Below are 57671 nucleotides of genomic sequence, written 5' to 3'. Positions count from 1 at the left end.
TTCTTGACCTCGATCACGGTCACCAGCTTCTCGGTGCTGTTCACCGGAACCGAGATCGCCGCGACCCGGCCGCCGGTGATCTGTTGGACCGTCGCCTCGATGTCCTCGGGATAGTGATTGCGCCCGCGGATGATCAGCAGATCCTTGATGCGCCCGACGATGAACAGATCGCCCTCGGAGACGAAGCCCAGATCACCGGTCTTCAACCAGGGGCCGGCAGGCGTGCCCGGTGTCGGGTCGGCGAGGGTGGCGCCGAAGCACTGCTGCTCCTCCGGTGACCTGCTCCAGTAGCCGGCCGCGACGTTGTCGCCGTGGACCCAGATCTCGCCGACCACGTCCTGCGCGCATTCGGTGTTGGTGTCGCTGTCGACGATGCGCACCACGGGTGAGTGCGGCACGCTGTATCTGACCAGCGCAGTGCCGGCTCCGGCGGCGCACCGCCGGACCCGGCCCGCGGACAGTTCATCGACGTCGAAGTGCGCGGCCTCCGCCGACTCACTCCACATGCCGGTGGTCACGAACACGGTTGCCTCGGCCAGCCCGTACGACGGACGCAGCATGTGGTCCCGAAAGTTGAAGTGGGCGAACCGGTCTGTGAAACGTTCCAGGGTCGCCGGTTCGACCCGCTCGGCGCCGTTGATGATGCCCACCACCCCGCCGAGGTCCAGACCGTCGAGGTCGGCGTCCTTGGTCTTGCGGGCGGCCAGGTCGAAGGCGAAGTTGGGCGCCGCGGAAAAGGCGTGGTGATTCTCGGCGAGGGCCCGCACCCACCGGGCCGGCCGCTCCAGGAACGCCAACGGGCTCGTCAGCGCGGCGCGATAGCCGCTCAGGATGGGTGCGCAGACGCCCAGCACCAGACCCATGTCGTGGTAGAAGGGCAACCACGACACGATCGTGGCGTCGTTGACGCGTTTGACGTGCGCGTCCGCGAAGAAGCCCCGCATCAGCTGCTCGAAATTCTGCTGGACGTTGCGGTGCGAGATCATCACCCCGGTGGGCAGCCGGGTCGAACCCGAGCTGTACTGCAGATACGCCGTGGCGGGGAATTCGGTTGTGCCACCGTCGGACTCGTCTGCACCTTCGGCGTCCAGGCTCAACGCATCGATCGCAACGATCTTCGGCGCGGTGCTCAGCCGCGACTGATCCACGTAATCCCCGACATCCTCGGCGACCGCGGATGTCGTCAGGACAATCGAAGGTTTCGTATCGATGAAGACCGCACTCACACGGTCATGACTCGAGCCGCGATGAGGCATCGGAAGGGGAACCGCCACGAACCCGGCCTGCATGGAGCCCAGGAAAGCCAGGATGTACTCGAGTCCCTGCGGCGCCAGAATCACCGCCCGGTCACCGACCGAGCCGTGAAGGCGGATCTCGCGCGCCACGTTCATCGTCCGGCGCGACAACTGCGACCACGTCAGGGTCTCGTCGACACCCGCCGGGTCGGCGGTGTAATCGGTGAAGGTGAAGGCCACGTCGTCGGGGCGCATGCTGGCACGTGCGTGCAGCATCGAGAGTATTGATGACTGGGGGGTAGGCATCACGTCACGTCCGTAACTCGTCGAATCCATCAGCTCGGAAGGCGCCGCTAACCTGCGCCGTGGGGGTTCAGCACCGACAACGCAGCGTTGGCAAGCTCCGACATGGGATCGGTGCCGCCGCCGAAGGTCGCCTCGTTGGCCGGTGCGGTGACTTCCGCGGGGTCGAACCCGTGCACCGGGTCCACTGTGATCGGCGCCGTTGCCGGATCGTCGTTTCGCGAGTATCCCGCATCGACCATGGGCAGGAGTACCGCGTCCAGTTGGTTGAGCGTGTTCTTGTCATAGCCGAGGTACTTGAAGGGCAGCACCAGCGGAAGGTGTTCTTCGGGAACCATGTACGTCGTCGTCGTCGCGCCCTTGGAGTTGACCGTCGTCCTGATGTTCTGCGCCGGGACATTGCTCGGATCGGTGAACGCGATCGCGGTGTGACCGGTGGCCAGGCCCGCGATCGCGTTGATCACGCTCATCCAGTTGTCGGGCCGGTCCGGCCAGTCAGCGATGCTGTCGTAGGCGGAGATGTACTGGTCGGTGTGGTACTGGCTCTCCACCGGAGCCGGGATCCGGTAGTCCATGAACGGCACGACGCTGCCGACGGGGAAGTTCTGGGTCAGGAAGCTCTCACCGAAGGGATGCTTGGCAATCGGGTCGCCGAATGTCGCGAAGCTCAGTTGGTCCGGCGGCGGAGCGGTCGGGTCATTGGCCAGTCGCGTCTTCACGGCGTTGAGCACGAGCGCTCCCTCGGACAGCCCCATCGCTGTTCCCTTGCCACCATTGCGGATGGCCGCGTCGAGGTTTCCTTCCCCCTCGTCGACCGACTCGCCGATGCTGGGACCGTCGAGACCGATGCCGGGATAGAACTTCTCCCCGAGAGCACCGATCCCCGGGAAGAAACGTTCCAGGGTGTGACCCTGAACCTGACCGGCCGGGTAGTCGACCTTCGTCCGCTTCATGCCGGGGAACCACTTCTCACCAGTCATCCGGATGTACTCGTCGTAGGGGATCCCGAGGACGTGGGCGCCGCCCAGCGCGTACGCGGTTCCCGGGTTCGCCGGCGTACCGGCGGCGGGGCCGCCCGGCGGCGGCGTCGGGGCCGGCGTGTCATCGGCCCAGGCATTCCCGAGGACCCCGAAGGATCCTGTGACGCTGGTGGCCATCAACAATGCAAGTCCTGCAAGGAGTTTCTTCATCTCCACGCCCTATCGCCCCGCTTCGTTTCGTAGTCTCACACACATCCCACGTGCGCGCTCACCCGTACTTACGCGTGCAACTTCCTGACTCCTCATGTGCGCACCCTCCCTCCGGCCGCCCGCGACGGCCACCAGTTCGCCTTACCGACCAGCGCAGCGATGGCGGGCACCGTGATGGTGCGCACCACGAAGGTGTCCAGCAGGATGCCCACGCCGATCATGAAGCCGCCCTGGACCACTATGCCGATGGACGAGAACATCAGACCCGCCACCGAGGCGGCGAAGATCAGTCCCGCTGCGGTGATCACGCCGCCTGTCGAACTCAGCGTGCGGATCACGCCGTACCGCGTGCTGTGCGGCGACTCATCCCGAAGTCGCGACACCATGAGCATGTTGTAGTCGGCACCCACCGCGATCAGCACCACGAAGGCCAGTGGCGGCACGCTCCAATGCAATTGCTGGCCAAGGAGATTCTGGAACACCAGGACGCTGATACCGAGTGCGGCGAAGTAGGAGACCACCACGGACCCGACGAGGTACAAGGGCGCGATGAGCGAGCGCAGCAGCAACATCAGGATCAGCAGCACCACGATGAGGGTCGCCGTCATGATGAACCGGATGTCCTGCTGGTAGTAATCCCGCGTATCCCGAAGTCCGGCCGGGAATCCGCCCATCGATATCGAGGCGTCGGCCAGCGTGGTGTTCGGCTGGGCACCGCGGGCGATGTCCTGGATCTGGTTGACCTGATCCATCGCCTCAGAACTGAACGGGTTGAGCTTGGTCTGGACCAGATACCGCACCGACCGGCCGTCCGGAGAGACATACGCCGCGGAGGCCTTTTTGAACTCAGGCAGGCCCAATACCTCAGGCGGAATGTTGAATCCCGCCTGCGACGGATCCGTCGCCTCGTTGCGCATCGTCAGCAGGAACGCCGAGGCCTGGTTCAGACCGGCGGAGATCACCTTGATCTGTTTGACGAGTTCATCCACGCCACCGGCCACTTCTCGGCTTCCGCCGGCCAGGCGGTTGGCGCCCGACTGCAGATCCTTCAAGCCCGACTGCGGACCGCCCGGCTTGTTCAGCCCCATGGCGTTGACCGCCTTGTTGACGCTGGCCAGGGCCGCATTCAGCTTGGTGACCGTGGAGTTGATCGATTGATTGCCGTCGCCCGCCCCGTTCAGCTGATGGGCGAGATCGTTGATCTCGTTGAGGCTGCCGGAGTTGTTCTCGTCGACCAGCCGCTGGAACTGGATGCGGGTCTCGGCGCAGGACGGGTTGTTGTCGCAGACCGCGTTGTTCTGGAGCGCCGCCAGCACCGGCTCGATCCAGCCGAAGATGTTCTTGACCGCCGACAGGTTGTAGCCCATGGCGTTGGAGAGCGCGTTGATGCTCTGCACGAGCTTGGCCGCGGTGGCGACGTCCTTCACCAGTTTGTCGCCGCCGTACTCGCTGCGCGCCGAGGAGAACGTGTCGACCACGCTCTGGAGACTGGGCGCGATCTGGTTGATCTGAGCCCGCACGTCAGCGAGGCTGCCGGCCAGCGTGTTGGCCCCGTTCGCCAGCCGGTTGAGATCGCCGGAGCGCTGATCGATCTGCTGGGAACCATCGGCCAGCCGGGTACCCACGATGCCCGCCTGGAACGTGGCCCGGAATTCCGCGGGCACCTCGCCCAGGGGACGGCTGATGCCGCTGACCAGACCGACGTCGGGCAACTGGGCGACGCGCGAAGCCATCTGCTCCAGATCTGCCAGGCCACGCGGCGTCCGCAGGTCGTGCGGCGACTGGATGAGGATGTATTCGGGAATCGACTGACTGATCGGGAAATGACGTTCGACCGCGGTGTACCCGATCGAACTCGGGGCCGACGCCGCCACGACCTTGCGATCGTCGTAGTTGTACTTGGCGAAGATCGCAGACCCGGCCAACAAGGCCAAGATGAGCAGGCTGGCGACGAGGTGCGGCACCGGACGGCGCACGATGCGGATGCCCGAACGCCGCCAGAACCGGGCGGTGAGTTCACGCCGTGGCTTCACCCACCCGCGCGGTCCGACCAGCACCAGGATGGCCGGCAGCAGAGTCAGCCCGGCCAGGTACGCGACGGCGATACCGATCGCCGCGGCGATTCCGACCGTCTTGAACACGCCCATCTTGGTGAAGCTCAACAGCAGGAAGGTGAGTCCCACCGTCGCGGCGGACGCGGTGATCACCTTCCCGATCGACAGCATCGCCGCGCGGACCGCCGCTTCGAAGTCTTTCCCAGACCGCAGATAGTCGTGATAGCGGCTGATCAGGAAGACCGCGTAATCCGTGCCGGCACCGGCCATGATCGCGCTCAGGAATACGACTGACTGGTTCGAGACACCTGCGCCCGTCAGCTCCGAGAATCCCGCCACCAGTGCCTGGGCGATGAGCAGGGACGATCCGATCGTCACCAGCGGCAGCAGCATCGTCACCGGACTTCGGTAGACCACCAACAACACCGCGAGGACGAGGACCGCGATCGCGAGTTCGATCGGGAGCCGATCTTTCTCTCCCGCGACGGTGAGGTCGGCGGCGGTGGCCGCGGGGCCGGTGAGGTGCACCTGCAGCGGGCTGCCGGCGGTGCTGAGTTTGACGATCTCGGAAACCCGGTTGAACGAGTCGATCGCACGCGGGGTGCCCAACTCGCCCACCAAGCCGACCGGTAGGACCCAGGTGGTCTTGTCCTTGCTGGTCAGGAACTGTCGCAGTTGCGGGGTGCCGACGAAATCCTGGACGCTCTCGACATCTGTCACGTCGTCGCGCAGCGCGTCCACCAGCTTGCGGTAGGTCGCCTCGTCAGAGGGGCCCAGCCCGTCCTCGTTGATCAGGGCCACCAACAGCAGGTCGTTGTTGCCCGATTCGTGAAAGGCCTCGGTCATCTTCTGCGCGGTGACGCTCGACGGCGCATCGGCGGGCAGGATGGCGAGCGGGTGCTTCTGGGCCATGTCGCTCAGCGACGGACACGCGAGCGGTAGGGCGACCAGCAGCGCCGCCCAGATCCCGATCACCGCCCAGGGCCACCGCACTACGAAATCGGCTAGCCGTCGCATCTCGCCCTCACCCTCGCGCCGCTTCCATGGCCATCACCCTTTGCTCGCCGCTACGCGACGCGCCCCCAGTGACCACTGTCAGCAACCCTGGAAGACACCGATTTCATCGCCTCCATGTACCGCGTTACCGACTTCTCGGCAACGGGATTGTCCGGATGCATGATCGCCATGACCGTGCCCTCGCCGTACCTGAATATGTAGATCGTCAATTGGTACGAGAACCGATTGTCCGGGTACATGCCGATGTTGTTCGCGAGGCCCAAGTCACCTGCCGCGAGGATCGCGTTGAGCGGTGCGGCACCACCGTGAAGGAAATTCGAGACCGGAAAGTTCGGCTGCGGCCAATTCAACCACGGCGCCAACTCGAGTACGCGATAGTACGGCACCCTCGCCATATCGAGGCCCGAATCGAAAGATGCCTGCGCGGCTCCGGCCGCGTCACTGAAAGAGGTCGCCGCGACCGGCACAACAATCGGGATCAAACCTGTAAACCAGCCCTGCGTGTTGAAATTATCGCTGGCCGTGCGGGAATCTCTCGGCGTGAGTCCGTAATACGTCAGCGCACCGGTGAACTCGTGCTCGACCAGGCCGAGACAGGCGAACAAGCCACCGACGAAACGTGCGCCTGCCGCCGCGCAGGCCCCGTCGAAGCGTTCTGTCTGTGCCGTGTCCATCAGGACCATCGAGCTCCAGGCACTGCTGGTCGACTTGTCCGGATTGCCCAGTGGCAGTGGAAATTCCGGAAATCCGTCGCTGTTGTTCTCGGCGAACTCGATCCACGCCTGAACTCCTGGCGACTCCAGGGTCAACGTGTCCGTGAATTCCCGTTCGCGGACGCAGAAGTCGTCGAAGCTGCCGGGTTCGGGCAACTGAAGAGCATGACCGCTTCCGCTCATCGCGGAATACATGCCATTGGCTTCCATCATCGTCGTGCCGATCAATGTGGCATCCCCGTGCACGTGATCCATGGCCGCGAAGAATGTGAAGTGATCTTCGTTCTGGATAATTCCGAAAGTGAAGCAGCCCCATTCCAAGGGATTGGGTATGCCCACGACATGGTCGTGTATTTCTTCGACCGTCATGTCGCCCTGATCGACCGGCACGAACTCGATATCGTCCGGATCTTCGATCGTTCGTCTAACGAATTTGCCGTCATCGGCCTTTTCGAACCAGCTGCGGAATGTGTCGTGCCGACGCAGGTAGGTGTTGACCGCGTGGTCCATGGCCGAGATGTCACACTGGCCGGCCACCTCACAGCTGGCGATGATCTGCCGCGAGAAGTTCAGGCCGGCAGCCTTCCGCTCGCTGTAATTTCGAAGATGTTGACTCTGCATGTAGCTAACTGGCACCGAGCTCACAGGCGCCCGATCGGCCGTTTCCTGTGAGGTAGCCGTCGGATGCCAGGACGTGACCGATCCCGGACTCAACGTCCATTCCTCAAGTGCGCCAACAGTTATCTTCCCGATGCGCAAAGCGTCGCCCTCCCGTTCGGCCGGCTGTGGCCGTGATCACCCGTGGCTGCCCAACATACCCTCGGTCCGCTGGCAACCGCTCCCCCCGCCTCACAGCAGAAGCTGTGCATCACGCGTCACAGGTTCACGTGTAATAGTGCTCTAGTGCCGTCGGGGGGTGGACAATTTTCGCGTGCGACAAATGTCCGGCGTAGTCATATGACTAACCGCCGACGCTAGGAGGGCAACGGCCATGGGAACCGCTGAACATCCGACCGACGAGAGCCCCCGCTTTGCCATCGTTGGCTACGCGGCGCGCTTTCCCGGCGCGCCGGACGCCGAGGCGTTCTGGGACGTGCTGCGCGAGGGCCGCGACGCGGTGTCGGAGATACCTGAGGACCGCTGGGATGTCGACGAGTTCTTCGACCCGGAACCAGGCGTACCCGGCAAGGTTGTGACCCGCCGGGCCGGTTTCGTCGAGGACGTGACCGGGTTCGACGCGCCGTTCTTCGGCCTGTCGACGCGCGAGGTCCGGCTGATGGACCCGCAACATCGGCTCCTGCTCGAGACGGCATGGCGCGCGGTGGAACATTCGGGTACCGCGCCAACAGCTTTGGCCGACACCAACACCGGTGTCTTCGTGGGTCTGGCCACCCACGACTACCTGGGAATGGCCTCTGACGAGCTCACTTACCCCGAGATCGAGGCCTACATGGCCATCGGGACGTCGAACGCCGCGGCGGCGGGCCGGATCAGTTACCGGTTGGGCCTGCAGGGTCCCTCCGTCGCCGTCGACACCGCGTGCAGCTCGTCGCTGGTGGCGATTCACCAGGCATGCCAGGCGCTGCGGCTGGGTGAGTGTGACCTCGCGCTGGCCGGCGGTGCGAATGTGCTGCTCACACCGGCCACGATGATCACGTTCTCCAGCGCTCACATGCTCGCCCCCGACGGCCGCTGCAAGACGTTCGACGCCGCGGCGGACGGCTACGTGCGCGGCGAGGGCTGCGGCGTCATCGTCATCAAGCGTCTCGAGGACGCGATCCGTGACGGCGACCGGATTCGGGCCGTGATCCGTGGCAGCGCAATCAACCAAGACGGCGCATCCGGCGGGTTGACCGTGCCGAATGGCGTGGCCCAGCAACGGGTTATCACCGACGCTCTTGAACGCTCCGGACTCAAGCCCAGCGAAGTCGGCTACCTGGAGGCGCACGGCACCGGAACTTCGCTGGGTGACCCGATCGAGGCGCAGGCAGCAGGCGCGGTGCTGGGCGCCGGACGCGAACCCGGCCGCCCGCTGTTGATCGGCTCGGCAAAGACGAACATCGGTCACCTGGAAGCGGCCGCCGGCATCGCCGGCGTCATCAAGGTCATCCTGTCGCTCGAGAACGAGACCTTGCCGAAGCACCTGCACTTCGAGAACCCGTCACCGCACATTCCGTGGGACCGCCTTGCCGTGGAAGTGGTCAAGGAGGCCACCCCCTGGGAACGCAACGGCGAACCCCGCATCGCGGGCGTCAGCTCATTCGGCTTCGCCGGGACCAACGCGCACGTCATCCTCGAAGAAGCTCCCGAGCCGACAGCGCGACCGGCGGCAGAGCCGGACCGGACCGGGCCATCCGAGAGCAAGCGGTTCAGCATTCTTCCGCTGTCCGCCCGGACGCCGGAAGCATTGATGCAGATCGCCGGCGAGTACCGCAACTGGTTGGGCGCGCATCCGGAAGCCACCTTGGCCGACGTGTGCCTCACGGCCGGAGTGGGCCGCGCGCACCTGGAGCACCGCGCCGCGTTGGTGGTCAATTCCAGGGAGGCAGCGGTAGAGCTGCTCGGCGCTCTCGCGGACGACCGCCCCGCACCCGGCCTGGTTCGTGGGGAATCCCATGACACGCCGAAGACCGCGTGGCTGTTCACCGGCCAGGGCAGCCAGTACCCCGGCATGGCCCGCGAGTTGTTCGACACCGAGCCGGTGTTCGCCGAGACCCTGACCCAGTGCGCCGCGGTGGTCGCCGATGTCCTCGAAAAACCGCTGCTTGACGTGATTTTCGACCTCGACGGTCCCGACGGCGAAGAAACCCTGCGGCAGACCTCCTACGCCCAGCCCGCGCTGTTCGCCCTGGAGATGGGCCTGGCCCGGCTGTGGCAGTCGTGGGGCTTCGAACCCGACGTGGTGCTCGGTCACAGCGTCGGCCAGTACTCGGCCGCGTGCATCGCGGGAGTGTTCAGCCTCGAAGACGGCGCGCGGCTCATGGCCGAACGCGGCCGCCTCTTCGGCAGCCTGCCCGCGGGTGGCCGCATGGTGGCGGTGTTCGCCGCAGCCGAGCGCGTCGAGAGCCTCACCGACGAGTACCCGACCCTGTCGGTCGCCGCCTACAACGGGGCCAACACCGTGCTGTCCGGGCCTGCCGCCGACCTGGAGCAGGCCGTGGCCAGGCTGACGGCCGACGGCGTGCGGTGTGACTGGCTGGAGACCAGCCACGCGTTCCACTCGGCGTTGCTGGAGCCGATCCTCGACGAGTTCGAGGCGTACGCGAACCAATTCACTTTCAATGCACCACAACGGATTCTGATCGACAACCGCACGGGCGCAGCCCTAGGCCGGAGCGTCAAGATGGACGGCGCCTACTGGCGTCGCCACGCGCGCCAACCGGTCGAGTTCGCCAAGAGCGTGCGCACCCTCGCCGATCTGAACTGCAAGGTGCTGCTCGAGGTCGGCCCGCGTCCGGTGCTGACCGCCACAGCCCTGGGCGCATGGCCCGACCCGGCCACCGCACCTCGGGTGATCGCCTCGCTGCGGCGGAACACCGCCGACCACCGGCAGATCACCGAAGCCGTCGCCGATGCCTACGTGCTGGGCCACCTGCCCGACTTCGCTGCCTTCCGGCAGGCCCACGCGCAGAAGCTGGACCTTCCGACCTACCCGTTCGAGCACCGCCAGTACTGGTACCGCGACAATCGTGAAGAGCCCAACCAGCAGCAGCACGTGGCCGCCCGCACCCAGGCCATCCGACTCCTCGAGGACGGCCGGATCGAGGAACTCGCAGCCCTGCTCGACGGCGCAGGCGGCGACGATCAGACGTTTGCGGTACTCACCAAGCTTGCGGCGCAACACAACCAACAGCGCTCGACGCAGTCCATCGCGGACGACCGTTACGAATTCCGGTGGGAAAAGGCGGTTACCCCCGTCTCCGGCACGGAAGCCGGGGAGAGTTCCTGGATCCTCATCGGCGACGAGTCCGAAGCCGTCAAGCCACTGGTGGACACCCTCACCGCGCGTGGGCAGCAGTATCGATTCCTCGAGTTGCCCGCCTCCGATGCGGACGAGGTACAACTCGCGGCGACGTTGCGCGCCGCGGCAACCGGCGATTCGACGCTGCGCATCGTGCACGTCGCCGCACTCGACTCCGGCGCCACCCCATCGATGCGATCACTGCTGAGAATGCAGCACCAGGTCCTGGCCGGAACGCGGCGGCTCTTCCGCGCCGCGGTCGCCGCTGACCTGAGGGCGCCCATCTGGCTCGTCACCCGCGGGGCGCAACACGTCACCGAGGCGGACACCGTGACGCCGGAGCAGAGTGCCCTCTGGGGATTCGGCCGCGCCGCGGCCCTCGAGCTTCCTCAGCTGTGGGGCGGTCTGGCCGATCTGTCCGAGGGAACGTCCGGCGAATGGTCCGCACTGCTCAACCGGATCCCGGCGGCATCCGAATCGGCCGTCAAGGAAGACCAGGTCGCACTGCGGGGTCACGAGGTCTACGTTCCCCGGCTGGTTCGGCCGGTGGACCTACCGAGCGGCAAACCGCTGGAACTGCGCGCTGACGCAACGTATCTGGTGACCGGAGGGCTCGGCTCCATCGGGCTCGAGATCGCCGGGTACCTGGCCGCGCACGGCGCCAAGCAACTGGTACTGACCAGCAGGCGCCAGCCCGGCGACACCGCCCAGAAGCGCATCGACGCACTGCGCGACCAGCACGGCTGTGAAATCCGGGTCGCCACGGCCGATGTCGCCGACGCACACGACGTCGCCCGCCTCCTGGCCACTGTGCGGGCCGAACTGCCGCCGTTGGCCGGCATCGTGCACGCCGCGGGCGAGATCGGCACCACGCCGCTGAGTGAGCTCGACGATGCTGAAGTGGATCGGGTCTTTGCCGGGAAGGTCTGGGGCGCCTGGCATTTGAGCGAGGCTGCAGCCGACGAGAAGCTCGACTTCTTCATCAGCACCTCCTCGATCGCCTCGGTGTGGGGCGGATTCGGCCAGACCGCATATAGCGCCGCGAACGCCTTCCTGGACGGGCTTTCCTGGCGTCTGCGCAAGCAGGGCATCGCCGGCACCAGCGTCAACTTCGGTCCGTGGTCGGCCGGTATGGCCGACGCGGAATCCCGTGCCCGGCTGGAGCAGCGCGGGATCAAGACGCTGTCACCCTCCGATGCACTGGCCGGTCTGGCTGATGTCGCGGCGGCCGCTTCGGCCAATGGCCCCGCCCAAGGCGTGATAGCCCGGATCGACTGGGCCCGCTTCCTGCCGCTCTATCAGCAGGCCGGCCGACGGGCATTCCTGGCCGAGCTGGAACGCGAATTGCCCGCCCAGCTGTCGGGAGCCGCGCCTCCGGTCACCGCGTCGGGGAAGACCAAGCTGGTCGAGCAGCTCACCAATGCACCGGTGCAGCAGCGCAAGAAGCTTCTGACCGATTACCTGCGCGACGCCGTGGCGGAGGTGACCCGCGTCGACTCCGCGGAAATCCGTGAGGACGCAGGGTTCTTCGACCTCGGCATGGATTCGCTGATGGCCGTCGAACTGCGCCGCCGCATGGAACAGGGCGTGGGAGCGGAGATCCCCATCACCCTGGTGATGGACTACCCCCGAATCTCCGATGTCGCCGAATACCTGCTCGGTGACGTGCTGGGACTCAGCGAGCAGGCCAAGCCCGCACCTCAACTGGCAGCCGCGACGGCGCGCACCGACGATCCGATCGCGATCGTGGCGGTGTCGTGCCGCTTCCCCGGTGCGCCCGACCCGGAAGCTTTCTGGGATGTGCTCTCCGGCGGCGTCGATGCGATCCGGGAAGTTCCGGAAGACCGCTTCGACATCGACGAGTTCTTCGACCCGGATCCGGACGCTCCGGGCAAGACCTATACGCGCTTCGGCGGATTCCTCGACGGCATAGACGGATTCGACCCCGAGTTCTTCGGCATCTCCCCGCGTGAGGCCGTCTGGATCGAGCCGCAGCAGCGGCTGATGCTCGAAACGGTCTGGGAGGGCTTGGAAAGAGCGGGCTACGCGCCGGCGACCTTGCGCGGCAGCCGGACCGGAGTCTTCGTCGGTGTGGCGGCCAACGAGTACGCGCATCTGCTGTCGTCCGAGCCCATCGACAAGATCGAGCCGCACTTCATCACCGGCAACGCACTGAATGCCATCTCCGGTCGCGTGGCCTTCGCGCTGGGACTCGAGGGACCCGCGGTCGCGATCGACACCGCCTGCAGCTCGGCGTTGGTGGCCGTCCATCAGGCGTGCCAGGCACTGCACTCGGGTGATTGCGACATGGCGTTGGCCGGTGGCGTGAACGTCCTGCTCTCGCCGGTGACCGTCGTCGCCGCGTCGCGGGCCAGGATGCTGTCCCCCGTGGGGCGGTGCAAGACGTTCGACGCTTCCGCGGACGGGTATGTCCGCAGCGAAGGCTGCGGAATTCTCGTCCTCAAGCGGTTGAGCGACGCACAACGCGACGGTGATCGGGTCTGCGCGATCATCCCGAGCAGCGGGGTGAACCAGGACGGCGCGTCGAGCGGTTTGACGGTGCCCAATGGTGGTGCACAGCAACGGCTTATCGGATCCGTACTGGCCCGTGCAGGGCTGTCCGGCGGAGACGTCGACTACCTGGAGGCGCACGGAACGGGCACTCCGCTGGGCGACCCGATCGAGGTCCAGGCGGCCGCGGCGGCCTACGGCGGCTCACGTGACACGGACCGGCCGTTGCTGATGGGATCGGTGAAAACCAACATCGGCCACACCGAATCGGCATCGGGGGCAGCGGGTCTGATCAAGGTCGTGTTGTCGCTGCAACACGAGACACTGCCGCAGAGCCTGCACTTCGACAATCCGTCACCGCACATCCCGTGGGACTCGCTGCCGGTGCGCGTTGTCGACAAGGCGCTTCCGTGGCAGACCAACGGCAGGCCGCGACGTGCCGGCGTGAGCTCCTTCGGCTTCACCGGCACGAACGCGCATGTGCTGGTCGAGGAGGCGCCTGTGCAACCGGCACCGGCACCTGCCGACGACCTCGCCGGCGGGGATCTCACCGAAGGCGCCACGCCGGACCCGACGCCAGCAGCCCAGCCCGAACAGGTGAATGTGCTGACGCTGTCCGCGCGGTCGCCGGAGGCGCTCGTCGCGTTGGCGCAGCGTTACGCAACCTGGTTGACCGTGCATCCGGATGCCGACCTCGCGAACTTGTGCCTCACCGCAGGCACCGGCCGTTCGCATTTCGAGCACCGTGCCGCACTGGTGGTGGACTCGGTCGACGATGCGCGCATCTACCTGGAAGATCTGGCCGAGAATCGCACGCGGCCAGGTGTCGTACGCGGCGAGCACTTGAACCACCCGACCACGGCGTGGTTGTTCACGGGACAAGGCAGCCAGTACCCGGGAATGGCCCGTGAACTGTTCGACTCCGAACCGGTTTTCGCAGAAACCGTGAAGCGCTGCGCAGATGCGGTCAAGGACATCCTGCCGACACCGCTGCTCGAGGTCATCTTCGCCAGCGATCGCGAGACGGGCGGCAAGGCCGGAGAGACGTTGCGGCACACCTCCTTTGCCCAGCCGGCGCTCTTCGCCGTCGAGATGGGCCTGGCCCGGCTGTGGCAGTCCTGGGGCATCGAGCCAGACGTGGTGCTCGGGCACAGCGTGGGCCAGTACGCAGCGGCATGCGTGGCCGGAGTGTTCAGCCTCGAGGACGGTGCGCGACTCATGGCCGAGCGCGGCCGGCTGTTCGGCAGCCTGCCCGAGGGCGGACGAATGGTGGCTGTCTTCGCCGACCCCAAGCACGTCGAGCAGATCGCCGGCGAGTTCCCCCGGGTGTCGGTCGGCGCCTACAACGGGCCCAACACCGTGCTGTCGGGTCCGGGTGACGATCTCGAGCAGATCGTCGACAAGTTCGGTGACGAGGGCGTCCGCTGCACCTGGCTGCAGACAAGCCACGCCTTCCACTCGGAGCTTCTCGACCCGGTGCTCGATGAATTCGAGTCGTACGCAGCGCAGTTGCAGTTCGCCACACCGACATTGCCTCTGGTCTGCAACCGCACCGGCAACGTGCTCACGGCCCAGACCCCGCTCGACGCGCAGTACTGGCGCCGGCACTCACGCCAACCGGTGCAGTTCGCCGAGAGCGTTCGCACCGTGGCGGCACTGGGTTGCTCGGTGTTGATGGAGATCGGTCCGCAACCGGTGCTGACCGGGGCTGCGGTCCAGGTCTGGCCGGAGCACCTGCCTGCGCCCCGCGCCATCGTCTCGATGCGTAAGGGCGTCGCCGACCGGCGCCAGATCGCCGACGCGCTGGCCTCGGCCTACGTCGGCGGTCACCGGCCCGACTTCGCCGCGCTGCATCGTCAGCCCGGTCACCGGCTCGAATTGCCGACCTACCCGTTCCAGCGGCGGCGCTTCTGGCCCAAGGGCGGCGGCATCACCGCCGACGTCAACGGTGCCGTGGGATCGGGGATCCTGGGCAGTGGAAAAGACCTGGCCTCAGGCGATTCCGTGTACACCAGCAGGTTGTCCGTCAAATCCCAGCCGTGGCTTGCCGACCACGTCATCTACGGCACCGTCGTCGTCCCCGGAGCGACATACGCAGCCATGGCGCTGGCCGCGGTCGGTACCCCGGCACGGGCCAAGGACGTGTTCTTCTACGAGCCGATCATCCTGCCCGAGAAGAGTTCTCGCGAGGTGCAGCTGACGTTGCACCCGCTGGACGACGGCGGCGGGTGGAAGTTCCAGGTGCACAGCCGTCCCTACGGGGACCGGATCGCCGACTGGTCGCTGAACGCCGAAGGCACGGTTGTGAGCGGTCTGGAGGACGCGACCGAGGCGCCGGTGTCGGAGGACGACCCGGTCGACGAGGCGATCGAGCGCATGAACCGGATGCGCCCGCAGGAACTGTTCGAGACCTTCGCCGACCTGGAACTGTCGTGGGGCCCGAACTGGTCCGGCTCGCTCAAGTCGCTCTGGCTCGGTGAGGGTGAGGCGATCGGCGACATCCTCGTCGGCGCGGAACTCGCCGAACAACTCGGAACAGAGCCGATGCACCCGGTGCTGATGGACCTGTGCACCGGTGTCGCCTTCCCGGCATTCCCGGCACTGTTGGCGGCCGAACAGGGCGTGAACGACCTGTTCCTGCCGCTGCGGTACGGGCAGGTGACGTTGAAGGAGAAGATGCCCCGGCGGTTCTACTGCCGCGCGAAGTGGCACGAGAGCGCACTGGACAGCGAAACCCAGGTCTTCGATCTCGATTACCTCGATCGGGATGGCCGCTACCTGGGCGGAATTCGGGAGTTCACGGTCAAGCGGGCACCTCGCGAGGCGCTGCTCCGCGGCCTCGGCGGTGACGCCACCCGGCTGCTGTACACCCTCGGCTGGGCCGAGGTCCCGGTACCGGCTTCTGACGACGAGACAGTCGACGCAGCGGCAACCGGCACGTGGCTGATCGCCGGATTCGACGACCTCGCGGCCAAGGTGCCGGGCTGCATCCCGTTCGATCGGAACACCGGTCAGCAACTGAGTGAGGTCCTGACCGAGGCCAAGGAGCGCGGCCTGCCGTTCTCCGGTGTCGTCTGGCGTGCCGGCGCACCGAGTACGGAAGAGTCGAGCGCTGACGGCCAGGCTCGACTCGAGACCGAGATCGCCAACCTGCTCGGCGCGGTGCACACCGTGCAGGGCGGGGAGATCAAACTGCCCGGCGGACTCTGGATCGTCACCGAGCGGGCGGTCGCAACCGAATCCGGTGAGCCTGTCGATCCCGTACAGGCCGCGCTGTGGGGATTCGGACGCACCACGATCAACGAGGAACCGGCGCTGCGCGCCAAGCTGGTCGATACCGACGGATCACCCGAGGCCGTGCAGGCGCTGGCGAAACTGCTGGCCACACCGGTCGAGGAGCCGGAAATCGCTGTGCGGCAGGGCAAGCTGCTGGCCTCCCGGCTGCTGCCGTGGTCGCGCAGCGGGCATCTCACGGTGCCGCGCGGAAGCGACTACGCCCTGTTGCCCACCGAACGCGGGGCGATCGACAACCTGCGGATCACCGAAAAGGAAGTGCCTGCGCCGGACGAGGGCTACGTGCAGGTGCGGGTAGAGGCCGCGGGTCTCAACTTCCGTGACGTGCTCAACGTGCTGGGCCTGTACCCGGGTGACCCCGGCCCGATCGGTGGTGACTTCGCCGGTGTCGTCACGCAATTGGGTGAGGGCGTCACCGAAGTCGAGGTGGGCCAGCGGGTCTACGGCTCCATGCAGGGTGCCTTCGCCAGCCGGTTCAACGCGCCGGCGCAGTTCCTGGCACCGATCCCCGACGGGGTCAGCGCGGTCGAGGCCGCCACGATTCCCGCCGCGGCGCTGACGGTCCGGCTCGCATTCGACTGGGCGCAACTGAAGCCGGGCGACAAGGTGCTCATCCACGCCGCCAGTGGTGGTGTGGGACTGGCAGCCATCCAGATGGCGCAGCAGTGCGGTGCCGAGGTCTATGCGACGGCGAGCACCTTCAAGCGGGCAACGGTTCGCAAGCTCGGCGTCAAGTACGTGTATGACTCGCGTACAACTGATTTCGCCGACCAGATCCTGGCGGACACCGGCGGCGCCGGCGTGGACGTGGTGCTCAACAGCCTCACGAGTGAAGGTTTCGTCGAGGCGACCGTGCGGGCCACCGCCAAGAACGGCCGTTTCGCCGAGATCGCCAAGCGCGATATCTGGACCCCGGAGCAGATGGCCGAGGCCCGACCCGACATCGCGTACGAGATCGTCGCGTTGGACACGGTGATGTTCCAAGAGCCCGAACGCATTCGCACCTTGCTGACCGAGGTGTCGGACGGGTTGGCCAAGGGACAATGGACGCCACTGCCCGCCGAGATCTACCCGCTCACGGAGGCCAGGACGGCGTTCCGGCGCATGCAGCAGGCCCGGCACATCGGCAAGATCGTGTGCCAGATGCCGAACCCGCTTGCACCGCGCCCGGATCGGACCTACCTGATCACCGGTGGACTGGGTGCGATCGGTCTGCACACCGCTGCGTATCTGGCTCAGCTGGGCGCCGGTGACATCGTGTTGACCAGCCGCCGTGCGCCCGATGCGGACGCTCAGCGGTTGATCGAGGAGATCACCGAGCGTTACAAGACCCGCATCCACGTCTTCGCCGCCGATGTCGGCGAGGAGTCCGAGGTGGCGAAGCTCCTCGACCGGATCCGCGCCGAACTGCCCCCGCTCGCCGGTGTGGCACATCTCGCGGGTGTGCTCGATGACGCGCTGCTGGGCCAGCAGAGTGTGGAGCGATTCCGGACCACCCTGGCGCCCAAGGCCTTCGGCGCTGATTACCTGGACAGGTTGACGAAGGACGACGAGCTGGACTTCTTCATCGTGTCCTCCTCGGTGTCCAGCCTGTTCGGTTCACCCGGTCAGTCCAACTACGCGACAGCCAACGCGTTGCTCGACGGTCTGATCGCGCAGCGCAGGTCTCAAGGCCTGCCGGCCACCGGGATCAACTTCGGTCCCTGGGGCCAGGGCGGCATGGCCTCCTCGGAGGCGGCGACCGCGAACATCAGTGCCCAGGGCCTGATTCCGCTGGAGCCGTCGGCGGCATTGAGTGCGCTGTCCGAGGCCATCGCCAACGGAACCGGCCAGGCCACCGTCATCAAGGCGAACTGGCAGCGGGCGGCGAAGGTGCTGGGCAGTCAGCGGCCGCCGATCCTCGACCTGGTGTTGCCGAGTGCCGTCGGTGAGGTCGTCGGTGACAGCGAGGTTCTCAAGCAGCTGCTCGAGATCCCGGTGCCGCAGCGTGCCGGGTTCGTGACCGAGTTCCTGCAGAAGGAAGTGCAGAACTTCCTGCGACTCGCCTCACCGCCGGCCGCGACCAGTCGCTTCCTGGATCTCGGCACGGACTCGCTGATGGCGATCGAACTCCGCAACCGGCTGCACACTCAGTTCGGCGGCAAGTTCACTCTCAACGCAACCGCGGTGTTCGACTACCCGACGATCGGCGGGCTGGCCGAGTACCTCGTCGGTCAGCTGCCCGACGCGGAATCGGCGGAGTCACCGACGGATTCGGCGGAATCGCCGGAGGCGTCGCAGCAGGAGGCTCAGGAGGAGTCCGCCGTAGAGGCACCCTCCGACCCCGAGCCGCAGGCTGAGGCGGCCGAGACCACCTAGCGCGACAACACGTGAAACTGCCCCTTCTCACAGGAGAAGGGGCAGTTTTGCGTCTGCTCGGCGATCGTGTCGATCAGATCCAGCGGGTGGCCTCGACCTCGGCAGGCAGCGGTGGGTGCAACGGCACGTCGAGTCCGTCGTAGATACCGGGCTTCTGGGTGGCCAGCCAGTCGATCGCGCCGAGCAGGCGGTTGGCCGCGGTGGTGTTGCCGCCGTCGGCCCGGGTGCCACCCGGCACGTCGGCGCGCACCACGATGCTCAGCTGCGGATCGCCGTCGACGATCACCCGGTGGTCACCGACCCCTTCGTCCGGCTGCGGCCAGTCCGGCGCGCAGGCCGGGTCGATGCGGGTGATGTGTTCGATGATGACCCGCTCGACACCGTTGGCCCATCCGATGACCTGGAGCCGGAACGCGCCCTGCGTGCCGGCCTCGAACCGGCCCATGACGTTGTCGACGGCCTCGGTCAACGGCAGCCGTTCGACCGTCTCGGTGATGTCGTCGATCTCCAGTCCGAGGCCGCGGCCGATCAGCCGGACGTTGCCGCCCCACACCATGGTGGGGATGGACGGCAGCAGCATCATCGGGGTCTCGTCCATCGACCCGCCGAAACCGCACAGCACCCGCACCGAATGCGGCTGGTTGTAGGTGGAGTAGTCGAAGATCTCCTGACACCGGATGGTCCGGATCCGGGTACACAGTCCGGCTGCGATCACGGCGAGGGCGTCATTGCCCCAGCCCGGGTCCACACCGCTGACCAGAAGTGCGGAGTTTCCGGCCACCGCGGCGTCGGTGAGCCGGTCGACCCATTCCGCCGGAGCCGAGGCCGGGTCGTACAGCGAGTACAGCGACGGTGTCACCACCTGTTTGCCCGCCCGCAGACAGCGCTCGATCTCGACGATGGCCTCCTCGGGCCGGATGTCGCCGGAAGACATATAGGCGACGGCATCGCACTGGGCCAGCGCCGCGTCCACGTCGGTGGTGGCGCTGACGCCGGTGAGGCCGTCGAGCTTGGCGAACGTCGCCGCGTCGCGACCGGCCTTGTCGGGTGAGGACGTGATCACCGCCGCCAGTTCGAGGCCCGGAAATCCCGTGGCCGACCTGATCGCCGTCGCACCCATGTTGCCCGTACCCCACACCGCAATTCGACGCATCGGGCCACCTTAGTAGACCGTTGGTGACTATCCTCACATTATCCGAAAACTGCAGGTCAAGCCCGTTTACGGAAACGGGTACAAGGCTCGATCAACCACTGGGTTGATTAGCTTTCAGAAATTGCTCAGAGTCTCTTTGCGTTGAAGTTACTGAACGGTATAGTTAGCCGCAGTTACTGGTGGGTAACTTATCCAAAGTACCCAACCTCAGGTGGCATTCCACAAGGAGGAAAAGTGAGCCACTACAAGAGCAATGTCCGTGACCAGGTCTTTAACCTGTTCGACGTGTTCGGCATCGACAAGGTGTTCGGCACCGGCAAGTTTGCGGATCTCGATCAGGATTCGGCTCGCGAGATGCTCGCGGAGATCGCCCGACTGGCCGAGGGACCCATCGCCGAGTCGTTCGCCGACGGCGACCGCAACCCTCCCGTCTTCGATCCCAAGACCCATAGCGTCACGCTGCCGGAGTCGTTCAAGAAGTCGATGCGCGCCCTCCTCGAGGGTGGCTGGGACAAGGTCGGCCTCTCCGAGGAACTCGGCGGTATGCCGGTGCCGCGTGCCCTGCAGTGGGCGCTGATCGAGCACATCCTCGGCGCCAACCCCGCGGCCTACATGTACGCGATGGGCGCGGGCATGTGCGAGATCTTCTACAACAACGCCACTGAAGAGCAGAAGAAGTGGGCAGTGCTGGGCGCCGAGCGCGGCTGGGGCGCCACCATGGTGCTCACCGAGCCCGACGCCGGTTCCGACGTGGGCGCCGGCCGCACCAAGGCCGTCCAGCAGGAGGATGGCTCCTGGCACATCGACGGCGTGAAGCGGTTCATCACGTCCGCCGACTCCGACGATCTGTTCGAGAACATCATGCACCTGGTGCTGGCCCGCCCCGAGGGCGCCGGCCCGGGCACCAAGGGTCTGTCGCTGTTCTTCGTACCCAAGTTCCTCTTCGACTTCGAGACCGGTGAGCTGGGCGAGCGCAACGGCGCCTTCGTCACCAACGTCGAGCACAAGATGGGCCTGAAGGTCTCCACCACCTGTGAGCTGACCTTCGGTCAGCACGGTGTTCCCGCCAAGGGCTGGCTGGTCGGCGAGGTGCACAACGGCATCGCGCAGATGTTCGACGTCATCGAGCAGGCCCGAATGATGGTGGGCACCAAGGCCATCGCAACCCTGTCGACCGGTTACCTGAACGCCCTCGAGTACGCCAAGGAGCGCGTCCAGGGTGCCGACCTGACCCAGATGATGGACAAGGCCGCCCCGCGCGTCACCATCACCCATCACCCCGACGTGCGCCGGTCCCTGATGACCCAGAAGGCCTACGCCGAGGGCATGCGCGCCGTCTACCTCTACACCGCGACCTTCCAGGACGAGGACGTTGCCAAGGCCGTCCACGGGGTGGAGCCCGAGCTGGCCCACAAGGTCAACGACCTGCTGCTGCCGATCGTCAAGGGCTGCGGCTCCGAACGGGCCTTCGTCCTGCTGGGCCAGGAGTCGCTGCAGACCTTCGGTGGCTCCGGCTTCCTGCAGGACTACCCGCTCGAGCAGTACGTCCGCGACTCGAAGATCGACTCGCTCTACGAGGGCACCACTGCCATCCAGGCGCAGGACTTCTTCTTCCGCAAGATCGTCCGCGACAAGGGCCAGGCGCTGGCGTTCGTGGCCGGTGAGATCGAGCAGTTCATCAAGAACGAGACCGGCAACGGCCGCCTCAAGACCGAGCGTGAGCTGCTGTCCACCGCGCTGGCCGATGTCCAGGGCATGGCCGCCACCCTCACCGGGTACCTGATGGCCGCCCAGGAGGATGCCGCCAGCATCTACAAGGTGGGTCTCGGTTCCGTCCGCTTCCTGATGTCGGTCGGCGACCTGCTGCTCGGCTGGCTGCTGGCCCGCCAGGCCGCTGTCGCGATCGAGAAGCTCGACGCCGGCGCCACCGGCGAGGACCGCACCTACCTCGAGGGCAAGATCGCCGCTGCATCGTTCTTCGCCAAGAACATGCTGCCGCTGCTCACCAGCACCCGCCAGGTCATCGAGACCATCGACAACGAGGTGATGGAGCTCGACGAGGCTGCGTTCTAAGAAGCTGCCGACAATGAGGCCCCGGGTTCGCCCGGGGCCTCATTGCATTTGGGAGACAGGCAAACTGGTCCCATGACCGAAGCCCGTGGCATCCTGCTCGTCGTCTCGTTGATGGCGACGACAGCACTGACCCTCGCCCTGGGGATCACCGATCCGGCCGCACCGATGTCCTACCCGACCAAGTTCCTGGTGTGGAACCTCGTACTGGCGTGGATCCCGATGGTCGTCGCGATCGCGTTCGATCTGGTCGAGCGCCGGCTGTGGCTGCTGCCGCTGGGAGCGGCCTGGTTGGCATTCCTGCCGAATGCGCCCTATCTGGTGACCGACCTGGTCCACCTCGGTGAGGGCTACGAGCTGTGGCGCCATGTGCTGCAGTACGGGTTCGCCGCGTGGACGGGGATCCTGCTGGGCGTGGTGTCGCTGCTACTGGTGCATCAGCGCCTGGACGACGAATTCGGCGCCTTCTGGGGCTGGTTGGCCGTCGTCTTGTCCGTTGCGGCGTGCGCGGTCGGTGTGGTCATCGGGCGGTTCCAGCGATGGAACTCCTGGGATCTGGTGACCCAGCCGGACGCGGTGGTCGCGGCGACGTTCGACTGGATGCGCTCACCGCTGTCCTACGTGCAGTCGACGGGCGTGGCGATAGCGGTCGCGGCTTTCTTCGGGTTGGCGTATCTGACGGTCTGGGCACTCAACGGACTTAATGTGCGCAGATAGTGTCCTGATCGTTATCGAGGTTTATCCCATTTGCCACATGGGTAACTTCTGTATCAGCGGAGCAAACCTGCGACCGCGCTGAAGCAGAAAGAGGCGAATGGATCGTCACCATGAACACAGTCCTATATTTCAGCGTCTATGGCGCCGTGTATGAAACCCGGGCCTACACCACCGCCGACATAAACCAACTCGTCCACGACCACGGGCTGCACTGCCTGACCTCCGCCGATCGGCAGTTCGACTTCTGGTTCAGCCCGTCAACCCACTCGTGCCAGCGCCACGTGAACCGCAAGGCAACCGAACTCCTGCTGGCCACAACAGCTTTCACTCCCAAGACGGTTCCTCTGCTGCGCGGGTGTGTCGTCGTCGCCACGCATGACGCCGACGGTGAACTCGACGGACTGAGCTGGCAGCAACTGGATCGCCTGGCCCGCCGTGACCGCTCGCTGACCAAGCAGCAAAAACGTGCGCTCGGCCGACACATCAACCGCGCCGGCGGCCGATATGACCCGCTCACCCCTGCCGCACGCTGCGACGGGTCGCACCACGTCGCCGTCAGCCGCGTCCGCGCAACCAGCCGGCGGGCCTGGTCCGAATGACGGGGCAGAATGATTCGGCCGAGTACAGCGTGGAAGACGTCGCCGTGGAACATATCCGCGTCGGAGACACCCTGTCGATGTCCGGTGACGACGACCCGCGCACTCACGTCTTCCGCGTTGCGAAAAGCCGAGCTACGCAACGAACTCACCACGGGTGAACAACCGAGGGTGATCCTGAGGTCTGAGCCGGTGGGCGACACCGGTGAGCCGATGGTGCTCACTTATCCGACCGGAACCCGACTACGGAAGATCGTCAGCCACCCGACCGGATAGCCGGTCCGTCTCAGACCGGTGATTCATGGGCGAGCGCCCGATAGCTCTTGGCCCCTGCCCGGTCGACGGCGGCGCGGACCAGGCCGAACACCAATCCCTGAATAGCTGCCGCCGTCAAGGCTTTGGCGCCGGACCGTTCGAGATCCTTGGGGTCGGGCGGTTCGAGATTCGGCTGATCGATGCGTTTCCAGATCTGGGTGAACAACGCGCCGGCCAATAGGCCCCCGCCCACACTCGTCGCCATGGACAGCGGCATGTAAAGCATCTTCGAGAGTCGGCTCACGGCTCCTCCTCGCGTCGGCACCAGCCCGAAAGAAACGGCTTTCGGGCTGACGTGCGGGTACCCCGAACCGAACGGTTCTAACGGCATAGATGCCCTTTCGAGGTTTCGCCCGGCCCCACGTCGGGCACAGCTGTGGAAGAAGTAGTACGCATGGGGAAGGCCCAACGATGACTACCGAGTCAAAATCAATCAGTGAAGCGTCGACGGCTCAGCTCCTCGGCCAATTGCAGGAGCAGACGACACGTCTGGTTCGCGACGAGTTGCGGTTGGCGCAGAGGGAGTTTCAGGAATCCGCGCGTCACGCCGGAGTCGGCGCGGGACTGATCAGCGCCGCCGGTCTGCTGACAGTGCTGGGACTCATGACGGTCATTGCCGCCGCGGTTGCGGCGATCGCGCTGGCCCTGCCGGTCTGGGCCGCCGCGGTCATCGTGGCCGCGGTGCTGTTCATCGGTGCCGCAGTGGCCGCAGTCGTCAGCCGCAGCCAGGCGAAGCAAGTTCCGCCGCCGGCCGCCGAGTCAGTAGACAGCGTCAAGCAGGATCTCGATGAGCTCAAGGAGGCACGACATGGCCGACGCTGATCGCCTTCCGCCCGAACCGGGGCCGGACGCCGGAATCGATGAACTGCAGTCCGACATCGACAAGACGCGCAGTGAGTTGGGCGAGACAGTGGCCGCGCTGTCCGACAAACTCGACGTCAAGGGCCGCGCGCAGGACAAGGCCGCCGAGACGAAGGATGCCGTCGTCGACCGGGCTCACGCCGCAACCGAGGCCGCAAGGTCCAAGCCGGCGGTGCCGGCCGCCGCTGTGATCGCAGTTCTGGCGGCAGTCGGCCTGCTGGTGTGGTGGCGCCGCCGCCGTGAGGTGTCCTGACAGCCAACGGGTTTACCTCGTTTGTCGTGTGGGCATCCCGGTCGCGACGAGTAATCCACCCATCGGTCGTCCTCAGTCGGCCGGCTTCGGGCCGGCTCTGGCATCTTGCGAGGAGAACCCGTGACAAATCCGGCGAACTCCGCCACCTCCTTGCGTGTTCTGGTTACCGGCGCGACCGGATACATCGGCGGCCGCCTGGTTCCCCGGTTGATACAGGCCGGCCACCGGGTGCGGGCAATGGCTCGCAACCCCGACAAGATCAGCGATGTGCCCTGGGCATCGGACGTGGACGTCGTTCGCGGCGATCTCACCGAGCCGGACACGCTCGACGAAGCCTGCCGCGACATCGATGTCGTCTATTACCTCGTGCACTCGATGAACGCAGGCGGAGAGTTCATCGAATCCGAGAGACGCAGCGCAGAGAACCTCGTCAGTGCGGCCACCCGCGCCGGAGTGCGACGCATCGTCTATCTCGGCGGCTTGCATCCGGAATCGGATCGACTTTCGATGCATCTACGCTCACGCGGCCAGGTCGGGGAGATACTGCTGAACTCGGGCATCCCGACGCTGATCCTGCAGGCAGGCGTGGTCATCGGATCCGGGTCGGCGTCTTTCGAGATGATCCGGCATCTGGCCAACAGGCTGCCTGTGATGACCACGCCGCGCTGGGTCAACAACCGCATACAGCCGATTGCGGTTCGCGATGTCATGTACTACCTGCTGGAAGCCGCCACCGCGGAACTTCCGCGCAGCCGCGCCTACGACATCGGCGGCCCCGATGTCTTGCGGTATGGCGAAATGATGCAAATCTATGCCGATGTCGCGGGCCTGGCCCGACGACGGATTCTCGTACTCCCCGTTCTGACACCGAAACTCGCCGGACTGTGGATCGGGCTGGTCACCCCTGTGCCCCCGAAAATCGGACGCGCCCTGATCGAATCTCTCAGCACCGACGCCGTTGCCACTGAGCACGACATCGATTCGATTATCGCGCCGCCACCGACAGGGGCGACCCGATATCGGGACGCCGTTGCACTCGCACTCCGTCGCATCGAGACCGGTGAAGTCGAAACCACATGGGCCAATGCGTCTCCCACCAGTGCACCCGCCGACCCGCTGCCCTCTGATCCCAGTTGGGCCGGCGAAGCGATCTACACAGATGAGCGCAGCCTCGACTGCAACGCAGCGATCGAGCACGTGTGGGAGGTTGTCGAGGGGGTCGGCGGTGAGAACGGTTGGTACTCATTTCCGCTGGCCTGGACCATTCGCGGATGGCTGGATCGACTTGCCGGGGGCGTCGGTCTGTCTCGCGGTCGCCGCAACCCTCACACCCTGCACACCGGTGACGCCCTGGACTTCTGGCGTGTCGAACGCATCGAGCGGCCGCACTTGTTGAGGTTGCGTGCAGAGATGCGCACGCCCGGCAATGCCTGGCTCGAATGGCGACTCGAACCTCGCGGCAAGCACGCCACCCGGCTGCACCAGCGAGCCATATTTTTTCCGAAAGGGCTTGCCGGACGAGCCTATTGGTACTCGCTCCTGCCGTTCCACGGCATCATCTTCACCGGCATGATCAACAACATAGGCGTCGCTGCCCAGAACGGATCAACGGAGTAACAGAGTTCAGAAGCGGGTCAGGCTGGGCATCAACACATCGTCGACGAGCGCGCGAACCGTCGCCTCGGTCGGCGGACGTCCGGGGATCAGGGATCGAAACACCAGATACCCCGGCATCACGTCCCAAAGCTCGTCGTGGACCGCCGCGGCCTCGATCTCGCCCCGCTCCACCGCATTGGCCAGAACGTCGGCCATCAGTTTCTTGCGCTGCAGCACGAACTGGTTCTGCAGGGCCGCACTCAACTCCGGGCTGTGCGCCACCTCGGACATGATCGCGCTCATGGTGCTGCCGTGTTCGCGTGCCTGTGCACACACCGAAGCCCCGATGCTGAGCAGGTCGGTGCGTAGCGAGCCGGTGCAGGGCGGGACCAGCTGAACCCGGGTGCCCTCGATGAAGGCCGCCAGCACGAGCTCGGTCTTCGACGGCCACCGGCGGTAGATGGTGGCCTTGCTGGACTTGGCTTCGGTCGCAACGGCTTCCACGGTCAACCGGTCGTAGCCGTGCTGCTGCAACAGCCGCAGCGTCACCGCAAGCAGCTCGGCCTCGCGCTCAGTCCACTGCGACGCCGGAGCCGGCGGTGAGACGTCGTGCGTCGAAGCGGATGCCACGCGGGGAAACCTTTCGGTAGCGGGAGCCGATGTCCATCGGCCGTAAGTCTTGCCCCGTCCAGGATAGTACCGTACGGTACCGTTCAGATACTTGGTACGGCCAAAGACATCCGCCTCAAGGCGCGCGGGGCGCCCGTTGTCGAAAGGCTCTGAGATGCAGGGGATCTCGGTAGGCAGCCTGGTCAGGCGGCGCTGGACGGTGATCGTTGCCGTCCTGGTGGTGGCGGTCGTCGCCTTCACCGTCGACCGGTTGCACGGCATATTCGGTTCCGACAACGAGGTGTCGCGCCCCAGCGCCGACACCCTGGAGAACACCGGCTACAACCCGAAACGGGTTCTCTTCGAAGTGTTCGGATCACCCGGTTCGGTCGCCACCATCAACTACCTGGACATCGACGCACAACCCCAGCGGGTCGACGATGTGGCCCTGCCGTGGTCACAAACCCTGGTCACGGATGACCCGACGATGTTCGCCGACCTCAGGGCACAAGGGGACGGCGACACCATCGGGTGCCGCATCACCGTCAATGGCGTGGTCAAGGACGAAAGGTCCACGAGCAACGTGAACGGTTACATCGCCTGCTTGGACAAGTCCGCATGAGCAGCCGGCACGCAGAAGATGAAGTCGGCGGCTCCAGGACGGCGCGGACCATCCGTGTGCTCGCCGTACCGATCGTGCTCGTGTGGGTCGCCATCGCCGCACTGACGAACATCCTTGTGCCACAGCTGGAGGTCGTCGGGGCAGCACGCTCGGTGGGGCTGAACGCGCCCGACGCGCCATCGACCATGGCGATGCGACACATCGGCCAGGTCTTCGACGAGTTCAACTCCGACAGCGCGGCCATGATCGTGCTCGAGGGCGACCAGCCTCTCGGCGACGACGCCCACCGCTTCTACGACACCCTGGTGAAGCGGCTGGCCGAGGACACCGAGCACGTCGAGCACATCCAGGACTTCTGGGGTGATCCGCTCACGGCCGGCGGCTCGCAGAGCAAGGACGGCAAAGCCGCTCTGGTGCAGGTGTACCTGGCCGGTAACCAGGGCGAGGCGTTGTCCAACCAGTCCGTGGACGCCATTCGCGAGATCGTCGCCAGCGTCCCGCCACCGCCCGGGGTCAAGGCCTACGTCACCGGCGCCGCACCGCTCATCACCGACAACTTCGAGGTCGGCAGCGAGGGCACCGAAAAGGTCACCGGCATAACCTTCTTGGTGATCGCGGTGATGCTGCTCGTCGTCTACCGATCCCTCGTCACGATGCTCCTCATGCTCGTCACGGTCCTCATCGAACTGGCGGCCGCTCGAGGCGTCGTCGCCGCGCTCGCGCACTCCGGGGTCATCGGCCTGTCCACCTATTCGACGAACCTGCTGACGCTGTTGGCGATCGCCGCGGGCACGGACTACGGCATCTTCATCGTCGGTCGCTATCACGAAGCTCGTAGCCGTGGCATGGAACGGGAAGCCGCGTACTACGACATGTTTCGCGGCACCGTGCACGTCATCGTCGGCTCCGGGCTGACCATCGCCGGCGCCGTGGCCTGCCTGCACTTCACCCGACTGCCCTACTTCCAGACCCTGGGCATACCCGCCGCCATCGGCGTGCTCGTGACACTGGTGGCCGCGCTGACGCTTGGGCCCGCCGTACTGACCATCGGCAGCCGGTTCGGACTCCTTGAGCCCAAACGCAATCCACGCGCACCGCGCTGGCGCCGCATCGGCACCGCGATCGTGCGGTGGCCCGGCCCCATCCTGGTGGTGTCGTGCCTGATCGCGCTCATCGGCCTTCTCGCCCTGCCGGGGTACAAGACCAGCTACGACGGCCGCCCGTACCTACCTGAATCAGCACCGGCGAACGTCGGCTACGCAGCCGCCACGCGTCACTTCTCCGAGGCCCGGCTGAACCCCGAGCTACTGATGGTCGAAGCCGACCACGACATGCGGACGCCCGCCGACATGCTGGTGCTCGAACGCATCGCGAAAGCGGTTCTGCACACTCGCGGCATTGCCTTGGTCCAGTCGATCACCCGACCACTGGGCACGCCGATCAAGCACAGCTCCATCCCATTTCAGATCAGTGCGCAAAGTGCCAGCCAGATCATGAACCTGGGCTATCAGCAGGACCGCGCCGCCGATCTGCTCAAACAGGCCAACGAGCTGTCGAACACGATCAACATCCTCAAGCAGCAGGTCTCGTTGCAGCAGGCCAGTGCTGCCGCCACCCACGAGCAGACCCAGGCCTTCCACGACACCGTCGCGATCGTGAACGACCTGCGCGACAAGATCGCCAACTTCGACGATCAGTTCCGCCCGCTGCGCAACTACTTCTACTGGGAACCGCACTGCTTCGACATCCCCATGTGCGCGGCGCTGAGATCGGTGTTCGACGCACTCGACGGCATCGACAAGCTCAGCGACCAGTTCGGTCAGATCACAGCGAGTTTGGACAAGCTCGACGCCCTCCAGCCGAAACTCGTTGCGCTGCTCCCACCGCAGATCGCCATCCAGGAGCGCAACCGCGATCTGACCCTGTCCAACTACGCCACCACGGCCGGAACCAACTCGCAGTCCCAGGAAGCCCTCGAGAACTCGACCGCGATGGGACAGGCCTTCGACTCCGCCAAGAATGACGACTCGTTCTATCTGCCGCCGGAAGCGTTCGACAATCCCGACTTCAAACGTGGCCTGAAACTGTTCATGTCACCCGACGGCAAAGCTGCCCGCATGATCATCACGCATGAGGGCACTCCCGCCACGCCCGAAGGCATCTCACACATCGACGCGCTCAAGGACTCCGCGTTCGACGCGATCAAGGCCACGCCTCTGTCGGACGCCAAGATCTATGTGGCCGGAACCGCTTCGGCGTACAAGGACATTCAGGACGGCGCCAAATACGACCTGCTCATCGCCGCGCTGGCAGCGATCAGCCTCATCCTGCTCATCATGATGTTCATCACCCGTAGCATTGTCGCGGCGCTTGTCATCGTCGGCACCGTCGTGCTGTCGTTGGGGGCATCGTTCGGCCTGTCGGTCCTGGTGTGGCAGTACATCTTCGGCATCCAGTTGTACTGGATCGTGCTGGCACTGGCCATCATCCTGCTGCTGGCGGTCGGAGCGGACTACAACCTACTACTGATATCCCGGTTCCAGGAAGAGATCGGGGCCGGGCTCAAAACCGGCGTCATCCGCGCCATGGCCGGGACCGGCCGGGTGGTGACCGCCGCCGGCCTGGTGTTCGCGGCCACCATGTCCTCGTTCATCTTCAGCGATCTCATCGTCCTCGGTCAGATCGGTACCACCATCGGGCTCGGGCTGCTCTTCGACACCCTGATCGTGCGGTCGTTCATGACACCGTCCATCGCGGCGCTGCTCGGCCGGTGGTTCTGGTGGCCACAGATCGTGCGGCCCCGTCCGGCCAGCCGCATGTTGCGCCCGTACGGATCGCGCACCTCGGTTCGCAAACTGCTCGAACCAGAACCCGAGCCGACAACATCGAGCCAGGCTCCGGCGTGAGCCGGTGTCACACCAGGTTCGCTCGGGCCCATTCCTCGGCGGTCGTGGTCCTGATACCGCGAACGGCGTTGTACGACTGATCCTTCGGCCAGGCAACACCATTGGTGCGGGCGAACACCGCCCGGTATTTGCTCATCGTGTCCTCGGGATCCTGCCGTAGCCGGTCGATCAGGAAGTCGGTGCTCCAGAGGGTGCGGGTTACCGATGTCGCACGGACGCGATCGACGATATCGGCGAGTTCGCGGTAGCTGACGGTGTCCCCCGCGAGATAGACGACGGTGTCGCGAATACGCGGTTCGGCGAAGACGATGTCGGCGGTGAGCACGCCGATATCTTCTGGGGTGGTGAGGGTGACTCGGTTGTCCCAGCTTCCCAGCGCATGCACGGTCTCGGCAGCCAGATCCACGACAGCGAACTCGGGTTCGAACAGGAAACTGGTGAACATGCCGGTGGAGATGATCACCCACTCCGTGGCGTGCTGGCCCCGCAGCAGGTCGCGCACGTCGAGCTGCTCGTCGAACAGCGTCTGCGGGCTACCGCGCCCTATCTCGTCGTAGTCGACGCCGAACTGCCACGGGAAGAACCGCGATACCCCGGCGGTGAGGGCGGCTTGAGCGAGTTTGCGCTGCGTGCCGGGCCCGGCCGCGAAACCGACGCAGCTGATGACGGTGTGGTAGCGGCCCATCACGGCCGCGAGCTCGGCCACCGACGCCGTCGCGACGTCGGCCTGCTCGATGGCGATACCCGCCTTGGCTAGTTCCTCGCTGCGCGCGTCGTGTTCCCCATCGGTACCTGCTCCCGATGGCCGCAGCAGCACCGCGATGCTTGCGGCGCCGGGATGGATTGCGAGGTGGCGGGTGAGTGCGGACAACACACTGGCACCGAGTTCACCCGTCCCGATGACGAGAATGCTCAGACTGTCCGCCGTTGGTGGCGTTGCGGGCACTGTGGCCTCCGTTTCTGCGGTGATGCATGGGTTGCAACCGACAGATCGGCGACAATCATCCCGGCGCTCAGGAGTTCAGGTAGGTGACGACCGCCAGCACGCGGCGGTGATGCGCGGTCGACGGCGGCAGGTCGAGCTTGGTGAAGATACTGCCGATGTGCTTCTCCACGGCACGCTCGGAGATCGAAAGATGTTCGGCCAGGGCACTGTTCGAGTGCCCCTCGGCCATCAGGGCGAGAACCTCGCGTTCGCGGGGAGTCAACCGGGCCAGCGCATCACCGCTGCGCCGGGTTCCCATCAGCTGGCGCACCACTTCCGGATCCAGCGCGGTACCCCCGGTGGCGACACGCCGCACCGCGGCGTCGAACTCGGCGATGTCGGCCACCCGGTCCTTGAGCAGATAGCCCACCCCTTCTGGGTTCCCGGCCAACAACTCAGCGGCATAACGGGTCTCGACCCACTGCGAGAACACCAGGACACCGACATCCGGATGCGAGCGCCGCAACGAGACCGCCGCGATCAGCCCCTCGTCGGTGAACGTCGGCGGCATGCGGATGTCGATGACGAACACTTCCGGCCGCAGCGTCTCGGCGATCTCCCGGATCCCCTCGGCCGTGCCCACCTTGGCCACAACCTCGTGCCCGCGTTCGACGAGCAACTGGGTCAGGCCGTCACGCAGGATGGCATTGTCCTCGGCGATCGCCAACCGGGTCACCGCTGCGTTCCCGACGGTACGACGGCAGTCACCGTGGTGGGCCCGCCGGCGGGGCCATCGATGTCCAGCCGGCCGTCAACCATCCGCAGCCGATCGGCCAGTCCGGTCAACCCGGAGCCGTTGGCAGGCTCCACCCCACCTGACCCGTTGTCCGCCACGGTGATCCGCAGTTCGTCGGCATCGCTGTGCAGCCGCACTGTGGCCTGGGTGGCACCGGAATGCTTCGATACGTTGGCGAGCAACTCGGCCACACAGAAGTAGGCCAGCGTCTCCACACCCAACGACGGCCGTACGGCGAGATCGTCGACCAGCTCGACGGGGATCGGGTTGCGCGCCACCAGCGTCTGCACTGCCGGCACCAGGCCGAGATCCAATGCGGGCGGCCGGATTCCGCGGACGAGGTCACGTAGTTCGGTCAGCGTGTCCTTGGTGTTCGCCAGCGCATCGGAGACCAGTCGCCGGACCCGGTCGGCCTTGTCGGGGTCGGCCAACTGTTCCTCGGCGCGCGCCAGCGTCATCGCCACCGCGATCAGCCTGGCCTGGGTCCCGTCGTGCAGATCACGCTCGACGCGGCGCAGCGTCGCCGCCGAATCGTCGACGACATCGGCACGGGCCCGCTCCAGTTCGCCGACCCGGCGTTCGCGGTCGTTCGGGGCGAGCAGCGCTTCGGCCAGCCAGACATGGGCACGTCCGATACCGATCATGACCCACGCCAACAGATACAGCGCGAGCAGTCCACCCGCGGACAGCAGTAGGTAGATACCGAGGGAGTCCACGGGTTCGCCGAAGCTGACGATCGATTCTCCGGTGATCGCCCAGATCACCGGAGAGACGACGAGGACCGCCGATATCACGACTCCCAGCACGACCCCGTATCCGAGAGGTGTCATCACGATGCTCTGCAGCAGAAGGAAACCCAGACTGCGCCAGCCGACACCGTCGGTCAGCGCAGCGGCCGCGGTCTGTGGCCAACTGGACAGCCGGGCGAACGGCGCAGGCGGGTCGATGGTGACGCCGACCAGCCGGGCCAACGACCGGTACAGCGCATTCCACCGTCGCCCGGACAGCACGACGAGCGCCAGCAGGGGTATGCCGACCAGGGTGATGAGCAACAACCCGGAAGTCAGGCCGGTCACGAACAGGTAGACCACGCCGACGAGAGCCAGGACGCTCACCAGCAGGAAATAGAGATAGCCACGGCTCGCTGCCGCGGTGAACGGCGTTCTCAGTGTTCGGCGCCGGTCTTCGGGTGCGGAGGTTGAACTGATTACGGTGGTGGTCACGGTCATCATCGTTGCCGGATACGTTGGCACCGGGCGATGGTGCTGTCCGGCCAATTCGGGGTGTGGCTGGCCACACCGTCAGCTGTCGAGTGAACGCAGCAGCGCCCGCGTGCGGGCCCTGGTTTCGGGCGATGCGTCGAACACCACCCCGACGTATTCGTCCACGCCCACCCCGCCGAGCGCCCGAATACGTTCAGCCACGGTGCTTTCGTCGCCGATGATCGCGGCGTCCTCGGGACCGGCGTAGCCCTCCCGGTCGAGCATGGCCCGGTAGGACGGCAGATGCCCGTACATCGCGAACTGTTTGGCGGCCTGGGCCCGGGCCCCGTCGACGTCATCGGTGACGCTGACCGGAAGTGCCGCCACCACCCGGACCGGACGGTCCCCGGCCGCGTCGCGCAGCGTCGGGACAACATGATCGGCCAGCGTGGTCGGACCCGTCATCCAGGTGACGGTGCCCGCGGTGCGACGTCCCGCCAGTTTGAGCAGTTGCGGCCCCAGTGCGGCGATGTACACCTCGGGTGCCGACGCCCCCGGGATCTGCAGTGCGCCCCGAGTGGTCACCGTCTCGCCCGGCGCGTCAGCGGGCTCGCCGTCGAGCAGGGGCTGCAACCCGTCGAGATACTCGCGGAGCCGACGGACCGGCTTGTCCCACGGAATGCCCCACATGCCCTCGGTCACCGCCGCGTGCGTCATGCCGAGGCCGAGCAGGAAGCGGCCCCCGCTGATCAGGCTGAGCGTGAGCGCACGTTGGGCCAGCAGCATCGGGTGTTGATTCTGGATGGGGATGACACCGGTGCCCACCTCGATCCCGGGGACTTCGCGGAACGCGACCGCGAGAACGGTCAGCAGGTCCGGTTCATAGGGCATCTGTGTCATCCAGACCCGCCGGAATCCCTCTTCGTGCAGTTGCGCGAGATTCTCTACGGTGGCGTCGACCGGGGAGCGGCCGCCGGTGTCACTGAGCGAGGCGATGAGGCTGATCTGCATGGCACCACGCTATGCGGAGGGCGGGCCGGATGGGGCCAGAAGAGGCGGTCCTTCAGACAAAAAAGGGCGGGTTCGGGAGGACACTTGGGGGCGTTTCAATTCGTCTCACGCAGCCGGTCTTTCACCCCTGTACCGACTCTTTGGATCAGTCACTCCCGAACCCGTCGTAGGCTCGATCGTACGCCTCGGGTACCCCTCAAACCAGAGAAAAGTACGGCCGAATTTTGCCGAGAATTCGAAGCTAGGTCGCCCCGTGTTGCCGTCGGGTCGGGGGGTCAGACGGCAACACGGAGCTACCCATGTATCGACCTCTATGCCGCAGCCGTTACACATCCCCGAAAGAAACTTTTCGGATGTTTTTCGGCCTGCGGTTTCTGGAGGTCACGCCTCCAAAATCGCTGTGACGCCCTGCCCACCCGCCGCGCAGACGGAGATCAGGCCGCGCACCGGCTTGCCTGTTTCCTTCTTCTTCTCGGCCAGCTGCTTGGCCAGCTGCGCGACGATCCGGCCGCCGGTGGCCGCGAACGGATGACCCGCGGCCAGCGAGGAACCGTTGACGTTGAGCTTGGTGCGGTCGATGCTGCCCAGCGCCTTGTCCAGGCCGAGGCGCTCCTTGCAGTACTCGTCGGAATCCCAGGCCGCCAGCGTGGCCAGCACCACCGAGGCGAACGCCTCGTGGATCTCGTAGAAATCGAAGTCCTGCAGGGTCAGCCCGTTGCGGGCGAGCAGCCGGGGCACCGCATACGTCGGCGCCATCAGCAGGCCGTCGGGCCCGTTGACGTAATCCACCGCCGCGGTTTCGCCGTCGACGAAGTAGGCCAACGGTTCGTGTCCATGCGCCTGGGCCCAGTCCTCACTCGACAACAACGCCACCGAGGCGCCGTCGGTTAGCGGGGTCGAGTTGCCCGCGGTCATGGTCGCGTCACCGGCCTTGACGCCGAACACCGGCTTGAGCTTGGCCAGCTTCTCCACCGACGAATCAGCCCGCAGATTGTTGTCCCGGTACAGCCCGAGGAACGGGGTTACCAGGTCGTCGAAGAAGCCCCGGTCGTAGGCGGCGGCCATGTTGCGGTGGCTGGCGGCGGCCAGTTCGTCCTGGTCGACGCGCTTGATGCCCATCTTCTTGGCGGTCACCGCGGCGTGCTCGCCCATCGACATCCCGGTGCGCGGCTCGCTGTTGACCGGGATCTCCACGCCCAGGGCGGCCGGCAGCTTGCCGACCAGCTTGAGCCGGTCCAGGTTGGACTTCGCCCGGCGCAGGCCCAGCAGGACCTGCCGCAGGTCGTTGCCGAACGCGATCGGGGCGTCCGATGCCGTGTCCACACCACCGGTGGCCGCGGATTCGTATTGTCCCAGCGCAATGGCGTTGGCAGCGACGATCGCGGACTGCAGGCCGGTGCCGCAGGCCTGCTGAAGGTCGAAGGCCGGGGTGTACGGCGACAACGAGCTGCCCAGCACGCATTCGCGCATCAGATTGAAGTCGCGGCTGTGCTTGAGCACCGCGCCGCCGATCACCGCACCGAGCTGCTCACCGGCCAGATCGAAACGCTCGATCAGTCCGTCCAGAGCGGCGGTGAACATGTCCTGGTTGGAGGCGTTGGCATAGGCGCCGTCGGACCGCGCGAACGGAATCCTGTTGCCACCCAAAACGGCAACGCGTCGCCGGGTCGTGTTGTTGGCCATCTGTTTGCCCTCCACTGTCGGGTTGTCCGGGGCCATATTACCCACTGTTCTTACTCTGGAGTAAGTTCGGTGTGGACAACGCAGTACTGCGAAGCGAAAGGCAGCTGAAGTGGCTTCCGACCTGTTCTCCCAAGTGGTCAACTCCGGGCCGGGATCGTTCCTGGCCAAGCAGCTGGGCGTGCCGCAGCCCGAAACGTTGCGCCGCTATCGCCCCGGACAGCCGCCGCTGGCCGGCTCTCTGCTGATCGGCGGTGAGGGCCGCGTCGTGGAGCCCCTGCGCGCAGCGCTGGCCGGTGACTACGACGTGGTGTCCAACAACATCGGCGGCCGCTGGGCCGATTCGTTCGGCGGCGTGGTGCTCGACGCCACCGGCATCGCCGACGCCGCCGGCCTCAAGGAGCTCTACCAGTTCTTCACCCCGGTGCTGCGCAACCTCGCGTCGTGCGCCCGCGTGGTCGTCATCGGCACCACCCCGGATCAGGCCGGCAGTGTCAACGCCCAGATCGCGCAGCGCGCCCTCGAGGGCTTCACCCGCTCACTGGGCAAGGAACTGCAGCGCGGCGCCACGGCGTCGCTGGTGTACCTGGCCGCCGACGCCAAGCCCGCCGTCACCGGCCTGGAGTCCACCCTGCGCTTCATCCTCTCCGCCAAGTCGGCCTACGTCGACGGACAGGTGTACCGCGTGGGCGCCGCCGACTCGACCCCGCCGGCCGATTGGGACAAGCCGCTGGCCGGCAAGGTCGCCGTGGTGACGGGTGCGGCCCGCGGCATCGGTGCAACCATCGCCGAGGTGTTCGCGCGGGACGGCGCCACCGTGGTCGCGGTGGACGTACCCCAGGCCGCTGAAGATCTGGGCAAGGTCGCCGAGAAGGTCGGCGGCAGCGCGCTGACGCTGGACGTCACCTCAGAAGATGCAGTCGACGCCATAATCGCCCACGTCACCGCACAGCACGGCGGCAAGGTCGACGTGCTGGTCAACAACGCCGGCATCACCCGCGACAAGCTGCTCGCCAACATGGACGAGAGCCGCTGGGATTCCGTGATCGCGGTGAATCTTCTTGCCCCGCAGCGACTCACCGAGGGCCTGGTTGCCAGCGGCACGCTCGGCGAGGGCGGCCGGGTGATCGGGTTGTCCTCGATGGCGGGCATCGCCGGTAACCGCGGGCAGACCAACTACGCCGCCACCAAGGCCGGCATGATCGGGCTGACCGATGCGCTGGCACCGGTGCTGGGCGAGAAGGGCATCACGATCAACGCCGTGGCCCCCGGCTTCATCGAGACCAAGATGACCGACGCCATCCCGCTGGCCACCCGTGAGGTCGGCCGCCGGCTGAACTCGCTGTTCCAGGGCGGGAAGCCGGTGGATGTGGCCGAACTGATCGCCTACTTCGCGAGCCCCGCGTCGAATGCGGTCACCGGCAACACCATCCGCGTCTGCGGCCAGGCCATGTTGGGGGCGTGACCGGTGAACAACATGCTGCGCGCCGTCGTCGGCGCCCTGCCGTTCATCCCGCGCGACGAGACCCTGCCGGCCCGCACCGTCACGGTCGACAACCTGCCCATCGACCCGGCCAACGTTGCCGCCTATGCGCAGGTGACCGGGCTGCGGTTCAGCGACACCCTGCCGCTGACCTACCCGTTCGCGCTGACCTTCCCGACGGTGATGTCACTGGTCACCGGATTCGATTTCCCGTTCGCCGCAATGGGTTCGGTGCACATCGAAAACCACATCACCCAGTACAAGCCGATCAAGGTGACCGACGCCGTCAGCGCGGCCGTGCATGCGGAGAACCTGCGTGAACACCGCAAGGGCCTGCTGGTCGACATCGTCACCGAACTCAAGGTCGGCAACGACACCGCCTGGCACCAGGTGACGACGTTCCTGCACCAGCAGCGGACCAGCCTGTCCGGTGAGCCCAAGCCGGAACCGCAGAAGCAGCCGAAGCTGCCGCCGCCCAACGCGGTTCTGAACATCACCGCGGGCCAGATCCGGAACTACGCGTCGATCGGCGGGGACCACAACCCGATCCACACCAACGCGATCGCCGCCAAGCTGTTCGGCTTCCCGACCGTCATCGCACACGGGATGTTCAGTGCGGCAGCGGTGCTGGCGAACATCGAGGGACAGCTCCCCGATGCGGTCAAGTACTCGGTGCGGTTCGCCAAGCCCGTGGTGCTGCCTGCCAAGGCCGGGCTCTACGTCGAGCGCGACGCCGACGGCTGGGAGTTGACCCTGCGGAACCTCTCGAAGGGCTACCCGCACCTGACCGCAACGGTCAGCCCGCTGCGGTAAGCCTTCGAGTGTGCGTACAGATCGCGTTTCGTCGAGAAATCGCGATCTGTACGCACACTCGGCGAAAACTCAGGCGCTGGGAACCGCGTCCCCCGAAGCCTTTCGCAGATCGGCGAACTCGGAGATCGACGCCGAGGTGACCGACGCGACGGGCCGGGCATTGGGTGCCGACGCGTCGGACTTGGACACCATCACCACGTTGTCGATGTAGGGCTGGATCGTCGTGCTGTTCTGCACGGTCGACACGATCACCAACTGGAAACCGAACTTGCGGAACGCCGACAGTGCCTGCTGGGCGAACTGCGGATCCGACTTGGAGAACGCCTCGTCCAGCATCAGCTGGGCGAACAACGGCCGGGTGTCATTGCTGTCCGGGCTGGCCAGGTTGAAGCTGAGCGCTCCGGCCAGGCAGAACGCCATGAGCTTCTCCTGCTCACCACCGGAGTTGTCACCGGAATTGCTGTAGGTCCGGATCACCTCGCCGGTCTCGGCGTCGCGTTCCTCGCAGTACAGCACGAACCGGTTGCGCACATCCAGCGCATCGCGGGTCCACTGCCGGTCCTCGGGTGTGTTGCCGGCCAACAACTTCCGCAGCTGCAGGATGTCGGTGTACTGATCGAACATCGCGGTCTCGTCGCCGAAGCTCACCAGCGACACCCGCGAGGAGATGCGCTGGGCCTTCTCGTTGAGTTCGTCGACCGCCGCCAGATGCCGGGTACCGGCGTGCAGGGTCAGCCGGGTGCCGCGGTTGAACTCCACCGCGCCCAGGCCCGTGTTGACGCGGGCGATCTGCTCGGTGATCCGTCGCGCCTCGTTGTCGGCGATCATGTGCAGGTTCAGGATCGCGCCCGGCGCCTGTTCGGTGATCAGCCGCTGCATGCGCTCGTAGGCGTCGGGCAGCTCCCGCTCGTCGATCCGACGGCACAACGCCACGTAGTCGTGCACCCGCTCGTCGAACACGTCGCTGTCGTTGGGGATCGCGTCGGGGAACGAGCTGTCGTAGGCAGCCATGATGCCGGCCAACTCGTCGTGCGAACGGTTGCGGTCCGCCCGCAGCCGGTCCCGCTCGCGGCTGATGACGCGGGTCAGTTCGCTTCGGTACGGCTCGGATTCGAGCAACTCGAGGGTCAGGGCGATATCGGCGGCATAGCCGTCGATCGTGTCGCGGGCGTGCGACGGGAACTCGCTGGACCCGAGCCGCTCGGTGAGGACCTCACTCAACTCCAGCAGTGCGGTCCGCCTGCGGTCCAGCGTGGTCTCGCGTTCGTTGAGCGAGCCGATCTGCTGGATGACCTTCTCGACGCGCTCCCAGCATTCGTCGGCCCGCTGTTGCAGCCGTTCGGCGTCGGGGTTGTCGGAGACCAGCAGATCGTGTTCGTCCTGCAGCCGCTCGAGCATCTCGTCGACCGAATCGGTGTCGATGTCGCTCCACTGCATGAACTGATCGCACAACGCCCGGCAGGCCCGCTCGCGGGATTGCAGCTGGCCGCGGTGCTCGTCGAGCCGCTCACGCGCGGTGCGCGCCACCTGGTACACATCCTGTGCGGCGGTCAGATCATCCTGCAGCGCTTCGACTTTGGCTGCGGTGCCGCCGAGGAAGATGTAGTCCGATGGCCGCAGCCTCGACCGGTCGTCCTTGATCGAGAGCCGGCCGCTGTCCTTGCGCAGGCCCTGGTCGGTGACCGCGCGGGACTGCTCGGTGAACTCCTCCGGTCCGTCGACGCACACGTAGTCACCGACGCCGGCGACCACGTTGAGCGCCTCGACGGCACTGTCGTGCGTCGGATCGGCGAGCTGGAGCTTGGTGGCCAATGTGCCGGGAGGCGGGGTCCGCAACTGCGAACCGTGCTGGACATGCTGCAACTGGATCCGGCCGCGCATGTCGTTCTCGTTGACGAAACGCAGTGCCCGTTCCATGTAGGCATCGGGGACCAGCAAGCGTAATCCAGCGCCGCGCAACACCTTTTCGACGGCCAGGCGCCACCGCGACTCGTCGGGCTTGAGCTCCATCAGCTCGGCCACGTACACCAGATCACGCTCGGAGATGTCGAGGGCACGGGCGATGCGCGCCCGCATCTCGTACTCGGTCCTCGGCAGCGGAGAGCCCAGCCGCTGCACCCGTTCCAGCTCCGCTTCCACGCTCTCACGCGCCTCACGGGCCCGGACTTCCTTCGCCGAGGCCTCGACGTAGGGCTGGTTGCCGGTGAACAGTTCCCGGTGCAGCCGGTCGGCTTCCTCCATCAAAGTCTCACGCAGCGACCAGAATTCCTCGCCGTTGTCCGGCGGCGTCAACCCGAGCGAGGTGACCTTGTCTTCGTAGCCGCCGCGTCGGCGGGACACTTCCTCGCTGATGCGCTCGGCCTCGGTCAGGCGTTGCTGTAGCGGCACCAGATCGACAGTGACGGTGTTGATCTGCGCCATGAGCGAGTTGTGTTCGTTCTTGAACTGGCGCTGCTGGGAGCCGAACTCATCACGCTGGGCGCCGAGCTGCGTGATCTGATCGTCGAGATTGGCGATCTCCGGACCGGCCTGGGCCAGCCGCACGTGGTCGACGTAATCGCGGATCATCGCGTTGTCGATGGTGTCGATCACCCCGAACTTGGCCGCCTCCTCGGCGTACCGCGCCTGGACCGCGGCGATGTTGCCGAGGGTATTGCGCTTGCGCCGGGCCACGTCGAGCAGGCCGCGTGCCTCGACCAGCGGGTTGATCTGCTCGAGGGCCTCCTCCACGCCACTGAGGCTGGCGGGCTCGTCGAGCATGAACTCCCGCACGAACTGCTCAAGGCCGCCAACGCTCTTCAGCGACTTGGCCTTGCCGAGCAGCTGTTGGGCGGCCTCGGAGGCGCGGATGCCGATGCTGGAGTACAGCTGCGCCAGGTACTGGCTCTCACTGCGACCACCGGTCCAGCCGTCGTCGCGGAACACCGCGGCGTCGTAGCCGTTGGAGGCCCACCGGTTGCACAGACCGAAGATGTCGCGGTCGTCGTCGACCAGGTAGTAGCGGCTGCCCGGGTCCGAGGTCTTCTCCGCGGCCAGCCATTTGAGCACCAGCCCGGTGACCGAGCGACCGGTGCGGTCGCTGTAGGTGACCGCGACGGCCGACCAGGCCGGCCCGGTCCCGCGCAGATACATGATCTGGCGGCTGGTGCCCTCGCGTCGCTCACCCCAGGCACCGCGGACGTACTTGTCGACCGTGCGCTTGCCGGTGCCCGCGCCCGCGGCGGTGGTGTCGCCGGAGGCGTTGAAGTTGCGGCGGTGTGAAGGCAGGAAGGCCAGCGAAATCGCATCCAGCAGTGAGGATTTACCGCTGCCCGAGGATCCGGTGATCAGCGTGCCGTGCCGGCTGAAGGGGATCGAGTGGTACCCGTCGAACACGCCCCAGTTGATGACCTGCAGGCGCGACAGAGAGAACTGATTGGTCGGTTCAGCCATGAGCGTCCACTTCGTCCTCGAGCCGTTCGGCTGCGTCGGTGTCGTCGGAATCGTCGACCGTGCCGTTGGCAGCCCGCTTGAGCTGCTCGAACTGCTGCTGCAGTTCGGTGATCATCGAGGCCGTCATGATGGCGTTGACCACCGGGCTGATGGTGAAGCTGTCCTCGTCCTCCCGGTTGCGGGCGAGCATCTCGATGTCGGTGAGCCGCTCGATCGCGTTGTCGATCCGCTTGTCGAACGAGGCGGTGTCGCGGTCGGTGTCGTTGTTGACCCCGGCGAACAGCTCGTGGATCTCGTCACGGCTGATCAACACATTCTCGTCGCGCGCCGCCGCACGCATGAGCTTGGCCAGGTGCAGCGCCAGGATCGAGTCGTAGGTGTTGAGGGTCTCGCGTCGCAGCAACCGGCGCCGCCACTGCGATTCGTAGTCGGCCTGCTCGACGTAGGCGATGTCGTGATCGTCCGAGATGCACAGCCGCATATCGAGTTCCGACAGCCGCACGGTGAGTTCGGTGCGGTACCGGGTCACCCACGACCACAGCTCGGAGTGGTTGTCCTTGCTGACGTAACGACGCGAGAGCAGGTGCTGCAGTGCCCAGCAGGCCCGGTCGGGCAGTTCGCTGACATCGCCGTCGAAGCGGGGCGCGCGGCGCTGGTCGGTGGACCGTTCGACGGAGTCGATGCTCGGCAGGGCGTCGAAATCGATCGCCGAATCTGAGACCGGCACTGCATCTGGGTCGCGCGACGTGTCCGGGGTGTCGGTCATAGGATGCTCTCGCTGGCAGTAGGGATCGGCTCGGTGAAAACCAGTCGGGGGATCTCGATTTCGCGGTCGGCGCCCTCAAGGGACCGGAACCGGACTTGGACCGATTGCGCGGATTCGGCTGCTGACTGATGCTGCTTGAGCGCCCAGGACCACAGCACGATCACGTGTCCGAGGTAGGCCGAGTCCAGCATGCCGATCGCGTCGGGCAGCGACAACGGCCCGGTCGCCACCGCGCCGTTGACCAGCTCGGCCAGTTCCGCGGCGTCCACCTGCGAGGCCAAGGCCGAGAACGCCGACAGATTCACCTCGCCCTCCGACGACTCGGCCTGGGACGGCGGGATGGCGTCACGGATCTTGAACGCCACGGCGCCAATCGAATTGAAGTCCGTCCGGACCAACGGCACCTCGATCCCGATGCGGCTGTCGGCGAGCGAGACGCTGAGCAGTTCGTGCGCACTGGCCAGTGCGTCGTTGAGCTGACGGGTGACGCCGCGGCTCTGCTCGAGCGTGCCGGAGGCGACGAAGCGCTTGATCCGGCGGGCGCAGCGCTGCCTGGTCCGGCCCACCTCGGCCGTCTGCGCCGAGACCAGGCTGAAGAACCCCGTCATCACCGCACGCAGGTCCGGATCCAGATGCGGCAGCTGACGGGTCACCATCTCGATGTCGCTCACCAGCGCGGCCCGCTGCTCTGGATCCTGGATCATCCGGGTGAAGGCGGTGTAGGACGCGCTCTCGCGGGAGGCGAACAGCGACTCGTAGTCGTCGAACAACTGGCGCTGACGTTCGCGGTAGCCGAGATCGGTGTCGGCGGAGGCATCCAGCAGCCGGGTGGTGATGCGGTTGAGCATGCTGCCGTACTGCCCGATGTCCGAGACGATCTGCTCCATCTGCAACGCGATGGCACGGGCCTCGTCCTCGACGTCGACCAGGTCGGGTTCGGGGCGCTGCCCTTGGTCCAGGGCATCCAATTCGTCTCGCAGCTTGGCGATCTCGGCTTCGATGTCGGCGCGGATGCGCTCGGGATCGTTGCTGACCTGCCCGGCCACCCGCCGCAGCCCCGCGGCGATGCCCGTGATCGAGCCGCCGGTGGCGATGGTGTCCTCACGGCGCATGCGGCGCGCGAAATCCAGCACGGCCCGCGCCTCGTAGGTGAGGTAGCAGACGTTGCGTTCGGTGTCGCCGGACTGCTCGGTGATCCGGTGCAGCCAGCCCTGGCTGGCCCAGTACTTGATCAGGGCCAGGCCCGACTGTTCGGTTTCGGAACCGAGGTCGGCCAGGTCGCGTTCGAGCCGGATCACCAGCTCCATCTCGGTGAGCTTGGCCCCGCGGTCCAGGTGCCGTTCCATCAGCGTGACGTAGGTGGCCAGGTTGTTCGTCACCAGCAGCCGCGCCGAGCGCGAGTCGGCGACCTCGCGGTTGAGCTGGTAGAGCTGGTCCAGCGACCCATGGCCGGGGACAGCGGCGGCATCAGGCATGACCGGCCCCTCGTTTCGCGTTGGACATCGGGACCACTTTAGGCGGCTGACGGGACAGGGTCCGACTCCAGTTCGGTTTGCTGTTGGCCGCCAGACCGGCCATTGTGACCGACACCGCAGCCCACCTGCCCTAGAGTCATCCGGTGACTCCCGCCAAGGTGCCGCCCGCCGGATTGGTCCGCGCGGCCGAACGCGTCCGCCATCACCTGCGTCGCCTGCATCAGCGGGCGGTCCCGCCGCCCGCAGCGATGCTGGAGATGATCCTCGGCGCGTGGGTCGCCCAGGGCATCGCCGCCGCCGCACAGCTCGGGGTCGCCGACGCGCTGGCCGACGGCCCACTGCGCGCCGAGGAGCTGGCGCGCCGGGTCGAGGCCAACCCCGACACCACGGACCGGCTGATGCGGGCGCTGGTCAGCGAGGGCGTCTTCCGCCGCACCCGCGACGGCCGCTACGAGCTGAACGCGCTGGGCGACACGTTGCGCAAGGATGCCCCGGTCTCCATCGCGGGGATGGCGAAATTCGTCGGCTCGCCGCAGCATCGCGAGCACTGGAGCCATCTCGCCGACGCGGTCCGCACCGGCGAGGCGGTCATCCCCAAGCTGCGCGGCAAAGGGGCGTTCGACTACATGGGCTCCGAGCCTGAACTGGGCGCGATCTTCAACGACGCCATGACCAGCATCTCCGAGCTGGCCATCGCCCCCGTGGTGGCCGCCTATGACTTCACCCGGTTCGGCACCATCGCCGATGTCGGCGGCGGGCACGGCCGGCTGCTGGCCGCGGTCCTGACCGCCACCCCGGCCGCCCGTGGGGTGCTCTACGACCTGCCCCAGGTGGTCGACGGGGCACCGGCGATGTTGGGCAAGTACGGAGTGGCCGATCGGGTTCAGGTGGTTCCCGGGTCCTTCTTCGACAGTGTCCCCGGGGGCGCCGACGCCTACCTGCTGAAGAACATCATTCACGACTGGCCCGACGACGAAGCGTCGAAGATCCTCCGCAATGTGCGGGCGGCGGCCGCGCCGGGCACCACCCTGCTGCTGATCGAAGGGGTGATCCCCGACCACGACCGGGAATTCCTGGGCAAGTGGACCGACATGGAGATGCTGATCGGCATCGCCGCTCGCGAACGCACCGCGGCCGATTACCGAAAGCTCTACGAGCAGGTCGGATTCCGGCTCACCCGCGTGGTGGAGACGGCGTCACCGTTCAGCCTCGTGGAGGGTGTGGCGGTCTAGTCGTCGTTCGCACACGGCGAGGTGGCGGCCACATTGAGTCCGTAGACACCGCCCGCCGTGGTTTCGGCCTTGACCGAGACGATGTACCCGCGGCCGTCCTCATAGGCCTTGTTGTTCGGCGGTTCTGGTTCCGGCCGGGTCCACGGGATGGGTGCAAAACCTTCGTTGACCAGGGTTTCGATGCGTTTGAGCGCCGACTCGACGAGTTCGGGTGCCGGATCGACGATCCACGCGTTGCGGTACACCCGCCACGGCGGGCCGTCCGGCATCATCCCGGCATTCGTCCGGCAGCCGTGCAGGGCCGCGTGCGCGGGATCGGGATCGATGGGCTTGCCCACGATCATCGACACATAACCGGCCACCACCCGGGCGGCCTCGGTGACGGTCAAGGTGGTGGGTTGCATCGTCGCCTCATCGTCGGTGGGTGGCCGGTCTTTGTGGAGGAATCCGCACGCACTGGTGAACATCAGGCCCAGTGCCACAAAAAGCGTTGTGAGTAGCCTCATTTGACCTGCACTTTGGGGCCGGCTTCGGGATGATCCGTCACCCGCGGATTTTCCCACGGATGTTGCCGCCGTTCGTAGGATCCGGCATCATCCCAGGGCAGTTCGGGGATCTTGGGTGCCGCGCCGGCCCGTGCCTGGTCACTGGCTTCGGCCTGGAAGTTCCCGTCATCACCGACGTTGATGTCCACGTAGTTGGTCTCGATCCCACGCTCCACATAGCCGGTGGCCTCGCCACCGTTGATGACCGCGACCATGTTGTGGAACGCATCGGAATCGGGGTCGTTCCAGTACTCGCCGTGCGCGTTCTGTCCCACGATCACCTCTCCGTGGTGCGGGCCCTCCCGCCCGTAGTACCCGGTGTCCAGACGGGTGACGCCGGGAATCTTGTCGGGGTCGGTTGCCGAGGGCAAACCGCCCAGCGGGTTGCCGAGCTGCCCGTCGACGGTGTGTGGAATCCAATCCGGCAGGCCGATCGATCCGTTGTCGACGAGGTCGCGCGGCAGGGACTGAACCAGCGCGATCGGGTCACCGGGCGCGGTCATCGAATAACGCTGCACGTTCGGGTTCGGATTGGTGTACTCCCCGGTGAGGATGCCGGTGCCCGCCGACGACGCGTGCAGGACGCGGTCGGCCCGCAGCCCCATCTGTTCGGCGGTCCCGACGATGGCACCACCGTAGGAATGCCCGATGTAGGTGACCGGCGTGCCGGGCGCTCCCGCACCCACCGCACGGTCGATCTCATGACCGAAGGACACCAGCTTGGGCGCCATCGACGCGGCGTAGGACGGGTCCGACGCCTTGCCGAGATCCTGGGGGAAGTCGTCGCCCATATAGAGGAAGATCGGGGATCCGGTTTGTCGTGCCAGCTCCACCGCCGCATTGTGGTTCGAGGCGCTGCCGTTCAGGTTGGTGCTGGTACCGGGGACCACCACGCCGACACCCTTGATGCCGGGCTTGATGTCGCCGATCATCTCGATCATCCGGCCGTTGCCCTCGGTCGAGAACCCGACGAACTTGCGCGGCACCATCGTGCCGCTGCCGGGTGGAAATTCGATCGGGGTGAGCATCGCCTGCAACTGCTTGACCCGGGCGTCATCGGGGGGTTGCTTCTTCAGCTCCGCGTCGAGTGCATTGCGGATGTTGATGTTGTTGGCTTCGATCCTGGTGTCGAACGGCACACCGTCGGTGTTGCCCATCGCCTGTGGGTCGGCGAGCACCATCTCGTGCAGGGTTTCCGGGCTCAGACCCGCGAGGAACGCGGCCCGCTCGTCGGGCGTCATGCCGGCCAGCCGGTCGACCAATGCCTTGGGGCTGTTCGGATCCGGCGACTGCTTGGGATCCGGGGTGCTGAGCGCCGCTACCGCATCGCGCACTTGCTGGCCGACCTTGTTGTCTGTGGTCTCGAACTGCGCCAGCATCGACTTCAGGTCCAACGAGGCGTTCGCCGCCATCGCCTGCAGCATCAGCCGATTGACGGGACTCAACCGGGCGAAGAAGTCGAGTGCGCTGCCCGGGCGGATCGACACCGTGCCGTCGTCGGCGACCTGCCATCCCTGCCCTTCGAGCCTCTCGACGGTTCCGAGGATGCGGCTGCGTTGTTGCATCAGTTCGCCGCCACCGTCCTGCAGGGCGGAACTCAACGCGGTCAGGCTCTGATGGAGCCGTTGCATCCTTTCCAATGTCGCTGTGGCGCTTGCGATCGCGGCATCGGCCGATGTGCCCGTCCAGCCGGCACGCAGCTTGTCGATGATGGCTCGTTGCTGATCCATCTGGGTCGACAGCGTGGAGGCGCGGCTGCTGACGTCGGCGCCGCCTTGCACGAGTGCCTCAGGATTGGACGACTCCACCTGAGAGATCGCCACCGGCATGTCAACCCGCTGGCTGTGCTGACTTCAGCCGGCGTGCGGACTCGTCGTCGGCGGTCTGGTACGAACGGGCGGCGGTGTTCAGATTGTCGGCATGTGCGCCGACCTCGGTGCCGATTGCCTGGACCGAGCTGTCCACGACCGTGGCGGCCTGGCCACACGCCGCACCGCTCTGCAGGCCCGGCATGGCCGCTGCGGCTGCGGTCAACAGCTGCCCGACCGCCAGTCCGGTGATGACCCCGCCCACCGCGGTCTCGGCGGCGGCGGCCGACTGCAATTCGGCCGGAGCAACTTTCAGCACGGAACCCACACAGGGAGCCTAACGCCGGGCAGAGGTTCGCCCAGACACCAATTTTCCGAGGCTAACCGGCGACCGGGTGGCTTCCGGCGTCCGACGGCGTGCCCTTCAGACCGCGCCAGAACAGATTGATCATCAACTCGGCAGCCTCGTTGACGTCGGCGTCCCCCGTGCTGACCCGGCTGGCGATCGCCTCGCCGGCACCCACCAGTGCGACCGCCATCATCTCGAAGTCGCTGTCGGGCTGAGGGTTACGGGTTCCCGTGCTGAGCAGTCTGGCCACCAGGTCGATGATGCGGTCGCGGCCCTCGCGGACGGTGTGGGCAAATGCCTGCGAGCTGGTGGCCTGGGTGTAGAGCACCATCCACGAGGCCCGGTTGGAATCGATGTAGGTCAGGAACGCGAGCACGGCGCTGCGCAGCAGGTCCTTGGGGCTCTGGGTGAAGTCGATCTCCCCACGAACCACATCCACGAACCGGGTCAGCTCCCGGTTCAGGCAGGCCCCGAACAGCTCCTCCTTGGAGCCGTAATAGAGGTATAGCATCGGCTTGGAGATCTCGGCCTCCGCGGCGATCGCGTCCATCGAGGTCTCGTGGTAACCGTTGACCGAGAAAATCTGCACCGCAGCATCGAGCATCTGCTGTTCGCGCACGGCCCGCGGCAGCCGCTTGGTTCCACCTGCCATCCGAACAGAATAAGCGTCCGGTTGACGGTCAGGGCAGCAGCTCAGCGCGCCGTTGTTCCTCCCACAGCGCCATCCTGGTCCGGGCGGGCTCCCCGACCGCGTCCATCACCAGCGGGATGAGGAGTTCGGTGAGCAGAAATCCGGCCGCCATGCTCTGGTACGTCGTGCCCACGGTGCTCGACGCGGCCAGCACGACCTCGGCGTCCGGCGCCACCGGGCAGGCCAGGTCGTCGGTGATGAGCAGCACGGTGGCCCCGGCCCGATGCACCCGGTGGGCCAGGTCGGCCGCACTGCGCTGATAGCGGTGGTAATCGAACAGCACCACCACGTCGCTGCGGGACAGTTCCAGCAGGGCGCCGAGATCGCTGCCGGTGGGGTCGCCGAGCACTCGCACCCCGGGTCGTAGTTGTTCCAGATGCGCGGCCAGATGCAGGGCCAACAGCTGAGAGAAGCGGCCGCCGTGCAGATACACGGTCCGGTTGGTGTCGGACAACAGCGCGACGGCGGCCTCGAGGGCTGATTCGGGGAGCATCGACAGCGTCTGTTCGGCCTGGTCGTTCTGCGCACGTCCCTGCTTCAGCAGCCGATCGAGCAGGCCACCGGCCGGCGGCGCGTCCGGCAGTCGGGTGATCGGCCCGCTCGATCGGGTCGACAGCTCGGCACGCAGCGTGACCTGAAGGTCGGCGAAACCGTCGTAGCCCAGAGACTGCGCGAACCGCAGCACGGTCGGCGGGCTGACCTCGGCGCGCTCGGCGAGTCTGGCCGCACTCGCCAACCCGGCGCTCGGATAGTCGGCGAGCAGTGCCCGCCCGACCCGGCGTTCGGCCTTGCTCAATGTCGGCAGGGCCGCAGTGGTGCGCGCCTCCACCGTCGGCGCACCCCCCGCGGCTGCTGCGGCGGGCGTCGGTTCCGGGCGCGATGCGGGGGCCACGACGGTCAATCTGCCATGACCGGCACCGACGTGATCGACAAGTCACTCATCGAGATCGCGGTGACACTTTCGGGCGGCAGGGCCTGCCAGTCCAGATCGCCGAACCCTGTCGACCCGACGACGAGGGTGCCGTCGGCCGGACGGGCCCAGCGCAAGGCGAAATAGTCCTCGAGGTGCTCGGTCGGCAGGTCGGCGGCGGTGATCTCCTCGACATCCTCGTCCGGCAGATAGCTGTGGGCATGCGCGTGCACCGCGATCAGCTGTCCCTCGCCGAGTACGAGCGCGTTGAGGCTGGCCTCCGGATACAACGGCCGCAGTTGCGCCACCGCCCGGCGGACCGCTTCCGCCAGATCCGGTGCTGTGCGACGGTGCTGACGGATGATGCCGAAATAACGTTCGCTGTCCGTGGTGCCGCGCAGCGACGCGGCGACGTCCGGATCCAACAACTCGTCGAGCGGCCCGGCGGGCTTGATGGAACCGTTGTGCGCCATGGCAATTCCGTCGGCGACGAACGGGTGCGAGTTCCGCGGCTCGACCGCAAGACCGTTGGTGGCCCAGCGCAGGTGCACCACGCTGGCCGCGGCGGCCGGCCCGGCCATCGCCGCGGCGAATGCCGGGTCGTCGAGCGCGCTGCCGGGTGACACCTCGACGCTCGGAGCCTGTCCGACCCGCTCGGTCCGGGCGACACCCCAGCCGTCGCCGTGCACCTTGGTCAGGGCCACGAAGTCTTTCAGGACGTGCGCCCCGACCGCGTCGGAGACAGATATCGGCTGCGCTGACACCACGCCGAGCAGTCGGCACATGGGTTCCACCCCTTCGTCCCCGGACCTCAGTCGGACCCTCGGTCCCCAAAATCTAACAAATCAATCGTAGATCGACGATATTAAAGATTCTGAAACATTTATGACATAGCGTACGCGGAGAGTGAGCACCTCAGGAGGACTTATGCCGGCATCCATCACGTCACGCACCGAGGAACTGCGCGCCCGGGGTGTCGAGATCGTGGCTGGATCACTGACCGATCTCGCCGGCGTGACCCGCGCCAAATATGTTCCACTGCAGCGCCTTTCCGCGTTCGAGAAGTCCGGGATGGGCGTGTCGCCGTCGTGGAGCGTGTTCTGTGTGGACAGCGGCATCGCCTTCACCCCCGACATCGGCGTGGTGGGCGACCTGCGGATCCGCATCGACCCGGCCGACCTGCGGGTGATCGACAACGGCGTGGCCTGGGCCCCCGCCGGCCTGTACGACCAGCACGGCAACCCCGCCCCGCTGTGCACCCGGTCGCTGCTGGCCGGCATCGAACACGGTGCGGCAGACCGCGGCTTGAACGTGTTGGCCGGAGCGGAGCTCGAGTTCACCCTGCTCTCGGCCGACGGTGACCACGCCAGCGCCGGCCCCTGGTCGCCGTACGGCATGCGGACATCACTCGACCGCTCCGCTTTCCTGGTCGATCTCGCGGTCGCTGCCGAACAGGCCGGGCTCGACGTGGAACAACTGCACACCGAGTACGGCCACGACCAGGTTGAGGTGTCGCTGGCTCCGGCCAGGCCGGTGGCCGTGGCCGACAGTGTCATCCTGGCGCGGATCGTGATCGGCCGGGTGGCCGCCCGGCACGGGCTGAAGGTCTCCTTCTCACCGGTCCCGTTCGAGGGCGAGGCCGGCAACGGTGCACACCTGCACCTGTCGCTGGGCGATGCCGACGGGCCGCTGCTGTCGGGCGGCGAGGGTCCGCACGGCCTGCGCGAGGCCGGGCAGTCCGCGATCGCCGGAGTCCTGGACGGCCTGCCGGACCTGCTCGGGATATACGCCGGCTCGACACTTTCGGCGGCCCGCCTCAAGCCCGGGAACTGGGCCGGTGCCACCAAGTGCTGGGGCCTGGAGAATCGCGAGGCCGCGGTGCGGTTCGTCGCGGCGACACCGGGAAATCCGCACGGCGCCAACGTCGAACTGAAGATCATCGACCCCAGCGCCAACCCGTACCTGGCCGCCGCGGCGCTACTCGGTAGCGCGTTGCGTGGCATCGACAAGACCCTGCCGTTGCCGGTCGAGGTGACCGACGATCCCGCCGCCGGTGCATCCCAACCGCTGCCGACCGATCACCGCGAGGTGATCGAGACGCTGGAATCCTCTTCGCTGGCAGCAGATCTGCTGACCCCGGCCATCGTCGAAGGCCTCTCGGCCGTGCGGCGCCACGAGCTCACCACCTACGGCGACCGCCCGCTCGCCGAGACCTGCCAGGCACTGCGCCTGGCTTGGAGTTGCTGACCCGCTCATCCCCGAAGGGAGCATCGATGACAACCAGTGCCACTGCCGACCCCGATCAACTACCCCACCGCCGCCTACCGTTCTGGGTGGCGCTGGCGTTGTCGGTCGCGACGGTCGGTCCCACCCTGGCGATGTCCGGGAACGGTCAGGGTCTGATCGGCACTGTGGGCAAGGCCCTCCCCCTGGTGTTCCTGATCGGCCTGGTCGGCGTGTCGCTGGTCGGCTACAGCTTCGTCCGGCTCACCCGCCACCTCAACCATGCCGGCTCGGCCTACGCGCTGGTCGGCGGCACCGTCGGTCCACGCGCCGGGTTCTTCTCCGGCTTCGCGATGCTCGGCGCCTACGTCGGGTTCTCGATCGGAACCCTGGCCCTGACAGCGGCTTTCACCAATGCGTTCATCGCGCAGCTGCAACCGGGTAACGACAACCCCTACCAGGTGCCGTGGCTGGTCATCGTGGTGATCGGCGCGGTCATCTCGTTCGCACTGGCGGGCCGTGACATCCGGGTGCTGGCCAAGATCCTGCTCGGCATCGAAGGCATCGGCAGCGTCGCGATGATCGTGCTGGTCATCGCGATCTTCGCGCAGGGCGGTGCTCCGAGCACAGGATTCGACTTCAGCGTCTTCTCCTTCTCCGGCAGTGGTGTATCGCCGTCGGCGGTTCTCAGCGGTGTGGTCGCCGCCTTCCTGTCCTGGGCCGGATTCGAGGCTTGTGCGTCGATGGGCGAGGAGACCGACAACCCCGGCCGCAACATTCCGCGGGCACTGGGCGGGACCCTGGTCCTCACCGGCGTGCTGTTCGTCGTCGTCATGTTCGCCCAGGTCATCGGCTTCGGCACCGACGAGGCCGGCCTGGCGGCGTTCCAGGGCTCGGGAAATACATTGGGAGACCTGGGAAGCAGCTACATCGGCCAGTGGTTCTCGCTGCTCATCATCTTCACCGCGACCGTCGCCGCGTTCGGCTGCCACATGGCGACCGCGGCGACGTCTGGCCGCATGCTGTTCGCCTTCGGCCGTGACGGCTTCGGCCCGAAGTCGTTGGCACACATCCACGAAGCCACCGGTGGTCCGCGTCGGGCCACCTGGCTCGTGGTCGGACTGGCCCTGGTGGTCGACGTGATCTGCGGCCTGCTCGACTGGCCGGACATGGGTACCGGCAACGATGCGATCGACACGTACTTCCTGTTCGCGGTGGCGGGTTCGGTCTGCCTGATGGTGTGTTACCTGCTGGTCGAGATCGCCGCGGCGTGGTTCGTCGGTGCACCCAGGTTCGTCGGGGTGCACGGCGGCCAGGGCAAGGTGCTCGGACTCGCGTTGCCGCTGCTGGGCGCCGTGGTGATCGCCGTGGTCCTGTGGTTCAACGTCAAGGACGCCGAAACCTGGACCGCCGCGCCATTGTTGGGGCTGTACTGGTGTGCCGTCGGGCTGGTGATAGCGCTGGCCGCATCGGGTATCGCGAAACGGGTGGGTGAATCACTGACCGCCGAGCTGGCGCTGACACCTCCGGTGGAGGTCGGGTGAGCACGCTCTACGCCCGCGACGAAGCGGCCATCGCCGGGATCGAGAAGCTGCGGTTCTTCCCGCTGGAGGTGGTCTCCGGCCACGGCTGCACACTGGTCACGCCCGATGGCCGGGAACTGCTCGACCTGTCGGCCACGTGGACGGCATCCGGTCTCGGGCACGGACATCCCGCGGTCGCCGAGGCGGTCAGCCGGGCCGTGCGCAGCGCACCCGGTGCCGGCGGCCTGTCGGCGGTGCACCCCGACTCGGTGGGGTTGGCCGAGGACCTGCTCGGCCTCGTCCCCGGATCCGGTGAGCGGCGCGTCTACCTCGGCCATGCCGGCTCCGACGCCAACGACGTCGCGTTGCGCGCCTGCCGCCATGCCACCGGGCGGCGGACCGTGCTGGCATTCGAGCACAGCTACCACGGTGGCGTCGGTATCGCGATGGGCGTCTCGGGCGTCCACGTCGACGCCGGCGTCACACCGGACCCCGACGTGGCTTTTCTGCCCTACCCCAACCCTTTCCGCCCCTCGGCCGATGATGTCGCCGCCGACGTCGCGGCCTGTCTGACGCTGGCCGATCATCACCTGGCGACGGGCGCGATCGCGTGTCTGATCGTCGAACCGATCCTGTCCGACGGCGGCCTCGTGGTCCCGCCCGACGGCTTCCTGGCCGAGCTGCATGCCCTGTGCCGGCGCCACGCCGTGCCGATGATCTGCGACGAGGTCAAGATGGGCCTGGGCCGGCCGGGCACGCTGCACGCGTTCGAGCACGACGGGGTGGTGCCCGACATCGTCACGTTCGGCAAGGTGCTGGGCGGAGGCCTGCCGCTGTCGGCGGCGGTCGGACCGGCTGAACTGCTCGACGAACCGGCCGCCTCGGCACTGCTGACCACCGCGGGCAATCCGGTCTGCACCGCGGCCGGCCGGGCAGTGCTGGCGACCATCACGGGCGAGCAGCTACCCGAGCGGGCCGCCAAAGTCGGTGCGGTTCTCCAGGATGCGCTGCGCACTCTCGACTCCGAGCTGATCGGTGACGTGCGGGGCCGCGGCCTGGCGATCGGCGTGGAACTGGTCGACCCGGCGACCGGCGAACCCGATTCCCGACTCGCGGCGCAGGTGAGTTACCGGGCCTGGGAACTCGGTGCGGTGGTGTACTACGTCGGCGGCAACGTTCTGGAGATCACCCCGCCACTCGTTCTCTCCGAAGACGAGGCGCACCGCGCCGCCGAGATCCTCGGCGCGGCGATCGCCGACACCGCCGCGGGGAAGGTCGATGCCGAGGAGGTTGCGCGCTATGCCGGATGGTGACATCGCCGGCCCGATGATCGACGTGTTCGACGGGGTCCACGATGCGGTGCCCGACGCACTCGCCGAGCACCTGCGCCACATCCGGTTGATCGACCACCACGTGCACGGAACGTTCCACAAGCCCGTCGACCGGGCCGGCTTCGAGGCGTCGATCAACGAAGGGTCCACCGACCCGATACCCGATTTCATGACGCAGTTCGACTCACCGCTGGGCCTGTCGATCCGGCGTTGGTGCGCACCGGTTCTCGGGCTGCCCGCCCATGCCGGCGCCGACGACTACTGGAAGCGGCGCAGCGAGCTCACCCCTGACGAGCTGGCAGAACTCATGCTGCCGCAGGCCGGGGTCGACCGCTGGATCGTCGACACCGGATTCCAGGGCGATCTCATCACCACCCCGCAGCGGCTCACCGAACTCAGCGGCCGTCCGTCCTCTGAAATCCTGCGGCTGGAGCAGCTGGCCCAGAACCTCCTTGAGTCCGGTACCAGCCCCGAGGCGTTTCCCGAGGTGTTCCGGTCCGCGCTCGCCGAAGCGGTTGCCTCGCCGGAGATCGTGGGCACCAAGACGATTGCGGCCTATCGCACGTCGTTCGACATCGACTGGTCGCGCCCCACCGATCAGCTGGTGATCGAGCATGCCCGGGAACTGGCCGCGCGGGATTCGCAGCGGGTGGACAGTCCGGTGCTGATCGCGTTCGGGGTACACGAGGCCGCCGACCACGGGCTGCCCATCCAGGTGCACGTCGGGTTCGGCGACCGTGACCTCGATCTGCACCGCACCGACCCGATGCTGTTGCTGCCGCTGCTGCGCGCGATGGCGCCGGTCCCGGTGCTGCTGCTGCACTGCTACCCGTTCCACCGCCAGGCCGGTTACCTGGCCCAGGCCTTCGACCACGTGAATTTCGATGTCGGCCTTGCGATCAACTACCTCGGGGCACGCTCGAACGCCGTGGTCGCCGAGGCACTCGAAACCGCGCCGTTCGCCAAACAGCTGTACTCCTCGGATGCCTTCGGCCCACCCGAATTGCACCTGCTGGGCTCGGTGTTGTGGCGCCGCACCATGGGACTCACGCTGGGCGAGTGGGTGCGGACCGGGGACTGCGGCGAGGCCGATGCCATCCGGATCGTCGACATGATCGGCGTGCACAACGCCAACCGGGTCTACGCGCTGTGAACCATGACGCCGCACCGCTTCTCGAAGCGCTGCGCACGTTCGTCGAACGCGACCAGGCGCCGCTGTACAGCCCTGGCCACAAGGGCGGGCGCACACTCGACCCCTGGTTCCGGGACCACATCGCAGCCGTCGACCTCAACAACCTGCCCGACACGGACACCCTGCACTGTCCCGAAGGGCCGATCCTCGCCGCCGAACAGCTGATCGCCGATGCCTGGGGCGTCGGGCAGAGCTTCATCCTGGTGCAGGGATCGACCAGCGGGAACATCGCCGTGGCGCTCTCGGCGCTGCGTCCGGGTGAACCCGTGCTGGTTCAGCGCAACGCGCACAAGTCCGTGCTCGCCGGCCTCGTGCAGGTCGGTGCGCGCCCGGTCTGGCTGGAACCCCGCTGGGATCCACGGTTCGGGATCGCGCACGGGCTGGATGCCGACGTGGTCGAAAAGGCCTTGGCCACAAGTCAGGCCAAGGCGTTGTGGGCGCTGCACCCGACGTACTACGGCACCACCGCCGACATCGCGGCGCTGGCCGATGTGTGCCGCCTGGCCGGGGCCCGGTTACTGGTCGACGGCGCGCACTCCCCACATTTCGCGTTCCATCCCGACCTGCCCGTGCCTGCCGAGCGGGCCGGAGCGGTGGCCACCGTGCAATCGGTGCACAAGGTCCTGTCGGGCCTGAGCCAGGCCGCCGTCCTGCACATCGACCCGGCCGCGCTGGACCCGGTGACGGTGCGCCGGTCGCTGCAGCTGATCCAGACCACGAGCCCGCATTTCGCGATCATGGCCTCGATCGACCTGGCCCGCCGCCAGATGATGTGCGGGGGGACCGAATTGCTCGGCGCCGCATTGGACCGCGCCCGCCGGGTAGCGGCCAGGTTGGAGAACATCCGGGGCCTGCGGGTGTTGCGACCGGCGGACGCCACCGGAACCGGGACCGGGTTCCATCAGCTCGACGAGACCAAGCTGCTGATCGGTACCCGTGACCTGGCGGCCGATGCCCGTGACATCGTCGAGCGCCTCAACCGGGTGCACGGCGTGCAGCCCGAACTCAGCGGCGCCGGACATGTGCTGTGTATCAGCACCATCGGCAACACCGACACCGACATGGACCGCCTCGCCGAGGGATTCGCCGAAGTCGCCGCCTGGGCCGGAGATGCGAGCGCGGGCCCGGGCGGTGACGACGACACCCTGATCGCCGACCTGATCGCGCATCGCGCCGAGACCGTGCTGACCCCGAGGGAAGCGTTCTTCGCCGACACCGAGACGGTGCCACTGGCCCATGCCACCGACCGCGTCGCCGCCGAGGCCATCACGCCCTACCCGCCGGGCGTCCCGTTGGTCATGCCCGGCGAACGGCTCACCGACGACGTCATCACGCTGCTGCGCGCGCTACGCGGGGCGGGCAATCCGATCAGTGCGTCGGATCCGACCCTCGAGGTCGTCACCGTCGTGCGGTAACCGGCACCAGCAGTGCTGGTCTGTGCGGCTCAGCCGCAGTGCACCCCGCCCTTGGCGTCGGCATTGCGCTGCACCGCGGCATCCACGGCGGCCTGGTTCAGCTGACCGTCGGCCAGTGCCTTCTCCAGGCCGTCCAGGACCGCGGGCACCTCGTCGGTGGTGATCCACAGCGCGTTGTCGGCCCCGGCCTGCAACGCCTTGAGTACCGCTGCCGCCACGCCATAGCGCTGGTTGATCGCCGCCATGCTCGACAGGTCGTCGGTGTAGATGACGCCGTTGAAGGCGGGTCCGCCGTAGTTGCCCGAGCGCAACAGGTCATACGCCGCGGGGCTGAGGCTTGCCGGATCCGATCCGGTCAGGCCGGGCACCTCCAGGTGTCCGACCATCACGGCGACCGGAGGCTGCGTGGTCAAGGTCCGGTAGGGCACGAGGTCGTTGTTCTGCAGCTCGGCCAGCGGCGGCGTGGTGACGGCGCCCGCGGTGTGCGAGTCGCCCGAGCCGTGGCCGTGGCCCGGGAAGTGCTTGAGCACCGGCA

At 66.7% G+C, this 57671-nt stretch carries 40 protein-coding genes (1 of these 40 only partly in view); 18 read left to right on the top strand and 22 right to left on the bottom strand.

Annotation, left to right across the window (positions count from 1 at the left end; translation table 11 throughout):
* From TX88_RS03740 to TX88_RS03725, 4 genes are all read right to left on the bottom strand, one after another.
* On the bottom strand, positions 1-1541 hold the 5' portion of the coding sequence (locus TX88_RS03740) for an AMP-binding protein (RefSeq protein ID WP_084621776.1). Its footprint begins 211 nt before the window's first position; only the first 1541 of its 1752 coding nucleotides appear in the window; the start codon lies at positions 1539-1541; its stop codon lies beyond the left edge, outside the window.
* Between the two features lie 47 nt (positions 1542-1588).
* Positions 1589-2728 carry an acyltransferase PE gene (gene pe, locus TX88_RS03735; RefSeq protein ID WP_044519055.1) on the bottom strand — a complete coding sequence of 380 codons (1140 nt, stop codon included), beginning with the start codon at positions 2726-2728 and terminating at the stop codon, positions 1589-1591.
* 92 nt (positions 2729-2820) lie between these two features.
* Positions 2821-5799: an MMPL/RND family transporter gene (locus tag TX88_RS03730; protein ID WP_044514763.1), complete on the bottom strand. Its 2979-nt coding sequence runs from the start codon at positions 5797-5799 to the stop codon at positions 2821-2823.
* 50 nt (positions 5800-5849) lie between these two features.
* Complete coding sequence (locus TX88_RS03725) at positions 5850-7271, bottom strand: condensation domain-containing protein (RefSeq protein WP_044514761.1); 1422 nt, start codon at positions 7269-7271, stop codon at positions 5850-5852.
* A gap of 232 nt (positions 7272-7503) precedes the next feature.
* Here TX88_RS03725 and TX88_RS03720 point away from each other — a divergent pair, with 232 nt between their 5' ends.
* A complete protein-coding gene (locus TX88_RS03720; protein WP_044514758.1) occupies positions 7504-18636 on the top strand; it encodes a type I polyketide synthase in 11133 nt (3710 codons plus the stop codon).
* 73 nt (positions 18637-18709) lie between these two features.
* Here TX88_RS03720 and TX88_RS03715 read toward each other — a convergent pair whose 3' ends face one another.
* On the bottom strand, positions 18710-19789 hold the full coding sequence (locus TX88_RS03715) for an NAD(P)H-dependent amine dehydrogenase family protein (protein ID WP_044514756.1): 1080 nt from the start codon (positions 19787-19789) through the stop codon (positions 18710-18712).
* A gap of 234 nt (positions 19790-20023) precedes the next feature.
* Between TX88_RS03715 and TX88_RS03710 the strand changes: the two genes are divergently transcribed.
* From TX88_RS03710 to TX88_RS03695, 4 genes are all read left to right on the top strand, one after another.
* Positions 20024-21862, top strand: a complete 1839-nt coding sequence (locus tag TX88_RS03710) for an acyl-CoA dehydrogenase (RefSeq protein ID WP_044514753.1) — start codon at positions 20024-20026, stop codon at positions 21860-21862.
* 72 nt (positions 21863-21934) lie between these two features.
* Positions 21935-22576, top strand: coding sequence for a DUF1361 domain-containing protein (locus tag TX88_RS03705; protein ID WP_044514751.1), 642 nt, complete (start codon positions 21935-21937; stop codon positions 22574-22576).
* Positions 22577-22686: 110 nt separating this feature from the next.
* Positions 22687-23175, top strand: a complete 489-nt coding sequence (locus TX88_RS03700; RefSeq protein ID WP_044514749.1) for a hypothetical protein — start codon at positions 22687-22689, stop codon at positions 23173-23175.
* 84 nt (positions 23176-23259) lie between these two features.
* Positions 23260-23448, top strand: a complete 189-nt coding sequence (locus tag TX88_RS03695) for a hypothetical protein (RefSeq protein WP_244438337.1) — start codon at positions 23260-23262, stop codon at positions 23446-23448.
* Between the two features lie 10 nt (positions 23449-23458).
* On the opposite strand, the gene TX88_RS03690 is transcribed toward TX88_RS03695, so the two are convergent.
* Complete coding sequence (locus TX88_RS03690) at positions 23459-23731, bottom strand: DUF4235 domain-containing protein (protein ID WP_209446948.1); 273 nt, start codon at positions 23729-23731, stop codon at positions 23459-23461.
* Between the two features lie 167 nt (positions 23732-23898).
* On the opposite strand from TX88_RS03690, the gene TX88_RS03685 reads away from it, so the two are divergent.
* From TX88_RS03685 to TX88_RS03675, 3 genes are all read left to right on the top strand, one after another.
* A complete protein-coding gene (locus TX88_RS03685) occupies positions 23899-24309 on the top strand; it encodes a phage holin family protein (protein ID WP_044514746.1) in 411 nt (136 codons plus the stop codon).
* Positions 24296-24601 (top strand): DUF3618 domain-containing protein, encoded by a 306-nt coding sequence (locus TX88_RS03680; protein ID WP_044514744.1) that lies wholly within the window; start codon positions 24296-24298, stop codon positions 24599-24601. The genes TX88_RS03685 and TX88_RS03680 overlap by 14 nt, the downstream gene beginning before the upstream one ends.
* Positions 24602-24721: 120 nt before the next feature.
* Positions 24722-26218 carry an SDR family oxidoreductase gene (locus TX88_RS03675; RefSeq protein WP_044514742.1) on the top strand — a complete coding sequence of 499 codons (1497 nt, stop codon included), beginning with the start codon at positions 24722-24724 and terminating at the stop codon, positions 26216-26218.
* Positions 26219-26224: 6 nt separating this feature from the next.
* Here the strand turns inward: TX88_RS03675 and TX88_RS03670 are convergent, their stop codons facing one another.
* Positions 26225-26827: a TetR/AcrR family transcriptional regulator gene (locus TX88_RS03670; protein ID WP_044514740.1), complete on the bottom strand. Its 603-nt coding sequence runs from the start codon at positions 26825-26827 to the stop codon at positions 26225-26227.
* 154 nt (positions 26828-26981) lie between these two features.
* Between TX88_RS03670 and TX88_RS03665 the strand changes: the two genes are divergently transcribed.
* Positions 26982-27428 (top strand): MmpS family transport accessory protein, encoded by a 447-nt coding sequence (locus tag TX88_RS03665; protein ID WP_044514739.1) that lies wholly within the window; start codon positions 26982-26984, stop codon positions 27426-27428.
* A complete protein-coding gene (locus TX88_RS03660; RefSeq protein WP_044514737.1) occupies positions 27425-30334 on the top strand; it encodes an MMPL/RND family transporter in 2910 nt (969 codons plus the stop codon). The genes TX88_RS03665 and TX88_RS03660 overlap by 4 nt, the downstream gene beginning before the upstream one ends.
* Positions 30335-30341: 7 nt before the next feature.
* Here TX88_RS03660 and TX88_RS03655 read toward each other — a convergent pair whose 3' ends face one another.
* The 5 genes from TX88_RS03655 to TX88_RS03635 all read right to left on the bottom strand — a co-directional run bounded on the left by TX88_RS03655 (position 30342) and on the right by TX88_RS03635 (position 35987).
* On the bottom strand, positions 30342-31280 hold the full coding sequence (locus TX88_RS03655) for an aromatic alcohol reductase (protein WP_044514735.1): 939 nt from the start codon (positions 31278-31280) through the stop codon (positions 30342-30344).
* A 67-nt stretch (positions 31281-31347) separates the two neighbouring features.
* The gene (locus tag TX88_RS03650; protein ID WP_044514734.1) at positions 31348-31995 is read right to left on the bottom strand and encodes a LuxR C-terminal-related transcriptional regulator; all 648 of its coding nucleotides are present in this window, start codon (positions 31993-31995) and stop codon (positions 31348-31350) included.
* On the bottom strand, positions 31992-33284 hold the full coding sequence (locus TX88_RS03645) for a sensor histidine kinase (RefSeq protein ID WP_244438471.1): 1293 nt from the start codon (positions 33282-33284) through the stop codon (positions 31992-31994). Before TX88_RS03645 ends, TX88_RS03650 begins: the two co-directional genes overlap by 4 nt.
* Before the next feature lie 72 nt (positions 33285-33356).
* Positions 33357-34268, bottom strand: coding sequence for a TIGR03564 family F420-dependent LLM class oxidoreductase (locus TX88_RS03640; RefSeq protein ID WP_044514731.1), 912 nt, complete (start codon positions 34266-34268; stop codon positions 33357-33359).
* 381 nt (positions 34269-34649) lie between these two features.
* On the bottom strand, positions 34650-35987 hold the full coding sequence (locus TX88_RS03635) for an acetyl-CoA C-acetyltransferase (protein ID WP_409365844.1): 1338 nt from the start codon (positions 35985-35987) through the stop codon (positions 34650-34652).
* Positions 35988-36060: 73 nt separating this feature from the next.
* Here TX88_RS03635 and TX88_RS03630 point away from each other — a divergent pair, with 73 nt between their 5' ends.
* Both TX88_RS03630 and TX88_RS03625 read left to right on the top strand, forming a co-directional pair.
* Complete coding sequence (locus tag TX88_RS03630; RefSeq protein ID WP_044514730.1) at positions 36061-37413, top strand: 3-oxoacyl-ACP reductase; 1353 nt, start codon at positions 36061-36063, stop codon at positions 37411-37413.
* 12 nt (positions 37414-37425) lie between these two features.
* Positions 37426-38244: a MaoC/PaaZ C-terminal domain-containing protein gene (locus TX88_RS03625; protein ID WP_044519053.1), complete on the top strand. Its 819-nt coding sequence runs from the start codon at positions 37426-37428 to the stop codon at positions 38242-38244.
* 69 nt (positions 38245-38313) lie between these two features.
* On the opposite strand, the gene TX88_RS03620 is transcribed toward TX88_RS03625, so the two are convergent.
* From TX88_RS03620 to TX88_RS03610, 3 genes are read right to left on the bottom strand one after another with little or no spacing between them, the layout of a single operon-like run.
* A complete protein-coding gene (locus tag TX88_RS03620; protein WP_044514728.1) occupies positions 38314-41676 on the bottom strand; it encodes an ATP-binding protein in 3363 nt (1120 codons plus the stop codon).
* Positions 41669-42442 carry a DUF4194 domain-containing protein gene (locus TX88_RS03615; RefSeq protein ID WP_044514726.1) on the bottom strand — a complete coding sequence of 258 codons (774 nt, stop codon included), beginning with the start codon at positions 42440-42442 and terminating at the stop codon, positions 41669-41671. The genes TX88_RS03620 and TX88_RS03615 overlap by 8 nt, the downstream gene beginning before the upstream one ends.
* Positions 42439-43917 (bottom strand): DUF3375 domain-containing protein, encoded by a 1479-nt coding sequence (locus TX88_RS03610; RefSeq protein WP_044514724.1) that lies wholly within the window; start codon positions 43915-43917, stop codon positions 42439-42441. The genes TX88_RS03615 and TX88_RS03610 overlap by 4 nt, the downstream gene beginning before the upstream one ends.
* Positions 43918-44060: 143 nt before the next feature.
* On the opposite strand from TX88_RS03610, the gene TX88_RS03605 reads away from it, so the two are divergent.
* Positions 44061-45149, top strand: coding sequence for a methyltransferase (locus tag TX88_RS03605; RefSeq protein WP_044514722.1), 1089 nt, complete (start codon positions 44061-44063; stop codon positions 45147-45149).
* Here TX88_RS03605 and TX88_RS03600 read toward each other — a convergent pair.
* The 6 genes from TX88_RS03600 to TX88_RS03575 are packed head-to-tail and all read right to left on the bottom strand — an operon-like array spanning position 45146 to position 50237.
* Positions 45146-45655: a hypothetical protein gene (locus TX88_RS03600; protein ID WP_044514721.1), complete on the bottom strand. Its 510-nt coding sequence runs from the start codon at positions 45653-45655 to the stop codon at positions 45146-45148. The two genes, TX88_RS03605 and TX88_RS03600, sit on opposite strands and share 4 nt — an antisense overlap.
* Positions 45652-47523 (bottom strand): alpha/beta hydrolase, encoded by a 1872-nt coding sequence (locus TX88_RS03595; RefSeq protein ID WP_044514719.1) that lies wholly within the window; start codon positions 47521-47523, stop codon positions 45652-45654. Before TX88_RS03595 ends, TX88_RS03600 begins: the two co-directional genes overlap by 4 nt.
* A gap of 1 nt (position 47524) precedes the next feature.
* Positions 47525-47830 (bottom strand): hypothetical protein, encoded by a 306-nt coding sequence (locus tag TX88_RS03590; protein WP_044514718.1) that lies wholly within the window; start codon positions 47828-47830, stop codon positions 47525-47527.
* A gap of 52 nt (positions 47831-47882) precedes the next feature.
* A complete protein-coding gene (locus TX88_RS03585) occupies positions 47883-48503 on the bottom strand; it encodes a TetR/AcrR family transcriptional regulator (protein WP_044514716.1) in 621 nt (206 codons plus the stop codon).
* Positions 48504-48531: 28 nt separating this feature from the next.
* Positions 48532-49434, bottom strand: a complete 903-nt coding sequence (locus TX88_RS03580; protein WP_049925108.1) for a MurR/RpiR family transcriptional regulator — start codon at positions 49432-49434, stop codon at positions 48532-48534.
* 5 nt (positions 49435-49439) lie between these two features.
* Entirely contained in the window at positions 49440-50237 is a 798-nt protein-coding gene (locus TX88_RS03575) for a class II glutamine amidotransferase (RefSeq protein WP_044514713.1), read from the bottom strand.
* A gap of 142 nt (positions 50238-50379) precedes the next feature.
* Between TX88_RS03575 and TX88_RS03570 the strand changes: the two genes are divergently transcribed.
* Genes TX88_RS03570 through TX88_RS03550 form a run of 5 tightly spaced genes read left to right on the top strand, consistent with a single transcriptional unit; the run spans position 50380 to position 57136 of the window.
* Positions 50380-51699, top strand: a complete 1320-nt coding sequence (locus TX88_RS03570; protein WP_044514712.1) for a type I glutamate--ammonia ligase — start codon at positions 50380-50382, stop codon at positions 51697-51699.
* Positions 51700-51725: 26 nt separating this feature from the next.
* Complete coding sequence (locus TX88_RS03565) at positions 51726-53219, top strand: APC family permease (protein WP_110917883.1); 1494 nt, start codon at positions 51726-51728, stop codon at positions 53217-53219.
* Positions 53216-54511 (top strand): aspartate aminotransferase family protein, encoded by a 1296-nt coding sequence (locus tag TX88_RS03560; protein WP_044514710.1) that lies wholly within the window; start codon positions 53216-53218, stop codon positions 54509-54511. Before TX88_RS03565 ends, TX88_RS03560 begins: the two co-directional genes overlap by 4 nt.
* Positions 54498-55682, top strand: a complete 1185-nt coding sequence (locus TX88_RS03555; protein WP_044514708.1) for an amidohydrolase family protein — start codon at positions 54498-54500, stop codon at positions 55680-55682. The genes TX88_RS03560 and TX88_RS03555 overlap by 14 nt, the downstream gene beginning before the upstream one ends.
* Entirely contained in the window at positions 55679-57136 is a 1458-nt protein-coding gene (locus TX88_RS03550; protein ID WP_044514706.1) for an aminotransferase class I/II-fold pyridoxal phosphate-dependent enzyme, read from the top strand. The genes TX88_RS03555 and TX88_RS03550 overlap by 4 nt, the downstream gene beginning before the upstream one ends.
* A gap of 29 nt (positions 57137-57165) precedes the next feature.
* On the opposite strand, the gene TX88_RS03545 is transcribed toward TX88_RS03550, so the two are convergent.
* The coding region (locus TX88_RS03545) for a glycoside hydrolase family 3 N-terminal domain-containing protein (RefSeq protein WP_044514705.1) at positions 57166-57671 on the bottom strand (506 nt) is incomplete at its 5' end.

Source organism: Mycolicibacterium septicum DSM 44393 (genome assembly GCF_000455325.1).
GTDB lineage: Bacteria > Actinomycetota > Actinomycetes > Mycobacteriales > Mycobacteriaceae > Mycobacterium > Mycobacterium septicum.
This window is presented reverse-complemented; position numbering and strand designations above follow the sequence as displayed.

Excerpts from the sequence above, each read along its gene's own strand:
- TX88_RS03715 (WP_044514756.1), bottom strand. The coding sequence starts at position 19,789 with ATGCGTCGAATTGCGGTGTGGGGTACGGGCAACATGGGTGCGACGGCG.
- TX88_RS03665 (WP_044514739.1), top strand. The coding sequence starts at position 26,982 with ATGCAGGGGATCTCGGTAGGCAGCCTGGTCAGGCGGCGCTGGACGGTG.
- TX88_RS03565 (WP_110917883.1), top strand. The coding sequence starts at position 51,726 with ATGACAACCAGTGCCACTGCCGACCCCGATCAACTACCCCACCGCCGC.
- TX88_RS03585 (WP_044514716.1), bottom strand. The coding sequence starts at position 48,503 with ATGGCAGGTGGAACCAAGCGGCTGCCGCGGGCCGTGCGCGAACAGCAG.
- TX88_RS03680 (WP_044514744.1), top strand. The coding sequence starts at position 24,296 with ATGGCCGACGCTGATCGCCTTCCGCCCGAACCGGGGCCGGACGCCGGA.
- TX88_RS03685 (WP_044514746.1), top strand. The coding sequence starts at position 23,899 with ATGACTACCGAGTCAAAATCAATCAGTGAAGCGTCGACGGCTCAGCTC.
- TX88_RS03555 (WP_044514708.1), top strand. The coding sequence starts at position 54,498 with ATGCCGGATGGTGACATCGCCGGCCCGATGATCGACGTGTTCGACGGG.
- TX88_RS03635 (WP_409365844.1), bottom strand. The coding sequence starts at position 35,987 with ATGGCCCCGGACAACCCGACAGTGGAGGGCAAACAGATGGCCAACAAC.
- TX88_RS03570 (WP_044514712.1), top strand. The coding sequence starts at position 50,380 with ATGCCGGCATCCATCACGTCACGCACCGAGGAACTGCGCGCCCGGGGT.
- TX88_RS03720 (WP_044514758.1), top strand. The coding sequence starts at position 7,504 with ATGGGAACCGCTGAACATCCGACCGACGAGAGCCCCCGCTTTGCCATC.
- TX88_RS03730 (WP_044514763.1), bottom strand. The coding sequence starts at position 5,799 with ATGCGACGGCTAGCCGATTTCGTAGTGCGGTGGCCCTGGGCGGTGATC.
- TX88_RS03660 (WP_044514737.1), top strand. The coding sequence starts at position 27,425 with ATGAGCAGCCGGCACGCAGAAGATGAAGTCGGCGGCTCCAGGACGGCG.
- TX88_RS03640 (WP_044514731.1), bottom strand. The coding sequence starts at position 34,268 with ATGCAGATCAGCCTCATCGCCTCGCTCAGTGACACCGGCGGCCGCTCC.
- TX88_RS03615 (WP_044514726.1), bottom strand. The coding sequence starts at position 42,442 with ATGACCGACACCCCGGACACGTCGCGCGACCCAGATGCAGTGCCGGTC.
- TX88_RS03705 (WP_044514751.1), top strand. The coding sequence starts at position 21,935 with ATGACCGAAGCCCGTGGCATCCTGCTCGTCGTCTCGTTGATGGCGACG.
- TX88_RS03625 (WP_044519053.1), top strand. The coding sequence starts at position 37,426 with ATGCTGCGCGCCGTCGTCGGCGCCCTGCCGTTCATCCCGCGCGACGAG.
- TX88_RS03700 (WP_044514749.1), top strand. The coding sequence starts at position 22,687 with ATGAACACAGTCCTATATTTCAGCGTCTATGGCGCCGTGTATGAAACC.
- TX88_RS03575 (WP_044514713.1), bottom strand. The coding sequence starts at position 50,237 with ATGTGCCGACTGCTCGGCGTGGTGTCAGCGCAGCCGATATCTGTCTCC.
- TX88_RS03600 (WP_044514721.1), bottom strand. The coding sequence starts at position 45,655 with ATGAGGCTACTCACAACGCTTTTTGTGGCACTGGGCCTGATGTTCACC.
- TX88_RS03645 (WP_244438471.1), bottom strand. The coding sequence starts at position 33,284 with ATGACCGTGACCACCACCGTAATCAGTTCAACCTCCGCACCCGAAGAC.
- pe (WP_044519055.1), bottom strand. The coding sequence starts at position 2,728 with ATGAAGAAACTCCTTGCAGGACTTGCATTGTTGATGGCCACCAGCGTC.
- TX88_RS03610 (WP_044514724.1), bottom strand. The coding sequence starts at position 43,917 with ATGCCTGATGCCGCCGCTGTCCCCGGCCATGGGTCGCTGGACCAGCTC.
- TX88_RS03595 (WP_044514719.1), bottom strand. The coding sequence starts at position 47,523 with ATGCCGGTGGCGATCTCTCAGGTGGAGTCGTCCAATCCTGAGGCACTC.
- TX88_RS03620 (WP_044514728.1), bottom strand. The coding sequence starts at position 41,676 with ATGGCTGAACCGACCAATCAGTTCTCTCTGTCGCGCCTGCAGGTCATC.